This window comes from Arthrobacter sp. B0316-1-20 (genome assembly GCF_059091865.1).
The window spans coordinates 224,714-282,384 of record NZ_JBNHHC010000009.1 but is presented as its reverse complement, the minus strand read 5'-3'; the positions used below and the strand labels follow the sequence as shown (position 1 = coordinate 282,384).

General features: G+C 65.9%; 48 protein-coding genes (2 of these 48 running past the window's edge). 32 read left to right on the top strand and 16 right to left on the bottom strand.

The features are described from left to right. Window positions 1-1,026, top strand: partial view of a helix-turn-helix domain-containing protein gene (locus tag AC5RW2_RS17295; RefSeq protein ID WP_494074321.1) — the 3' portion only. 489 nt of this gene lie to the left of the window's left edge; only the last 1,026 of its 1,515 coding nucleotides appear in the window; the start codon falls outside the window, past its left edge; its stop codon occupies window positions 1,024-1,026. A gap of 100 nt (window positions 1,027-1,126) precedes the next feature. Here the strand turns inward: AC5RW2_RS17295 and AC5RW2_RS17290 are convergent, their stop codons facing one another. Further along, entirely contained in the window at window positions 1,127-1,603 is a 477-nt protein-coding gene (locus AC5RW2_RS17290) for a DUF6650 family protein (RefSeq protein ID WP_494074320.1), read from the bottom strand. A 782-nt stretch (window positions 1,604-2,385) separates the two neighbouring features. Between AC5RW2_RS17290 and AC5RW2_RS17285 the strand changes: the two genes are divergently transcribed. Together AC5RW2_RS17285 and AC5RW2_RS17280 are read left to right on the top strand one after the other, a co-directional pair. Then, entirely contained in the window at window positions 2,386-3,477 is a 1,092-nt protein-coding gene (locus AC5RW2_RS17285) for a DNA cytosine methyltransferase (protein ID WP_494074319.1), read from the top strand. Between the two features lie 35 nt (window positions 3,478-3,512). Further along, the gene (locus tag AC5RW2_RS17280; protein WP_494074318.1) at window positions 3,513-5,669 is read left to right on the top strand and encodes an ATP-binding protein; all 2,157 of its coding nucleotides are present in this window, start codon (window positions 3,513-3,515) and stop codon (window positions 5,667-5,669) included. A 213-nt stretch (window positions 5,670-5,882) separates the two neighbouring features. Here the strand turns inward: AC5RW2_RS17280 and AC5RW2_RS17275 are convergent, their stop codons facing one another. Further along, entirely contained in the window at window positions 5,883-6,779 is an 897-nt protein-coding gene (locus AC5RW2_RS17275) for an Lrp/AsnC family transcriptional regulator (protein ID WP_494074317.1), read from the bottom strand. A 217-nt stretch (window positions 6,780-6,996) separates the two neighbouring features. Here AC5RW2_RS17275 and AC5RW2_RS17270 point away from each other — a divergent pair, with 217 nt between their 5' ends. From AC5RW2_RS17270 to AC5RW2_RS17255, 4 genes are read left to right on the top strand one after another with little or no spacing between them, the layout of a single operon-like run. Then, on the top strand, window positions 6,997-8,364 hold the full coding sequence (locus AC5RW2_RS17270) for an MFS transporter (protein ID WP_494074316.1): 1,368 nt from the start codon (window positions 6,997-6,999) through the stop codon (window positions 8,362-8,364). Beyond that, window positions 8,361-10,073, top strand: coding sequence for an amidohydrolase (locus AC5RW2_RS17265; RefSeq protein WP_494074315.1), 1,713 nt, complete (start codon window positions 8,361-8,363; stop codon window positions 10,071-10,073). The genes AC5RW2_RS17270 and AC5RW2_RS17265 overlap by 4 nt, the downstream gene beginning before the upstream one ends. After that, window positions 10,066-11,751 carry a thiamine pyrophosphate-binding protein gene (locus AC5RW2_RS17260; protein WP_494074314.1) on the top strand — a complete coding sequence of 562 codons (1,686 nt, stop codon included), beginning with the start codon at window positions 10,066-10,068 and terminating at the stop codon, window positions 11,749-11,751. The genes AC5RW2_RS17265 and AC5RW2_RS17260 overlap by 8 nt, the downstream gene beginning before the upstream one ends. Then, on the top strand, window positions 11,748-12,737 hold the full coding sequence (locus AC5RW2_RS17255) for a C-terminal binding protein (protein ID WP_494074313.1): 990 nt from the start codon (window positions 11,748-11,750) through the stop codon (window positions 12,735-12,737). The genes AC5RW2_RS17260 and AC5RW2_RS17255 overlap by 4 nt, the downstream gene beginning before the upstream one ends. An 83-nt stretch (window positions 12,738-12,820) precedes the next feature. Here AC5RW2_RS17255 and AC5RW2_RS17250 read toward each other — a convergent pair whose 3' ends face one another. After that, window positions 12,821-13,357, bottom strand: a complete 537-nt coding sequence (locus tag AC5RW2_RS17250) for a hypothetical protein (RefSeq protein WP_494074312.1) — start codon at window positions 13,355-13,357, stop codon at window positions 12,821-12,823. Between the two features lie 376 nt (window positions 13,358-13,733). Between AC5RW2_RS17250 and AC5RW2_RS17245 the strand changes: the two genes are divergently transcribed. Further along, entirely contained in the window at window positions 13,734-14,906 is a 1,173-nt protein-coding gene (locus AC5RW2_RS17245; RefSeq protein WP_494074311.1) for a PP2C family protein-serine/threonine phosphatase, read from the top strand. A gap of 302 nt (window positions 14,907-15,208) precedes the next feature. After that, window positions 15,209-16,339 (top strand): glycoside hydrolase family 26 protein, encoded by a 1,131-nt coding sequence (locus AC5RW2_RS17240; protein ID WP_494074310.1) that lies wholly within the window; start codon window positions 15,209-15,211, stop codon window positions 16,337-16,339. Window positions 16,340-16,454: 115 nt separating this feature from the next. Here AC5RW2_RS17240 and AC5RW2_RS17235 read toward each other — a convergent pair whose 3' ends face one another. Together AC5RW2_RS17235 and AC5RW2_RS17230 are read right to left on the bottom strand one after the other, a co-directional pair. Further along, complete coding sequence (locus AC5RW2_RS17235; RefSeq protein WP_494074309.1) at window positions 16,455-17,828, bottom strand: MFS transporter; 1,374 nt, start codon at window positions 17,826-17,828, stop codon at window positions 16,455-16,457. Between the two features lie 214 nt (window positions 17,829-18,042). Beyond that, entirely contained in the window at window positions 18,043-18,540 is a 498-nt protein-coding gene (locus tag AC5RW2_RS17230) for a flavin reductase family protein (RefSeq protein ID WP_494074308.1), read from the bottom strand. 211 nt (window positions 18,541-18,751) lie between these two features. Between AC5RW2_RS17230 and AC5RW2_RS17225 the strand changes: the two genes are divergently transcribed. Genes AC5RW2_RS17225 through AC5RW2_RS17210 form a run of 4 tightly spaced genes read left to right on the top strand, consistent with a single transcriptional unit; the run spans window position 18,752 to window position 22,294 of the window. Continuing rightward, the gene (locus AC5RW2_RS17225) at window positions 18,752-19,279 is read left to right on the top strand and encodes a quercetin 2,3-dioxygenase (RefSeq protein ID WP_494024754.1); all 528 of its coding nucleotides are present in this window, start codon (window positions 18,752-18,754) and stop codon (window positions 19,277-19,279) included. Between the two features lies 1 nt (window position 19,280). Then, window positions 19,281-19,730 (top strand): nuclear transport factor 2 family protein, encoded by a 450-nt coding sequence (locus AC5RW2_RS17220; RefSeq protein ID WP_494074307.1) that lies wholly within the window; start codon window positions 19,281-19,283, stop codon window positions 19,728-19,730. An 8-nt stretch (window positions 19,731-19,738) separates the two neighbouring features. Further along, window positions 19,739-20,971 (top strand): acyl-CoA dehydrogenase family protein, encoded by a 1,233-nt coding sequence (locus tag AC5RW2_RS17215; protein ID WP_494074306.1) that lies wholly within the window; start codon window positions 19,739-19,741, stop codon window positions 20,969-20,971. 9 nt (window positions 20,972-20,980) lie between these two features. Continuing rightward, window positions 20,981-22,294 (top strand): carboxylesterase family protein, encoded by a 1,314-nt coding sequence (locus AC5RW2_RS17210; protein ID WP_494074305.1) that lies wholly within the window; start codon window positions 20,981-20,983, stop codon window positions 22,292-22,294. A 78-nt stretch (window positions 22,295-22,372) separates the two neighbouring features. On the opposite strand, the gene AC5RW2_RS17205 is transcribed toward AC5RW2_RS17210, so the two are convergent. Next, on the bottom strand, window positions 22,373-23,239 hold the full coding sequence (locus tag AC5RW2_RS17205) for a PaaX family transcriptional regulator (RefSeq protein ID WP_494074304.1): 867 nt from the start codon (window positions 23,237-23,239) through the stop codon (window positions 22,373-22,375). Between the two features lie 147 nt (window positions 23,240-23,386). Between AC5RW2_RS17205 and AC5RW2_RS17200 the strand changes: the two genes are divergently transcribed. From AC5RW2_RS17200 to AC5RW2_RS17170, 7 genes are all read left to right on the top strand, one after another. Beyond that, complete coding sequence (locus tag AC5RW2_RS17200; protein WP_494074303.1) at window positions 23,387-23,923, top strand: acyl-CoA thioesterase; 537 nt, start codon at window positions 23,387-23,389, stop codon at window positions 23,921-23,923. Window positions 23,924-23,935: 12 nt separating this feature from the next. After that, entirely contained in the window at window positions 23,936-24,808 is an 873-nt protein-coding gene (locus AC5RW2_RS17195; RefSeq protein WP_494074302.1) for a PaaX family transcriptional regulator, read from the top strand. Between the two features lie 308 nt (window positions 24,809-25,116). After that, window positions 25,117-26,346 carry an ABC transporter substrate-binding protein gene (locus tag AC5RW2_RS17190; protein WP_494074301.1) on the top strand — a complete coding sequence of 410 codons (1,230 nt, stop codon included), beginning with the start codon at window positions 25,117-25,119 and terminating at the stop codon, window positions 26,344-26,346. A 13-nt stretch (window positions 26,347-26,359) separates the two neighbouring features. Then, window positions 26,360-27,241 carry a branched-chain amino acid ABC transporter permease gene (locus tag AC5RW2_RS17185; protein WP_494074300.1) on the top strand — a complete coding sequence of 294 codons (882 nt, stop codon included), beginning with the start codon at window positions 26,360-26,362 and terminating at the stop codon, window positions 27,239-27,241. Continuing rightward, the gene (locus AC5RW2_RS17180) at window positions 27,238-28,266 is read left to right on the top strand and encodes a branched-chain amino acid ABC transporter permease (RefSeq protein ID WP_494074299.1); all 1,029 of its coding nucleotides are present in this window, start codon (window positions 27,238-27,240) and stop codon (window positions 28,264-28,266) included. Before AC5RW2_RS17185 ends, AC5RW2_RS17180 begins: the two co-directional genes overlap by 4 nt. Beyond that, entirely contained in the window at window positions 28,263-29,048 is a 786-nt protein-coding gene (locus AC5RW2_RS17175) for an ABC transporter ATP-binding protein (RefSeq protein WP_494074298.1), read from the top strand. The genes AC5RW2_RS17180 and AC5RW2_RS17175 overlap by 4 nt, the downstream gene beginning before the upstream one ends. Continuing rightward, the gene (locus AC5RW2_RS17170; RefSeq protein ID WP_494074297.1) at window positions 29,045-29,755 is read left to right on the top strand and encodes an ABC transporter ATP-binding protein; all 711 of its coding nucleotides are present in this window, start codon (window positions 29,045-29,047) and stop codon (window positions 29,753-29,755) included. Before AC5RW2_RS17175 ends, AC5RW2_RS17170 begins: the two co-directional genes overlap by 4 nt. Before the next feature lie 110 nt (window positions 29,756-29,865). On the opposite strand, the gene AC5RW2_RS17165 is transcribed toward AC5RW2_RS17170, so the two are convergent. Next, a complete protein-coding gene (locus tag AC5RW2_RS17165; RefSeq protein ID WP_494074296.1) occupies window positions 29,866-30,282 on the bottom strand; it encodes a RidA family protein in 417 nt (138 codons plus the stop codon). Between the two features lie 140 nt (window positions 30,283-30,422). On the opposite strand from AC5RW2_RS17165, the gene AC5RW2_RS17160 reads away from it, so the two are divergent. From AC5RW2_RS17160 to AC5RW2_RS17130, 7 genes are all read left to right on the top strand, one after another. Continuing rightward, window positions 30,423-31,334 carry a fumarylacetoacetate hydrolase family protein gene (locus AC5RW2_RS17160; RefSeq protein ID WP_494074295.1) on the top strand — a complete coding sequence of 304 codons (912 nt, stop codon included), beginning with the start codon at window positions 30,423-30,425 and terminating at the stop codon, window positions 31,332-31,334. 35 nt (window positions 31,335-31,369) lie between these two features. Beyond that, a complete protein-coding gene (locus AC5RW2_RS17155; RefSeq protein ID WP_494074294.1) occupies window positions 31,370-31,852 on the top strand; it encodes a cupin domain-containing protein in 483 nt (160 codons plus the stop codon). After that, entirely contained in the window at window positions 31,849-32,757 is a 909-nt protein-coding gene (locus AC5RW2_RS17150; RefSeq protein WP_494074293.1) for an acyl-CoA thioesterase, read from the top strand. Before AC5RW2_RS17155 ends, AC5RW2_RS17150 begins: the two co-directional genes overlap by 4 nt. Window positions 32,758-32,832: 75 nt before the next feature. Beyond that, window positions 32,833-34,482, top strand: coding sequence for an AMP-binding protein (locus tag AC5RW2_RS17145; RefSeq protein WP_494074292.1), 1,650 nt, complete (start codon window positions 32,833-32,835; stop codon window positions 34,480-34,482). 22 nt (window positions 34,483-34,504) lie between these two features. Continuing rightward, window positions 34,505-36,892 carry a bifunctional salicylyl-CoA 5-hydroxylase/oxidoreductase gene (locus AC5RW2_RS17140; protein ID WP_494074291.1) on the top strand — a complete coding sequence of 796 codons (2,388 nt, stop codon included), beginning with the start codon at window positions 34,505-34,507 and terminating at the stop codon, window positions 36,890-36,892. Window positions 36,893-36,994: 102 nt separating this feature from the next. After that, window positions 36,995-38,344 (top strand): MFS transporter, encoded by a 1,350-nt coding sequence (locus AC5RW2_RS17135; protein WP_494024739.1) that lies wholly within the window; start codon window positions 36,995-36,997, stop codon window positions 38,342-38,344. Between the two features lie 31 nt (window positions 38,345-38,375). Continuing rightward, window positions 38,376-40,088 (top strand): thiamine pyrophosphate-binding protein, encoded by a 1,713-nt coding sequence (locus AC5RW2_RS17130; RefSeq protein ID WP_494025737.1) that lies wholly within the window; start codon window positions 38,376-38,378, stop codon window positions 40,086-40,088. Window positions 40,089-40,220: 132 nt separating this feature from the next. Here AC5RW2_RS17130 and AC5RW2_RS17125 read toward each other — a convergent pair whose 3' ends face one another. Next, on the bottom strand, window positions 40,221-40,721 hold the full coding sequence (locus AC5RW2_RS17125; RefSeq protein WP_494074290.1) for a hypothetical protein: 501 nt from the start codon (window positions 40,719-40,721) through the stop codon (window positions 40,221-40,223). A gap of 325 nt (window positions 40,722-41,046) precedes the next feature. Between AC5RW2_RS17125 and AC5RW2_RS17120 the strand changes: the two genes are divergently transcribed. Continuing rightward, on the top strand, window positions 41,047-42,222 hold the full coding sequence (locus AC5RW2_RS17120; protein WP_494024737.1) for a PP2C family protein-serine/threonine phosphatase: 1,176 nt from the start codon (window positions 41,047-41,049) through the stop codon (window positions 42,220-42,222). Window positions 42,223-42,387: 165 nt separating this feature from the next. Next, a complete protein-coding gene (locus tag AC5RW2_RS17115) occupies window positions 42,388-43,653 on the top strand; it encodes a glycosyl hydrolase (protein ID WP_494024736.1) in 1,266 nt (421 codons plus the stop codon). Window positions 43,654-43,692: 39 nt separating this feature from the next. Here the strand turns inward: AC5RW2_RS17115 and AC5RW2_RS17110 are convergent, their stop codons facing one another. Further along, complete coding sequence (locus AC5RW2_RS17110; protein ID WP_494024735.1) at window positions 43,693-45,657, bottom strand: transglycosylase domain-containing protein; 1,965 nt, start codon at window positions 45,655-45,657, stop codon at window positions 43,693-43,695. Between the two features lie 384 nt (window positions 45,658-46,041). On the opposite strand from AC5RW2_RS17110, the gene AC5RW2_RS17105 reads away from it, so the two are divergent. After that, window positions 46,042-46,368, top strand: a complete 327-nt coding sequence (locus tag AC5RW2_RS17105) for a cupin domain-containing protein (protein WP_494013176.1) — start codon at window positions 46,042-46,044, stop codon at window positions 46,366-46,368. Window positions 46,369-46,395: 27 nt separating this feature from the next. Here the strand turns inward: AC5RW2_RS17105 and mdlC are convergent, their stop codons facing one another. Beyond that, window positions 46,396-48,006, bottom strand: a complete 1,611-nt coding sequence (gene mdlC / locus AC5RW2_RS17100; protein WP_494074289.1) for a benzoylformate decarboxylase — start codon at window positions 48,004-48,006, stop codon at window positions 46,396-46,398. A gap of 247 nt (window positions 48,007-48,253) precedes the next feature. Here mdlC and AC5RW2_RS17095 point away from each other — a divergent pair, with 247 nt between their 5' ends. Then, the gene (locus AC5RW2_RS17095) at window positions 48,254-48,547 is read left to right on the top strand and encodes an antibiotic biosynthesis monooxygenase family protein (RefSeq protein ID WP_494013174.1); all 294 of its coding nucleotides are present in this window, start codon (window positions 48,254-48,256) and stop codon (window positions 48,545-48,547) included. A gap of 29 nt (window positions 48,548-48,576) precedes the next feature. Here AC5RW2_RS17095 and AC5RW2_RS17090 read toward each other — a convergent pair whose 3' ends face one another. Then, complete coding sequence (locus tag AC5RW2_RS17090; protein WP_494024733.1) at window positions 48,577-49,773, bottom strand: MFS transporter; 1,197 nt, start codon at window positions 49,771-49,773, stop codon at window positions 48,577-48,579. A gap of 174 nt (window positions 49,774-49,947) precedes the next feature. Here AC5RW2_RS17090 and AC5RW2_RS17085 point away from each other — a divergent pair, with 174 nt between their 5' ends. Further along, window positions 49,948-50,832 (top strand): DNA-formamidopyrimidine glycosylase family protein, encoded by an 885-nt coding sequence (locus AC5RW2_RS17085; RefSeq protein WP_494074288.1) that lies wholly within the window; start codon window positions 49,948-49,950, stop codon window positions 50,830-50,832. 120 nt (window positions 50,833-50,952) lie between these two features. On the opposite strand, the gene AC5RW2_RS17080 is transcribed toward AC5RW2_RS17085, so the two are convergent. The 5 genes from AC5RW2_RS17080 to AC5RW2_RS17060 form a co-directional block, all read right to left on the bottom strand. Continuing rightward, a complete protein-coding gene (locus AC5RW2_RS17080) occupies window positions 50,953-52,593 on the bottom strand; it encodes a GMC family oxidoreductase (RefSeq protein WP_494024731.1) in 1,641 nt (546 codons plus the stop codon). Next, window positions 52,593-54,089 carry an aldehyde dehydrogenase family protein gene (locus AC5RW2_RS17075; protein ID WP_494074287.1) on the bottom strand — a complete coding sequence of 499 codons (1,497 nt, stop codon included), beginning with the start codon at window positions 54,087-54,089 and terminating at the stop codon, window positions 52,593-52,595. Before AC5RW2_RS17075 ends, AC5RW2_RS17080 begins: the two co-directional genes overlap by 1 nt. Continuing rightward, window positions 54,086-56,323, bottom strand: coding sequence for a choline BCCT transporter BetT (gene betT / locus AC5RW2_RS17070; RefSeq protein WP_494074286.1), 2,238 nt, complete (start codon window positions 56,321-56,323; stop codon window positions 54,086-54,088). Before betT ends, AC5RW2_RS17075 begins: the two co-directional genes overlap by 4 nt. A 229-nt stretch (window positions 56,324-56,552) precedes the next feature. Next, window positions 56,553-57,056 carry a hypothetical protein gene (locus tag AC5RW2_RS17065; RefSeq protein ID WP_494074285.1) on the bottom strand — a complete coding sequence of 168 codons (504 nt, stop codon included), beginning with the start codon at window positions 57,054-57,056 and terminating at the stop codon, window positions 56,553-56,555. 131 nt (window positions 57,057-57,187) lie between these two features. Then, window positions 57,188-57,671, bottom strand: the 3' end of a protein-coding gene (locus AC5RW2_RS17060; protein WP_494024727.1) for an alpha/beta hydrolase. The gene runs 1,493 nt beyond the window's last position; only the last 484 of its 1,977 coding nucleotides appear in the window; the start codon falls outside the window, past its right edge; the stop codon is at window positions 57,188-57,190.

The window sequence follows — 57,671 nt, the reverse complement described above, 5'->3', positions numbered from 1 at the left end:
CGGGCGAACACCGAGCTTCGGGCGGAAATGCGCGCCCGGAACAACCACTACGAGGACCTCGAGGCCCAGGCCCAGGAGCTGCTCAAGGCGGTCGGGTTCAAGGGCGGGCCGCTGTCCCACCACGTGGCCGCGGACATCGCCGAACACCTCGGTTTCAGCCTGCAGTACGTCAGCGACCTGCCGCATTCCACCCGGTCCGTGACGGATTTGAAGAACAACAGAATTTACCTGACCCAGGGCCACCGGTCGGAACACGACCCCCGGTCGGTGCTGCTGCAGGCGGTTGGCCACTACGTGTTGGGCCACCAGGCGCCCACCGACTACGCGGACTTCCTGCGCCAGCGCGTCTACACCAACTACTTCGCGGCCGCCCTGCTGATGCCCGAGCACGCCACGGTGGACTTCCTGCAGAAGGCCAAGGCCTCCAAAGAGTTGGCCATCGAGGACCTGCGCGATGCCTTCAGCGTCTCCTACGAGACCGCCGCGCACCGGTTCACCAACCTGGCTACCCACCACTTGGGCATTACCTGCCACTTCCAGAAGGTCCACGTCTCAGGAATCATTCACAAGGCCTATGAGAACGACGGCGTGAACTTCCCGGCCGACCACACCGGCGCCATCGAGGGCCAGCCGGTCTGCCGCAATTGGACCTCCCGGGCCGTCTTCGACGTGCCGGACAAGTTCCGCGCCTTCAACCAGTACACGGATACCAAAGCCGGCACCTTCTGGTGCACCGCCATCACCGAGCGGCACTCATCGGGGGAGTACTCGCTAAGCATCGGAATTCCATACAAGGAAGTGAAGTGGTTCCGCGGCCGCGACACCACCGAACGCTCCATCTCGAACTGCCCCGACGAATCCTGCTGCCGCCGCCCACCCGCCGACCTCGCCGCCCAATGGGCCGGCAACGCCTGGCCCAGCGCGCGCGCCAACTCCCACCTTCTCGCCGCCCTGCCGCCCGGGGCCTTCCCCGGCGTGGATGAAACTGAGGTGTACCAGTTTCTGGCAGCGCACGCCAAGGTATGAACGGCTTTCGGAAAGAGTCTGAAGGCGATGCCGATCTGCGTAATACGAAGGTCTTTGCAGTCGCTGAATGATCGGTTGCAGCGGCTGTAAACGGCTTAGTTTACTGGTTCAGCCAACCCGACAGGATGTCTGTCGCGCGTGGCTCGAATGACGAGACGTCAAAGCGTGACGGCGGGCGGAGCCCCAGAATCTTTACAAGGAAAGCAACAGACTCGCCGACTTCCGCTCGCATGGCTTCTAGGCAGGCGGCAAGGACACGCGGATCGTCACCCTCGCGGTAATCTCGCATGAACGTCCGGCATGCCGTCGCGATGTTCTTGGCTTCCTCCATCACTTCGAGGCTATCCACGAGCGATACGGTACTCGTTGCGAGTTTTCTGACCTCTGCAATAGAAGTGATGACTGCGCCGCCATCTTCCTGGTGCGTGCTAGCAACGAACGCGTCTTTGTCATCAATCACATCAACGAGCACCTGACAATGCTGGGCGTCCGTGGCGACCAGCGCCGTCGCTACGCTCATCCCGGTAAGGCTTCCGCCGGTAATGATCCTTTTGTATCGTGTCGGCCGACGGTTCATCTTGCCCCTTTAGTAGCCCCGCGTGTGCGTATTGCATTGATGATATGTGATCTTCAGCATCCGCCCGAGCAGGCAGGAACATTGGGCATCGTCGGGTCTCTTTGTAAGTTTGATTCCTGCCCGACGGTCGGGGATCGTCGGTTGCTAACAATTCAAAAGGGCCTCCTCCTTTAGCCCAACGTCACGTCGGTCAACGGCATCCGACGCCGCGGAGAGTAAAACAGCACAACCGAGCTCATCTGCGAAGGGGCCAGAGGTTTAGCATCTTCAAACGTTGCCCCGTTCACATCATCCCCCGCTCCTGCGGGGCCAGATCGTAGAAAGAATTACCTGAAATTTACAGCCAGATTCACTTGATGATGACGATGTTCTGCGGCTTCTCCATATGGTTCGTAGAAATTGCTCGCGTATGAGTTGATGGTGGGTTTTGAGGGCGACCCTGCGCTTCTGTGCGTTCTTTTAGCCCGCGGCCGTCCTCTTGGGTGGCCCACCGGAGCTGAACCGAACCCCATGATTCGCCAAAACCAGTCCCGCTTCTTCGAAGGTGATGGAATACGCCTAGGGCGGCCGCGCTGCTGTTAGACAGGTGTTAGTCCAGCCGCACGCGGTCGTTCAGCCGAGGCGACACGGCCGCCAGTCTCCTTCGTGAGCCGCTGACCTAGCAAAGTGCTTCAAGGTTCTGCGGCTGGGTGCCGCGGCAGCCAATCAGCCATGCCCCGCCGCCAGACAGCGCGAGACGTGTCGCCGTCAATGGGGAACAGCGAAGCGGATAAGGTATGGTCGTGAACTTCCAAGCATCTGAGATCGCTGCCATTGACCTCTTCTGCGGGGCAGGAGGCCTGTCGCTCGGTCTTAAACAGGCCGGAGTCCAAGTGGTGGCAGGCATTGACCTTGACCCCGCCTGTGAATTCCCATATGAGAAGAATCTTGGAGCGAAGTTCTTACTCCGAGATGTGGGTGACGTTCGAGGCTCCGAGCTTGAGGCCCTTTGGCCTAGGGGGAAACGGCGATTGCTGGCCGGCTGTGCCCCCTGTCAGCCGTTCTCCAGCCACCGACGCGGTGCCGATACGAGTGCGGAAGACAGTTGGGATCTGCTTTCTCATTTTTCACGCCTCGTAGAAGAAACCCTGCCGGAATTCGTGACAATGGAAAACGTCACCCGACTGGGAAGGATGCGAGTTTTCCAAGAATTCGTAGCTAAACTCGAAGAACTTAATTATCAGGTTGACCACGGAACACTGTACGGACCGGAGTTCGGTCTTCCCCAGGAACGTCGCCGCCTTGTCCTGATGGCATCACGTTTAGGTGAGATCGCCCTACCTAAAGGAAACAAGGACAAGGCGCAGTTCAAGACCGTTAAGCAGACCATAGGAAAACTCCCCAGTCTCCGCAATGGTGAAACTGACGCGAAAGACCCACTTCACACTGCCCGCCGGCTTACTCCTTTGAATCTTCGCCGCATTCAGGCATCACTGCCCGGGGGGACTTGGCAAGACTGGCCAGAGGAGCTGCTTGCGCCCTGCCATCGCAAGGCAAGTGGCGCGAGTTTCAAGTCGTTTTATGGCCGTATGAGGTGGGATCTACCTTCACCCACGATAACTACTCAGTCGTACAATTTCGGAACTGGACGCTTCGGGCACCCCGAGCAGGATCGCACCATCACACTTCGAGAGGCAGCAATGCTCCAAGGGTTCCCCCGTGGATATCAGTTTGTGAAGCGCGACGATAGGCCAACTATGCTGACCGTAGGACGACTTATCGGAAACGCCGTTCCGCCTGCTTTTGGCCGAGCTGTTGGCGAAAAGTTCATGCATGTCATTCAGGATCCAGAGAATGCTGCACCCAGGTATGGCATCGTCTCCCAGACGCCGTGATGTCGTATTGGTCAGAACAACTTACTAGGAGCCACGTGAGCGACAGCGCTGTCGAGAAACTACCTCAGGTCGAGGCGGGCACCGAGCCCACCTACGAGATGAAAATCAGTATGTCGGTGCTCGAAGCGCTGGGCATTAACCTCTACAGCAATGCCGCAGCTGTCGTTTCAGAGCTGGTTGCCAACGCATGGGACGCAGACGCGAATCATGTTGAGATTACCTGGAACGCCGGCGGAGACGGCGCTTATGTTGAGATCACTGATGACGGCTGCGGCATGACAATCAACGATCTGAGGAGCAAGTTTTTAACCGTCGGCTATTCCAAGCGAATAGCCGAGGGAGGGACCAGCAATAAGTACAAACGGCCGTTCATGGGCCGTAAAGGTATCGGAAAGTTGTCGGTCTTCTCGATAGCAGACACGGTTGAGGTTCACTCGGTTAAGGATGGCGATCGGAATGCCTTTCGCATCGAAGTTGATCATTTGAAGAAGCGCATCGATAACGATGAGGCATACAACCCTGAACCAATTGACGTTGACCCCTCGCTTGGTGAGCATGGAACCTTAATTCGTCTAACCAACCTCCGACGCCGCCGGATAGATGTAGCTCTCAATGCGCTGCGTAAGCGAGTAGCCCGCAGATTCGATGTCCTGACGCTCGTGGCGCCCAAGACTGATGACAATTCAACAGCCTTGGACGCCATTCACGCATACATCAAGGAACTAGGCGAACGTACGTGCAAAGAACCCGCTGACAGCGAAGCGACGGAAGCAGCGGAATCATTGGCCAGCCTGTTCTTTGTGACGTTGAATGGTGATCCGATCACGTTTGCCGATCGAATCGAGTTGAAGAAGATTGAGTACCTATGGGAGTTCGGCGAAGAGTCCATCCCGGCTGAAAGTCTTTCTCCAGACGTAGTGCGAACCGTCGTGCCGGGCGATGTGCCAGGCGACAACTCCTGGAAGGTGACAGGGTGGTTTGGGACGGCGGCACGACCGGATCAGCTTGTTGAGGACGATGAGGCGGGATCGCTGAAAAACATCATGGTCCTTTCGCGCGGCCGGCCCATTCAGGAAGGCATTCTAGAACGTCTTGATTTCAGTCGTCTTTTCGTCAGCTATACGACTGGACAGATCCGCGCGGACTTTCTCGATGCGGATGATCAAGACGACATCGCAACTAGCGACCGTCAACGTCTCATGGAGGACGACCCTCGAGTAGAGGCCCTGCGTGAATTCTTGCGGGCTGCTTTACTGAAGGCATCAGACCAATGGTCAGAGTGGCGACCCAAGAAGAAGGCTAAAGAGGTTCTAGCAAGCAACGAGCCAATCAAGCAGTGGATCGACTCATTGCCGAAGTACCAGCAAGACCCTGCAACGAAGCTCATGGGGACGATCGAATCGCTTTCGATTCCGGAGAGCTCCGATGCTGCTAAGGACAGACGTAGGCTGTTTCAATCAGGCATCATCGCTTTCGAACGGATCGGCCTCAGGGAAGATGTCGAGCGGTTGAATCGACTATCAACAATGCAAACAGACGACATTCTCGACGTTCTCGCTACGCTCGATAGCTACGAATCCGCGATGTATTTGGACCTTATACGTGCCCGTATCGAGACTATTCAGAGCTTTGAGGACGACATCGCCGAGAATGTGCTGGAGAAGGTGCTGCAAGAGAAGCTGCATTCGAACCTATGGTTACTGGACCCAGCGTGGGATCGCATCTCGCAGGACGTTTCAATGGAGGAACGCGTCTTTGAACTGGCTGACGGCTTCGGCGCAGATCGTCCCGAAGAAGATGCACTTAAACGCATCGATCTCCGATACTGCAACGTCCAGAACCGACACGTGATCATCGAACTGAAACGTCCGGGCGTGAAACCCGACATCGACGTCCTATATGATCAGGGCCTGACGTATATCCGGGCACTCACGCAGATTCTAGAAGAGACAGGTCGCGGTGATGAACCGTACGAAGTGATCTTCGTCGTCGGTAAGAAGCCAGGCGCCAAGAAGTCTCCGCCTTCAAAAAATCCGAATGACTACAGCCGAGAACGCGTCGCGGAGCTGAATGGGCGAGTATTCAGATATCAGGAGCTAATCCATCGCGCCCGTGCCCAGTATGCAGAGTACATCGACAAGAACAAGAATTTGACTAGGGTCGCGGAAGTTCTAGATGCGCTTGCCGACTGAAGCACAGACCGCTTAATCGGTCAGTGTCGCAGTGGGTGAGTCCGACTCGAGGGGGGCCTAGCCGGGCCATACAGTGTCATAACTGTAGGCTCCAGTCAAAGTGACGTGACTGCGGGGATGCGGTGGAAAAGTGTCGCGGTCGGGCCTCCTGAGGAGGCATGCGCTCCGCGATAGACGCGGCGGTTAACCCCGGACTACTCGCAGACTCGATATTCATGAGATCCGCCGTGCGTAGTCTTCCTTAATCACTTCGAGGTGGAGCCAGGAGTCGGTGCGGCTGACGCCGGGGAGGCTGCGGATTTCTTCGAGCTGGGTCAGGAGGTCCCGGGGGGATTGGGCGGCGAGGGTGGCGATGGCGTCGAAGCGACCGACGGTCTGGGCAACGAACTCCACGTGCGACGAGCTGCGCAGGAGTTCGAGGACGGCGTCGTTGTCGCCGGAGAGGTTCAGGCCCACACCCATGGACAGCTGCCGGCCGCCGGCGCCGCGGGATTCCACCGCACTGATCCGGATGATCCGGGCGTCCAGCAGCCGCTGCACCCGGGCCCGGACGGCGGTGGGTGTGAGCCCCACGGCGGCGGCCAGATCCCGGTAGCTGGTCCGGCCGTCCTGCTGCAGGATCTCGATGAGCTGGGTGTCCACCTGGTCGATGGTCACCTCGCCGGCGTACTGCGAGATGAAGAGGCCCTTGACCACGCGGGTGTACACCAGGGTGTCGATGTAGGCGACGTTGGGGTGTTCGCGGAGCTGGGTGAGCACGGCGTGCAGTTCGTCGTGGGTGGCGACGCGGATCTCGGCGATGAGGTCATGCGTGCCGCCGACCGCGGAGACCAGCACGGCCTCCGACCACTCCGCCAGCCGCTGGGCAATATGCCGCACCGGCCCGGATGCCACCACCGAGACGTGGGCGATCACGTGCTGGCCGAGGAACGCCGGATCCACCGCTGCCACCACCCGGACCGTGTGGCTGTCCAGCAGCTCCCGCAGCCGGGCCGAAACGGTCGCCCGCGGCAGGCCGAGCTCGCGCGCCAGTTCCTGATAACTGGCCCGGCCCTCCTTCTGAAGGGCACGGACGAGTTTTGTGTCGATCATTTCGATGTGGTCCGCCAAAGTTTCCTTAACCTCCCAAGTGAGCACCGCCGTCGTCAATTATCCAGTGATTCAGCCCACAAGCAAGCGCTTCCGCAGAATTGTGTGCGACAACCAGAGCAGAAGTGAATTCAGGGGTCCGTAACGCAAGATTTCTGCTCTTGTTGGATTGTGATTTAGGCCCTACAGTCGCAGAGATCACAACGGCACTCATGCCCACACCTTAAGGTGGAAGACCATGTCTCATACATCAGCAGCCCGGCCGCAGTTCAGCCACGCCCGGGCCCGCCGCGCCGGATTCGCGGCGTTCGTCGGCACCGCCATTGAGTGGTACGACTTCTACATCTACGCCACGGCCGCGGCCCTGGTGTTCGGCCCGCTCTTCTTCCCGGAAGCGGACCGGATGACCGGCATCGCCGCCGCGTTCGCCACCTACGCGGTCGGGTTCTTCATGCGCCCGCTGGGCGGCATCATCTTCGGGCACATCGGCGACAAGTTCGGCCGTCGCCCCTCGCTGGTGATCACGCTGCTGATCATGGGCCTGTCCACCGTGTTTGTGGGCCTGCTGCCCACCCACGAGAACATCGGCTCCTGGGCCGCCGTCCTGCTGGTGGTGCTGCGCGCACTGCAGGGCCTGGCCGTGGGCGGCGAGTGGGGCGGCGCCGTGTTGATGGCGGTGGAGCACGCGCCGGAGAAGCACAAGACCTTCTATGGCGGCTTCGCGCAGCTGGGCAACCCGGCCGGCGCGCTGGGCGCGACCCTGATTTTCGCCTACCTGTCCGGGATCAGCGACACGTTCCTGGTGGACGGCGGCTGGCGCATCCCGTTCCTGCTCTCCGTGGTGCTGATCGGCGTGGGCTTCTGGGTCCGCTACCGGGTGGAGGAATCCCCGGTCTTCGAGGAGAAGGTCGAGGGCAAGGTCCAGAGCCTGCCGCTGAAGCACGCGCTGGTCACCAACTGGAAGCCGATCCTCATCGGCATCGGCCTGCTGCCCATCTCCACGGGCGGCTACTACCTGGCCACCACGTTCGCCACCGCGTACGGCACCGACCCGTCGGTGGGCCTGAACGAAACCATGATCCTCAACGCGCTGTCCGTGGCCGCCCTGGTCGAGCTCATCTGCACCCTGGGCGTCGCCTGGCTGGGTGACCGGTGGGGCCGCAAGCGGGTCATGTTCGTGGGCCTGGTGGGCTCGATCGTGTTGATCGTCCCGCAGTTCCTGCTGATGTCCACCGGTCCGGAATGGCTGATCTTCCTGGCGTTCGCCGCGATGCGCCTGGTCATGACCGCCACCTACGCGCCGACCGCGACCATCCTGTCCCAGCTGTTCCGGGCACAGGCCCGCTACACCAGCATCTCGCTGGCCTACGGCATGGCCAACGCCATCTGGGCGGCCCTCTCCCCGCTGACCGCGACCTACCTGTACAGCAGCAGCGGCAGCATCTGGCCCGTCCTGATCATGTTCGGCGCCATGGGCGTGCTGAGCATCATCTGCCTGGCGATCGCTCCCCAGCACCGCGACGAAGACGAATACGACGACGCCGACTTAGCCGAAGGCGCCGAAGCCACGAACAACAGCAACACCAACCTGGAGGCCTTCCGGTGAGGAAACTCAAGACATTCGACGCCCCCGCGACCAGCTTCATCCCACAGCTGATCACGGCCGCCACCATCCACACCATGGATGAGGAGCGCCCGACGGCGGAGGCCATGCTCGTGCACGACGGCCGCCTGCTCGCCGTGGGCACCGAGGCGCAGTGCCGCGCGGCGGCCGTCAACCTCGGCCTGCCCGACCCGAAGGAACACAACGCCGGCGGGGCCACCATCGTGCCGGGCTTCATCGACGCGCACGCGCACCCGCTGATGTACGGGCAGCTGAAAACCTGGGTGGACTGCGGGCCGGAACGCGCCGGCAGCATCCCCGAGATCGTCGCGCTGCTGAAGGAACGGGCGGCCGAGACCCCCAACGGCCTGCCCGTGCGCGGCTTCGGCTACGAGCACACCAACCTGGCGGAGGGCCGCCACCCCACCCGGCAGGAGCTCGACGAGGTCGCCACCGACCGCGAGGTGTACCTGATGAACGCCTCCGGCCACGGCGGCGTGGTGAACTCCTACACGTTCGAACTGCACGGCGTCACCAAGGACACCCCCAACCCGGCCGGCGGCGAATTCTTCCGCGACGCCTCGGGTGAGCTGACCGGCGAGCTCTCCGACGCGGCCTGCAACATCCTCACCGGGCTCGAGGGCGTGAAGATCGGCCACCACGGCCCGAACTTCCACCTGGCCGACGCACCCGAGGAGCACCTGCGCCAGCTGCAGATCGCCCAGGAGAACTTCCTGGCCGGCGGCGTCACCACCATCGGCGACGCCCAGGTGTCCCGGCGCGAGTTCGACATGTACCTGCGGATGGCCGAGGAAAACCAGCTCAAGGTCCGGGTCAGCATGTACCTGCTCTCGCACCTGCTGGACGAGGCCGCCGAGATGGGCCTGCACGGCCAGTTCGGCAACGCGCGGCTCAGCTTCGCCGGTTTCAAGTTCTACGCCGACGGCACCCTGGGCGGCTGGACCGCGTACTTCCCGGACGGCTACGTGGGCGACCCCTGCCGCACCGGCCAGCTCTACCACGACCCGGCCGACTACGCCGCGCTGATTTCCAAGGCGCACCGGCTGGGCCTGCAGACCGCCACGCACGCGCAGTCCCCGACGGCGCTGGAGATGGTCATCTCCGCCATCGAGGCCGCGCAGGCCGAACGCCCCGACACGGATGCCCGGCACCGGATCGAACACTGCGGGCTGCCCACGCTGGAACAGATCGACCGGATGGCTGCCGCGGGCATCCACCCGGTGAACCAGCCGCAGCACTACTACAACTGGGGCGAGGGCGTGAAGGAAGCTGTCGGCACCCCGGGCGAGCGGTTCAACCCGCTGGGCGAATTTGCGGCGGCCGGCGTACCGGTGACCATCAGCTCCGACGCCCCGGTGGCCGAGCCCAAGCCGCTGGAAGCCATCCAAGCCGCCACCAACCGCATCACCCGCTCCGGCGTCCGGCTCGGTTCGGACTCGCTGCTCATCACGGCGCACCAGGCGCTGGCGGCACACACGATCAACGCCGCCCACACGCTGGGCCGCGAGGACGACCTCGGCTCGCTGACCGCGGGCAAGCGGGCCGACTTCGTGGTCCTCGCCGGCGACCCGCTGGCCGTGGACGCCGCCGAGATTTCCGACATCCCGGTCCTCGAAACCTGGGTGGACGGCATCCAGCGATTCACGGCCGACCGTCCTGCACGCCTCAACCCGGAGGTCCAGCATGTCTGAGCACACCCCGGCGGCCGCCCCCACGGTCACGCTGCCCGAGGGCGTCGTCGCCGATAACACCGGCCTGGCCATCATGACGGCCCTGCGGAACTACGGCATCGACACCATCTTTGGCATCCCCGGCACGCACAACCTGGAGTTCTACCGCCACCTGGCACCGCTGGGCATCCGCCCGGTGACCACGCGGCACGAACAGGGCGCCGGCTACGCCGCCGACGGCTGGGCACAGCAGACCGGCCTGCCCGGCGTCGTCATTACGACGTCGGGGCCCGGCCTGCTCAATGCGCTCTCCGCGGCGGGCACCGCCTATTGCGAGTCCCGGCCGCTGATCATCCTGTCCCCGGGCGTGCCCGAGGGCGAGGAGTTCGCGGACATCGGCTCGCTGCACGAGACGAAGGACGCCACGGCCGCCGTCGGCGCGATCGTCGAGTGGTCGCGCCGCGTCACCTCCGCCACCGAGGCAGTCCAGGGCATCCACGACGCCTTCGAACTCTTCCGTTACGGGCGCCCGCGGCCGGTGCACATCGAGGTACCGCTCAACGTGCTCGAGGGACCGAGCGACGCTCCGGCGGATCTGCTGCAGGCTGCGCCGCGGCGTGAGCCAGCCGGCGCGTCCGAGCAGGCCATCCGGCGCGCCGCCCAGCTGCTGGCCGAGTCGCGCCGGCCGGTGCTGTTGGCCGGCGGCGGTTCGCTGCGGGCCGGCGAGCATCTGCTGCGGCTGGCCGAAGCGCTGGATGCCCCCGTGGTGACCACGCTCAACGGCAAGGGTGCTATCCCCGAATCGCATCCGCTCTCGCTGGGCTCGGACATCCGGCTTCCCGCCGCGCAGCAGCTCTGCGAGGAGGCCGACGTCCTGCTGGTCATCGGTTCCAAGGTCGGCGAGGCCGAACTGTGGTTCAACCAGCTGCAGCCGAGCGGCACGGTGATCCGGGTGGACATCCTGCCCGGCCAGATGGCCAAGAACATCGCGGCCGACGTTCCGCTTGTCGGTGACAGCGCCGCCGTCGTGCCCCAACTGCTCGCCGCACTGCAGGAGAACAACGACGGCGGTGTCCCGCCGCGGGCGGAAAGCGGCGCCGACCGCGCGGCCCGGCTGCGTCCGGAGATGCGCGACGCCGCCCGGGCGCTGTCCCCGGAGTTCGCCGCGCTGGCCGAACAGGTGGCGGCCGCCGTGCCGGCGTCGACCATCATCGGCGGCGACTCCTCCCAGGCCACGTACCTGGGCACGGCGAGCTTCGTGCCGCAGGACCAGCCGCACTCGCTGCTCTACACCCCGGCCTACGCCACGCTCGGGTACGGGCTGCCGGCGTCGATCGGCGCCCGCATCGGCGCGCCGGACCGTCCGGTGGTCTGTGTGGTGGGCGACGGCGCGCTGATGTTCGCGGTGCAGGAACTCGTCACCGCCGTCGAACAGCGGCTGGACCTGGTGGTGGTGTGCGCCGACAACGGCGGCTACGGCGAGATCCGCCAGAACGAGCTGGACCGCGGCATCGAGCCCGTGGGCGTGGAGCTCGTGCAGCCCGACTGGGCCGCCCTGGCCACCGCCTTCGGCGGCACCGGCCGGCGGATCCACGACGCCGCCGAGCTGGCCCCGGCCATCCGCCAGGCCCTGGCCGACGGCGGGGTCCAGCTGATCCACGTGCCCGCGCAGCTGTTCGCGCAGGACGGGCAGGCATGACGTCTAGCGCCCGGGTCGTGATTACCGACGCCGAGGATCTCGACTACTCCGTTGCCCTGGAGCTGCTGGCCGAGGCCGGCATCGAGGCGCACTACCTTAACACCCGTGACCGCGGCGCCATTCTCGACGCCGCGGCCGGGTGCGAGGGAATCATCCTCGGCTACGCCACCCTGGACGCCGAGATGATCGCCGCCATGCCGAATTTGAAGGCCGTGGCCACCATGTCCGCGGGCTTCGACATGGTCGACGTGGAGGCGGCGGCCGCCCGGAACATCACGGTGTGCAACGTGCCCTCGGTGGCCACCCGCGACGTGGCCACGCACGCCTTCGCGGGCATACTCTCGCTCATCCGCGAGCTCCCGCGCTCCCAGGCGGCCACCCGGCGCGGGAACTGGACGGGGGAGGGGATCCCGGTGCCGCCGCGGATCAGCGAGCTGACCCTGGGGCTGGTCGGGTTCGGGCGCATCGCCCAGTACCTGGCGGGACTGGCTGCCCCGGTCTTCGGGTCCGTCATTGCCTACGACCCGTTCGTGCCCGACGAGGCGTGGCCGGCCGACGTGCGCCGGGGCGAGCTCGCGGAGGTCTTGGCGGCGTCGAACGTGGTCAGCCTGCATACTCCGCTGACCGAGGAGACCCGGAACCTGCTCGACGCCGAGAACCTCACCGTCCTGCCGGCGGGCAGCTACGTGGTGAACGTGTCGCGCGGCGCCCTCGTCGACGAACAGGCGCTCTGCGCCGCCCTGGACTCCGGCCACATCGCCGGGGCCATGCTGGATGTACTTTCGGAGGAACCGGCCCCGGCCGACCATCCGCTGGTGGTCCACCCGTCGGCAATCGTCACGCCCCACGCGGCGTACCGCAGCAACGTCTCGCTGCGCGAATACGTGGCGCTGCCGGCCCGGAACATCATCGCCTGCCTGCAGGACCGGCAGCCGGAGACCCCAGTCGCCGCGGCTGCCCCGTCCCCCGCCGCGGCGGCGCGTTAACCTCAGGCACGCTGAACACGCAACGGCGCCCGGTCTGCATCAGCAGGCCGGGCGCTGTTCGCATTTTTGGACGCGATCCGACCTTAGGCGGCTGGCTGCTCGGCAACGGGTGCTTCGACAACCGGCTCTTCAACGACGGGTGCTTCGACAACCGGCTCTTCAACGACGGGTGCTTCGACAACCGGCTGGGCGGCAACCAGCTGCGCCTCGTAGGCGGCAGCGATGGCCTGGTAGGCGGCGCGCGCCTCGCTGACGATCACTCGGTTCTCGGCGCGGAGTTTCTTTAGCGCAGCGGCCTGGGCGGCACGCAGGTTCTTGACCTCCAGTTGCGCAGCCTTCACAGCCTTGCCCTTGGCGAGCTTCGCCTTCTTGGACAGCGACTTCAGCTCGGCGGCAGCAGTGGCACTGGCCCGCTTCTCAGCGGTCCGGGCTCCGATTTGCGCGTCCTTGAAGGCAGCCTTTGCTGCAGCCACGTCGGCCTTGGTGAGGGGGGCTGACTCAGTGACAACCGGCGCGGTGGTGACGGGCTCAAGGTCAGCGGCGGATGCGGCGGTGGCGCTTCCACCAACAAGGAGGGCGGCGGCGAGGAAGCCAGCGGCGACCTTACGAATTGCAGTCATTCTTACTCCGTATTCGGATGAGATAGCTGGCCCAGCGCCAGCCACCTTTCGAAAGTAACGAGCGCACTCGGCGCAAAAGCCGGCCTTTCGGTTAATCTGCTGAAAGCCTGTTGCTGCTTTCCAAAAGCTGCGCTTTTGCTGGGACAAGCCGTGTCCGGAAGTGCCGTGCAAAACGAAGGCGGGCATCGCCGTCGTGATGATTTATGCGACTTTTCCGCCCCGGCTCTGTTGCCAGCGACGCTGGCACGCCTATTCCCGTGCCTTTGCACGATGTGTGACACCTGGTGGGGCAGACGCAGGGATAAAAGAGGTAGCTGACTCTAAAGGGCAGGGTGCCATGACTAGTATGTGGGGCATGCCGACAAGCTCAATCCCCTTGACCGACGCTGCCCGCGCCGACGCTCTCCACGCCCTGGATATTCTCGATACCCCTCGAGAGGAGCGCTTTGACCTGATTGTCCGTGCAGCACGGGCCGTCTTTGATGTGCCAATGGTGGCCCTGAACTTCATCGATCTGGACCGGCAGTGGACTAAAGCGGAAGCCGGTTTACCGGGCTTGGAAAACACGCCGCTCGATGAAGCGATCTGCTGGTATACCGTCCGGAAAGGCGACGTCCTGGTTGTGCCCGACGCGTCGGTGGATGAGCGCTTCAGCGACTATCCGTTCGTGACCTCGGATCCCAATATCCGCTTCTATGCAGGGCAGCCGCTGAGAGCCTCGGGCGGGGAACCGGTCGGTTCGCTGTGCATCTTGGACACGAAACCTCGGCACCTCAGCGACAAGGAAACACACCTGCTGGCCGAAATGGGGCGGTGGGTGGAGCAGGAGTTGGAGCTGCAGAGGGAGCTGGACCACGCGGCCGAGGTGCAGCGCGTACTCTTGCCGCACACCGTCCCGGATCTTCCGGGATACCAGCTCGCTGGCAAGTGCGTGCCGTCGCGGGCACTGAGCGGTGACTTCTTCTACTGGCACGCCTTGCCGGACGGTAAGCTCCAGCTGCACGTGGTGGATGTGATGGGCAAGGGCATCCCGGCTGCGCTGATTGCGGCATCGCTTCGTGCGACCTTGGCGGGAGCTGCTCGGTTCAGCGACCAAGGGCAGGCATTCCACCGGGCGGCGGTCGCATCGGAACAAATGCTTTCCGACGCCGGCTCTTTCGGCACCGTCTTTTCGGCACGCCTTGAACCGTCCAGCGGGCGGATTGATTATGTGGATGCCGGACACGGGCTGGCGTTCGTCTTCAGCGCCGGAGGTTACCGTAGGCTGCAGCGTTCCGGGCCTCCCCTGGGAGTGCTCCCCGATGAACAATGGGAGGTCCACAGCACTGTCTTGGAGCCTGGGGAGACCTTGGTGGTGGTGTCCGACGGGTTCTCGATTTCTTTGCAACCTTGGAAGAAACAATCGAGCAGGCCCTTGCCACTGGGCTGGTCGCCTTGCCGCCGGAGGAGCTCGTTGAACGGGCAGTTGCTTATGCCGGCACGAAGGGACATGAGGACGACATCACCGTCGTCGCGCTTCGGCGGATGTAGCGTGCTCCGGCGGGAATAAGACCGCTAGTTGGCCGGAAATCCCGGGCGGGAGTGGTGCAGTTTTGTGTGCCCCGCAGTGCATTTGATCCGCTTCGATCGGTTCGGCTAGTGTTGCGCCGCAGGTGCCGTAGATAGTTCCGCCACTGCTCTTCCCTCCGCCTTCTTCTTGCACTAGAGAGCCCTCCCATGCGCTTGGCGTTAAACGTTTTGATAGTTCCGGTCCTGGTCGCACTCGCGCTGATGTCAGGCGGGGTTACCCCGGCGCAGGCAGCCACGGCCGCGATAACTCTTAGCTCCTCATCGGGTCCGGCGGGAACTTCGGTGACAGTCACCGGCACGGGCTTCCCCAAAAAGTCTTCTGGAACTGTCACCGGCGGAACTGAACCGGTCAAGTTCGTTACCAGTGCCTCCGGATACTTTCAAACGACGCTGGTGATCCCTCCGGCCGAGCAGGCAACCGTAGTGATCGAAGCCAAGGCTGTGACCACCCGCGCCTCGGCTGCCTTCACGCTCACCTACAGCAGCCCCTCGGTGACGCAGGAGGAACCGGCGCCGCCCCAGCAGTCTCCCGCCCCCACCGCGCCATCGATCAGCAAGGCGCCGCTTCGCTTTGGCTTGGGAACGCCCGGTGGACCGCTGGCTTCGGCCGAACTCGACGCAGCGGCTGCCCTGGTTGGCGAAGCACCGTCGATCATCCTCTCCTACAAGGACTTCAACCAAGCCCCGCCCATCACCGAATTGGAAGCGGTCCGCTCCCGCGGAGCTCATACCTTGCTCACCTGGGAGCCCTGGACCTGGGGCGGAGGCACTGCACAACCCGCCTACTCGCTGGACCGGATCACCGCAGGAGACTTCGACCCCTACCTCCGCGAATGGGCTACCGCGCTGGCTAAGTGGGGACACCCTGTGATGCTGCGCTTCGGCCACGAGATGAACGGAAACTGGTACCCTTGGTCCGAGGGAATCAACGGCAATACGGCCGGGGACTATGCTGCCGCTTGGCGGCACGTGCACGACGTCGTCTCTTCCACCGGCGCCCGGAACATCACTTGGGTTTGGAACCCGAACGTCCCCTACGCCGGATCCACCCTCTTGGATGGTCTCTACCCGGGCGCGGGTTACGTGGATGCGGTTGCCCTCGACGGCTACAACTGGGGAACCGCCGTCGCGTGGAGCACTTGGACCCCGCCGTGGGCGCTGTTCGCCGACGGGCTCGGACAACTCCGGTCGCTGGCCCCGGGCAAGCCCATCCTCATCGCCGAAACATCCTCCGCGGAAGAGGGCGGCTCCAAGGCGGCCTGGAACAAGGACCTTGTCTACTACCTCTCCCAGCAGCCCGACATCACCGCCCTGGTCTGGTTCCACTACAACAAGGAAACGGACTGGCGCATCGACAGCAGCAAAGCGTCTGCCACTGCTCTCGCCGAAGCCCTGGCCGCCCGCCCCCGATAGTGGAACCAGCAGAGTAGTCCTCACGGAACTGAAACCTGCTCCGACCTCAAAGCGGTGGGGCTGGGAAGACAATCTCTTCCCAGCCCCACCGCGTGAGTGACCCTATCCGGCGGGTCTAACGAGCTGCGACCTCGGGTGAGCGATGAGCCTCGTCGTCCTTGGCGAGGTCCTTGCCTTTGGTCTCCGGAGATGCGATCGCCGCAACCAGCACCAGGGCGCAAAGCAGGATCAGGTAGATGTCGAAGGCCCGCGGCACGCCCTCCGAGTAGAGCCAGGTCTGCAGGTACGGCGCGGTTCCGCCGGTTAGCGCTCCGGCAACGGAGTAGGGCAGGCCCATGCCGATGGCCCGAACACGGGTCGGGAACTGCTCCGGGAAGAAGGCCGGCATGATCGCCGTCGGTGCGGCAATGAGAATCATGCCCACGCCCATATAAACAATCAGCCGCCATGATTCCTGGCCGCCATTGAAGACAAGTGTCAGGGGGATGATCAGCACCATCGCGCCGATGGCGAAGAAGTACCAGTTGAACTTTCGGCCAATCTTGTCCGACAGCCATCCCCAGAAGATGAGGCACACGATGAAGAAGACGTTGGCTGCGGTGCTGATCCACAACACGTGGCTCGGGTTCATCTGTAGCGGACCCATGGCGAAAGCCGGAGCCATGATCGACCACACATAGAACATCACAGTGCCACCCGCCGCCAGGCCGACGATACGCAGGCATGCCCGGCGGTGCTTCCAGATTTCGGGCCACAGTGGAGTGCGCTCTTCGGTTCGGCCGGACGCACGGGCGGCTTCGATCTCCATGGCGCGCCGACGGAACATGGGAGTCTCGTCGAGCTTGCGCCGCAATACGAGGGCGTAGATGCCGAGGACCCCACCAGCAATGAACGGCACCCGCCAGGCCCATTCACGGACGGCGTCCGCACCGATCGTGCTGGTCAGGATGGCGCCCAGAAGTGTCGCTGCCATGACTCCGACGGTGACGAACACGAAAACGCTGGAGGACCATAGGCCGCGGGACTTGCGCGGGGCCATTTCGGTCACGTAGGTGAAGGATGAAACGACTTCTCCGCCGTGTCCAAGCCCCTGCAACACACGCCCCAGTAGCAGGAAGGCGGCGGCCGCGGCGCCGATCATGTCGTAGCTCGGCGAAATGCCGATGAGCAAGCTGCCGCCAGCGGTAATAAGCATGGACACGGACATGGCCTGCCGCCGGCCGAGCCGATCTGCGAACCACCCGAAGAAAAGCCCGCCCAAAGGGCGCATGAGGAATCCAACGGCGAAGACCGCCAGCGTTCCCAAGAGTGCGGTGATTGGGTCTTCGGCGCGGAAGAACTGGCCGGCAAAGTAGGCGGCGAAGATCGAATAGGCGGTCCAGTCATACCATTCCAGCGCGTTGCCTACGCCGACGCCGATAATGATCTTTCGTTTCTCCCGGGCCGACAGCGGAGTGTCGGTAGCCAGGGCGGTGGATGTTTCAGTCATGAACATGCCTTCGCTTGTGGAAGTGACGGATGGGGGCGGGGCGCATCATTGCGCCAGCGGTCGAACAGAGTCTCCAGTGGTGAAAGGCTCCGGGACACATGCCCTGCTTTGCTCGGCTGCATCTTGGCCTCAAGGTGGTCAGCAGCAGTTTCGCTGTGAGTACTGTGTCACATCTTCGTGACGGAAGTCACGGAAATGCCAGATAACGGTTTTGTTACACGGCAAGTTGGCGGAAGCGGGAGCCGTGAAAGACCAATGGGCTCCTTTCCTTGTCGGCCTGCAGGGCATGGATTTCGAAGAACACCGCGTCGTGATCTCCTGCTTCGTGTTCGGCGTAGATGCTGCACTCGAACCACAGCGATGCCGCAGGCAAGAGGATTGCCCCACTCTGCGTTGTTACTGTCTCGACGCCCTCGAACCTGGACCTCTTGTCGCGGCCGGCCAACTGTTGGCACAGTGCGCCCTGATCTTCGCCGAGGATGGAGACCCCGATACGGCGGGCCTGGCGGAGAGCGGGCCACGTGGTCGAGGACTTTTGCACGGCGAACATCACCAATGGGGGCTCCAGGGAGACACCCACGGTGAAGGAGGACGCCACCAAGGCGTGGCTCTCTCCTGAAACCTCGGCGGCCATGGCTGCAACACCGGAGGGGAAGTGGGCGAAAGTCTCCCGCAGTAACTGCGGATCGGGAGCATGGGTGCTCAGGCTCATGATCGTGTCCTCCTTGGATTGTGGGTAACGGCGGTCGCCGCCTTGGTGGAGCCAGCATGCCAGAAAAGAGACGTGCTGTATAGCAATTCAGTGACGACCGTCTAGATTGCAGAAATATGACGTAGTTCACGTTCGAGTATTGCAGCAGCGTGTCGACCGTAGTAGTTTCTGTCACATCGTCGCACCGCTGCGGCGTATCGGAAGGAGCACCATGACCCACCAGATCGATACCAAGACCCGAAGCCGCGTAAGCGTGGTCCGCCAAGCAGAGCGTGAAAACCTGTGGTTTCTCGGCGACCTGATTCAGCCGATTATTACCAGTGAGATGACTGAGGGCCGGTTCATGATGGCCCTCACGCATTCGAAGGCCGGCTCGGAGCCACCCCTCCACGAGCATGACGCCGAGGATGAAATCTTCTACATCCTTGAAGGAAAGATCTCATTCTGGGCGGCCGATACCGAGGTGACGCTTGGCCCGGGTGACTGCATCCTGATGCCCAAGGATGTGCCGCACATCTTCCAGGTTGCACCGGACTTGGAAGCGAAATGGCTCGTCATGACCGCTCCCGGTGGATTGGAAGACTTCTTCCGGGACGTCTCCATCCCGGCAGAATACGCCGGGCCACAGCGGGGCTGGGAGATGGACGAGGCCACCGAGAGACGTCTTGAGGCCGCGTGCGCGAAGCACAACATCACGCTGCTGGCACCTCCCGGTACACGTCCAGGCAAGGCTTCCTGACGTGACGGGGGGATCCCCGACGCTGGCAGGCATCGTGCGCGCCTTCTGGGAAGCTCAGGCGGCGGGTGACGCCCGGTCCGCCCGTACCCTGATGTGCGACGACGTCGAATGGACGGTGGTCGGCCGGCATGCCCCGGTGGCTCGTACGTATTTCGGGGCAGAGGAGTTTTTCGGGCAGTTGATGGCCACGCTCGGGCGGACCTTCGAGCCCGGCAGCGCAGTCATGGACATCCGGGGCATATATGAAGATGCGGCCCAGTCCACCGTCATCACACACCTGCGCGAAACAGCCAAGACCCGCTCCGGGCTGACATTCGACAACGAGATCGTCACGATCATGACCGTCCGGGGCGGAAGGATCGCCCGCTGCCGGGAGCTGATGGACCTGCACGAGGTCCGCCGAACCTTCGGCACCCATCCGGAACTCGAACCCACAAACGCCCACGAATAGGAAGAATCATGACCGACACCGACGTCGCCCCTGTCCGGATCGCAGCCATCGAAGCACCACCAGCTGAAGTGACGGCCGAAATCGTCGAACGCATCCACAGCGCCGGCCCGCTGCTGCGGGAGAACGCGTTGCTCGCGGACCGCAACCGGGTCCTGCCCCAGGAGACCGTCGAGGCGCTGGAGGGCGCCGGTGCCCTGCGGATCGCCGCGCTGCGCCGCTACGGCGGTTATGAGGGCGGGGCATCCATGCTTCTGGAGGTGGCCCGCGCCGTCGGCTACTACGACCCGGCGGCTGCCTGGTGCACCGTAATCTCCAACGGCTCGGTCATGCTCGCCAATCGTTACAGCGACGAATTGCTCGACGAGGTGTTTGCGGATGGCCCCGTGCGGATGGCCTCGATTTTCGCCAGCCCGCAGGGGACGGCCGTCCCGGACAACGGCGGGTGGCGTGTTTCGGGCGAATGGCCGTTCGCCTCGAATTCCTCGCACTCCGAGTGGGCGATTGGCATTCTGTTCATCAAGGAAGCAAACGAAGAACCGGGCGCTGCTCCGCGCATCGGTTTCGCCATGATGCGCCGCGGAGAGTATGAGGTGAAGGACACGTGGTTCACCATCGGCATGCGCGGATCCGGTTCCAACACCATGGTGACCGAGAACCTGTGGCTGCCGCACAACCGCATCATTACCTTTGAACAGCTGATGGGGCCTGGCTACGAGCAAGACCCGGAGGCCACGTTCGGCCGCCGGCTAACTCCGCACCTGACCATGTCCACCACCATCCAGGCGCCCTCACTCGGCGCGGCCACGGCAGCCTTGGACTTCGTGCGGGAAAAGGCCCAGACCCGGCCGGTCACCTACACCAATTACAAGCGGCAAATCGATTCCGGCGCCTTCGTGCAGAACCTCGGCCAGGCCAGCATGAGGATCGACTCCGCTCGGGTGCTGCTGGAGCGCTCGGCCGCCATGATCGATGCAGCGGCCGCGGGGACCCAACCGATGCCGCTGGAGCAGCGCGCCCGGAATCGCGGAGGCATCGGCCACGCCGGCCATGAACTGGTAGACGCGGTCAACGATCTGTGCTGGTTGCACGGCACGGCGGCGTTCGCCGAACACAGTCTGCTGGGCCGGATGTGGCGCGACATTAACACCGGGACGCGGCACGCATCGATTGCCGCCCCGATGGGCTACGAGCTGCACGGTAACGGCCTGACGGGGACCGAGTTCATCTCGGCCAAGCTTTAGGGGAAAACGGTGGGAACCTCGGCCAAGTCAGCCACCACCCGGCTGCATGCCCAGCGCGACGCCGGTGTGCTTGCCTACCGCGGGATCCGGTACGCGGAGCTCGACGGTGCCGCCCGGTTCGGCGCCCCGCGCGCGGCCTCGGGCCAGCTGAAGACCGACCGCTTGGCCGAGGTTCCGGTCTTTCCGCAGCTGCCTAGCCGGTTGGCTGCCGCGATGGGAAGCGGCGCGGAAAACCCACAGGCGGAGGATGCGTTCTACCTGAATGTCTGGGCTCCCGATGGGGCCGACCGGCTGCCGGTGCTGTTCTTCATTCATGGCGGGGCCTGGATGAGCGGCGGCGGTTCCAACGAATGGTACGACGGCGCCGAGCTGGCCCGCGAAGGACTGGTGGTGGTCACCGTCAACTACCGGCTGGGCGCTGTAGCGCACCTCGCCCCGCCCGGACGCGAGCACCGTCCGGTGCAGGATCTGCTGACGGCGCTGAGGTGGGTCCAGGACAACGTCGCGGACCTTGGCGGGGATCCCGACCGTGTCACAGTCGCCGGCCAATCGGCCGGCGGCTGGTATGGGCACCTGCTGAGCGTGCTGCCCGAGGCCCAAGGCCTGCTGCGCCGGGTGGCGCACCTGAGCATGGCAACCCGCAGGCCGTGGGATGCTGAGCACGCGGCCCGCGTGCGGCGCGCTGCCGCAGGCGAACAGGCTCCGAATTTATTGTCAGTGGCCCCGCTGCCCCTTTTGCTGCGCGCCGGCATGCGCGGGCTGGCGGCGACGGCCGGCACAAGACCGCTCGGGCATGCAGCCTCGGGTTACCTGCCCACGGAGGCTCCCAACATCCCGGAGCGGTTCCTCGATCCTGAATGGGCCGCCGGGCGATGCCATGCGGAAGCGGCCTACATTCGCTATACGGCGGAGGAAACGGGCATGTTCTTCTTTAACTCGGAGCCGGAACGCCATGCGGTGGCCGATCAGGTCGATGCCTGGATGGCCCTGCTGCCCGCGGCTGACCGGCCGCCCGGGGATCTAAGCAACATGGACCCGTACGAGCGGCTGGTCACGGCGTCGTCGTGGATCCAGTTCCAGCGCCTTCCGCAAGAGCTGGCCTCCGCCTACACCGCGGCCGGCATTCCCACGTCGTTGAAGGTCTTCGCGCACCGCAGCCCGCTGCCGGGCCTGCTCAGCGGGCACTGCTTTGATTTGCCGTTTCAATTCGGTACACGTGCGGCCTGGGCAGACGCGCCGATGCTCCGCGGAATGCCCGATGATGTGTTTGAAGAGTTGTCCGGAGAGCTGATTGGCGAGTTGGCAGCGTTCGCAGCGGAGTAGTGCGGTGACATCACGCCCCTACTCCGTCCGCCTTGTGTCCTCGCCCTGCCCCGACCTGGCCTCCGATGCAGCCGCCGGTCAGCTGTGGATGGCGCGTTGGGCGTGCCGGGCGGAGAGCGGCGCGAGCAGCGCGTGCAGTTCGCGAAAGAGCTCCCGGGCGGGTTCGCCCTTCCAATCTTCGGGTAGCGCTTCGGCGGGCAAGCCCGGATCGAGGTACGGCAACCGCCGCCACTGGGTCACCATCGGTATATACGTGCGGAACGCCTCCCGATAGACGTCGCCGCTTCGGTCTGAGCGGTCCCGCCATGCGTCCAACGCCGGGCCGTACGCATCCAAAAAGTCTTGGTAATGCGATTCCAGCGCGGCAAGGTCCCACCACCGGGCGACCTTGCGCCGGAGTTCGCTGGGTCCTCCATGATGGGAGAGGAAGAAGTCTACGAAATCGTCCAGCCCGTTGCGCTCCATGAAGTCGGCTGCCTCGTTAATCAGGTCGCCGGGCGCCACGCACAGTCCCGGCCCGACGGTGCCAAAGCCCATCCGCGCCAGTCCGCTGCGAATCTTGTGCCGCTGGTTGCGCTGTGTCTCCGGGACAGAATACGCCGCCAACAGCCACGGGTCCTCCGCACGTGCAGTATGGGGGGCAAAGATCCGCTCGTCGCCAATCCGGAAATGCTCTTCAAGGTCCGAAGAGAGGGCGTAGCCGGCCTCGCCGTCGACGCGCTCGCTGGTCAGTACGCCCTTCTTTTTGAGGCGTGAGATCGAGGAACGGACGCTGGCCGGTTCCGCACCCAAGTCCTGCAGCAGTCGGACGACGACGGCCACGGGGATCGCACCGCCGCTTTGCCGACCATAGATGCCGAAGACCGTGACGATGAAACGGTGATGCGGTGGTTGTCCCTTTGAGCCCGGCAACCGGCCGGCAATAATCTCGTCTTCCGCACGCACGATTCGAGCCTAACCGACAGAAGTGCGCTCAGGGCGGACCCTGCTCACGGCGTCGCCTTATGAAGCAGCGGCGGAGCGCGCGTACAGGCTGAAGGGCGGCAGCGCTTCTGCACATGGACCGGGCCGTCGACGACTCAGCACGGTGGAGTGCAGCAACCCGAGGCAGGCGTCAATATCGACCGGATATCTTGCCCGTCATCTTTGAGCCATATGATGGGTCTAGTGAGTTTCGGCTGTGAAGGGAAAACGATGGGCGGGAAGGCAGGCGGCCTGGTCGATGTCAGCATCGACCGCACGGTGGAGTGGGTCGACACGGATGCGTCCGGGCATCAGCACAATTCGGTCGTGATGCGCTGGGTTGAGGCGGCCGAGGCCGAACTGATCCGCCGCTTGGAGTTGGCCGATTACTTTCCGCAGGCTCCTCGCGTGCAGCAGGTCATTAACTATCGGGCCAAGCTCTGGTTCGGGCAGCGCGTGTCCGTTAACCTGTCCGTGCAGGACATGGGGCGCACGTCCATGACTTTTCGCTTTGAGGTACACGGGCACCCACACGAGAAGTCGGCCGGCGGGCTCGCTGCCGACGGGACATTCACCACCGTTTTCGTTCCTGCCGGCGGCGACAAGGCGCAGCCTTGGCCCGAAAACATCAGGACTGCGATCTGCGGCACAGGCGTATTGAGCTAAGGGGAACGAACCATGCAGATTCCCACGCCTCCGCTCCGGCACCAGCAGTTGATCCTGACCATCTTTGGTTTGTACGGGCGCCGGGGAGGATCCGCGCTTCCGGTATCCGTCCTGATCGAGATGCTCGGCGACCTCGGTCACGACCCGCCGGGTGTGCGCTCGGCCGTGTCGAGGCTGAAAGCCAAGGGCGTGCTCAACAGTGTGCGCAGCGGGGGAGCCGCCCGTTACGAATTGTCGCCGCGATCTGTTGAGATGGTCCGCGAAGGCGATGAACGCATCTTCAATCCGCACCCGGACGACTCGGACGATCGCTGGGTGCTGGCGATCTTCTCCGTGCCCGAATCGATGCGCGAACGCCGGCACCAGTTGCGCGCCGAACTGGCCCGGCTCGGCTTCGGCTCGATGTCGGCAGGCGTGGGGATCGCGCCGGCCGCTGTCCGCGAGGGTGCCCGCAGGCGGCTCACGGAACGCGGACTGGCCGAGTACGTGGAATTCTTCACCGGAGATTACTCGGAGGAATCAAACATGCGCGACAAGGTCGCGCAGTGGTGGGACCTGGAGGCACTCGCGGGCCAGATCGACGAGTTCATGGACTACTACGGCGGGGCGCTGGCCGCCTGGACCGCCCGCGTTGGTGAGGACCCCGCCGCCGCCTTGGCCGCCTCCGGTCCGGAGGCCAAGCGTGACGCTTTCCGCTACTACGTTCCGATGCTGACACTGTGGCGGCGGCTGCCGTACCGTGACCCGGGCCTGCCGCTAAAGTACCTGCCCGAAGGCTGGCGCGGACCGGAAGCCCGCGAAGTTTTTTTCGGCATTCACCGCCTCATCGGCCCGCTGGCTGAAGCGCATGCGCTCTCCCTGGTGGAATCCTCGGCGGCTGCCTGAGCCGGCACAAAAGAGGCGGACACCCGCCGCGGCCATGCGACGGAACCGGCCATCTCCGGAAATCTGCTTCGGTAATCCAATATCACGATAAAATTACGGCCGCAATATGTGTTGCATATCACGCGCAGCGGTGCAATGCTGAGGAACACCAGACTCATCACCACGAGATGGCGAAGAGCGCACATCACGGCCGGGGTTCAGCCTTGGGGCCTGAAGGAAGGGACAACGCAGTTCCAGACGGTCTCGCGCTCGTCGACTTCTCACTGACGCACCGACCCGCGCATTGCCTGCGCAGAAGGAATGCAACCATGCCTGAAACATTCTCGAAGGGCTTCCGCCCGGGACGCCGCACCACCGTCCTGCTTTCCAGCGCGCTCGCGATGATGCTGCTCTCAGCGTGTGGCGGCGGGAGCCTCAACACCGGCGGCGGCGACGACGGCGGCAGCGGCGGCAAAGACACCGGCGAGCCCGTGACGATCGGCCTTGCGGTCCCGCAGTCCGGTGTGTACGCGGGCCTCGGCGAGGACATGAAGCAGGGCTTCGAGCTTTACCTGGAGGAGGCGGGCAACAAGCTCGGCGGCCACGACGTCAAGGTGGTTTCCGCCGACACGGGTGAGGGCCCGCAAACGGGTGTCCCGGCCGCCTCGCGCCTGGTCACGCAGGACCAGGCCGACGTCGTCGTCGGCATCGTGAACTCCGCGACGGCCCTGGGCCTCAAGGACACCTTCGTGCAGGCGAAAGTGCCGCTGATCCTCGCCAACGCGGGAGCCAATGACATCACGGCCGAGCCCAACCCCTACATCTGGCGCACGTCGTACAGCAACGGCATGGTCAGCGGGATCATCGGCAAGCACGTCGCGGAGGAAGTCGGAGACGGATCGGTCTACCTCATCACGGCCGACTATGCCGCCGGGGAAGAGCACATCACAGCATTCCGCGAGGAGTTTGAGGCGGCCGGCGGCAAGATCGCCGGAGAGACCCGCACCCCCTTCGGCACGACCAGCGACTGGCAGCCGTACCTCAGCGAGATCCGCAATTCGGGGGCGTCTGCCGTCTTTGCCTTCTACGCCGGAGCTGAAGCCGCCAACTTCGTTCAGCAGTACTCCACCTTCGGTCTGGCGAAGGATATCCAGCTTTACGGCAACGGGTTCCTGGTCGAGGGCGACGTCTTGGAGGCGCAGGGCAAGGCCGCCCTCGGCATCCAGACCTCGCTGAACTACAGCCATACGATCGACTCCGAGAACAACAAGAAGTTTGTGGAAGCCTACAAGGCTGCGTACGACGAAGTTCCGACGACCTACGCCATGGCGACCTACGACGCCGTCGCCGCCGTCGCCGCAGCGCTGGAAGTGGCCGAGTCCGTTGACGGTGAAGGTATCGCCGCCGCGCTGGGCAAGGTGGGGGAGTTCACGGACAGCCCGCGCGGCCCCTGGAGCTTCAACGAAAACCATGACCCCGACCAGCCGTACTATCTCCGCGAGGTCAAGGACGTCGACGGCACGCTCGAGAACGTCGTCCTCCAAGAACTCCAGGGCTAAAGGACAGCCAGACGTGGGTTGGCTTGATGCGAACGCCGCAACCATTCTCAACGGCTTGGCACTCGGCTCCGTGCTGTTCCTCATCGCCATCGGATTGTCCCTCGTCTTCGGCACGATGGATGTGCTGAACCTGGCGCACGGTGCCGTGTCCCTGGTGGGTGCCTATGTGGGGGTGGCGATGTTTGGCGCCCCGCCGGCGGCCGGGATGTTCTTCCTGGCCGTGGTCGTCGCGGCCGTCATCGGGTTTGCCGCCGGCGGCCTGCTGGCGGCGATGACGTCGCCGGTGCGGAACCATCTCCGGCAGGCGATGCTGACGCTGGGCATGGCACTCATTGTTGCCGAACTCATCCAGGAAGTGTTCGGTGCGAATGTGCGGTCCGTACCCCCGCCGGACTTCCTCTCCAGCACGGTGACGATGCTGGGCAACCCCTACCCTGTCTATCGGCTCGCCATGGTCGGCGCGGGGATCGTCGTCGCGGTGGTCCTCTACATCGTGCTCGAACGCACCCGCGCCGGGGCGATCGTGCGGGCCACCGTGGCGGACAGGGCCATGGTCGAGGCCATCGGGATCCGTACCAAGGTCGTCCTGACCCTGGTCTTCGGCTGCGGGGCGGCGCTGGCTGCCGTGGGTGGCCTGCTGGCCGCGCCGATTCTGGGTGCGCAGCCCGGCCTGGACGACCAGATCCTCCTTCTGGCCCTGGTCATCGTCGTCATCGGCGGCCTCGGATCCTTGCGCGGAGCCTTGCTCGGAGCGCTCGTGGTCGGACAGGTGCAGACGGTCGGAGTGGTCCTGGTCCACGAGTTTGCTACCTTCCTTCTCTTCGCAGCGCTGGCGGTGGTCCTCCTGCTCCGGCCGCAGGGGCTGCTGCCTGCACGGGCAGGAGCGCACGCATGAGTCCCACGGTGACAGATTCAAGCCTCGCGACCGGGCGGGGACAGGCGCGCATGCCTTTGCTCCGCGACCCCCGGCGCACCATGCTGGAGTGCGCGATCGGGGTGGTCATCCTCCTCCTGCTCGCGGCACTGCCGTTCTTCCTGGCGCCGTATCCCCTCAGCCTGGCAGGGCGCGCGCTGGCCTTCGGCTTGCTCGTGGTCAGCGTCGACCTGGTGACCGGCGTCTTGGGCATGCCGACCCTGGGGCAGGTTGCCTACTTCGGCGCGGGCGCCTACTCCGCCGGCCTCGTGGGCATCCACTTCTCCGCGAGCGGCCTGGTCCAGGTAGTCGTGGGCATGGCCGCGGGAGCGGTGCTGGCGCTCGTGACCGGGGCCGTGGCGGTGCGCACGGCCGGAATTGTGTTCCTGATGGTCACTCTCGCGATCGGCGAGCTCGCCCACCGCGGCGCCGACTCCCTCAAAGCGGTCGGCGCGAGCAATGGGCTGAGCGGAATCCCGCCCATCAGCGTGTTCCCCGGTGGGGAGCCGCTGATCGTGCCCGGGTACGTGTATTGGTGGATCCTGGCGGTATTCGTCGTCGGCTACTGCGCGGCGATGCTCCTGAGCCGCTCGCCGCTGGGCCGCTCGATGCGCGGGGTGCGCGACGGCGAGCTTCGGCTCCGCGCCCTGGGACAGAACACGTACGCGGTCAAGCTGCTCGCGTACGCCATCGCCGGTGGAATCGCCGGTGCCGCGGGAACGGCGTGGGTTGCACAGACACAGTTCATCTCCCCCGGCGACCTGGGCTTCGACATGGCAGCGTTTGCACTCCTCAGCGTCGTGCTCGGCGGGGCCGGGAGCCTCTGGGGACCGGTCATCGGGGCGGCCCTGGTCATCTTCGTGCGCGACTGGCTGGGTGGATACCTCGAGGGCCGCGGCACGCTCCTGCTCGGGATTGTCTTTGTCATAGGCGTCTACCTCCTGCCGAAGGGCGTGGCCGGCGTCCGCTGGCATCCCCTGCGACGAAAGGCAGGTGCATCAAAATGACGACGGCGGACGATCCGATGCTGGAAATCCGGGACCTCACGCTCAGATTCGGCTCGCTCACCGCCGTGGACGCGGTGACGCTGAACATCGCGCGGGGCGTCCGGCACGCGCTCATCGGGCCGAATGGGGCGGGCAAGTCGACGCTGTTCGGGGTCATTGCCGGGCGTCTTCGCCCCACGGACGGCCAGCTCATCTTCAACGGGCAGGACGTCACGGGACTGAGCGAAGCCGGCCGCGCGCGCGCCGGGCTCGTCCGGACGTTCCAGCATTCCAGCCTCTTCCTCAACATGAGCGTACTGGACAACGTCCGCCTCGCGGTGGAGCGGGCCACGAGCCGGCCCAAGCGACCCTGGCCGAGCCTCGGGGCCGACCGTAGGGTGACCGATGCCGCCATGGCACATCTGGAAAACGTCGGGCTCCTTGACCGGGCCTCGTCGATGTGCGGCGCACTGTCCCACGGCGAACGGCGCCAGGTCGAGGTGGCCATGGTGCTGGCGTGCGAGCCCAAAATGGTCCTCTTCGATGAGCCGACGGCCGGAATGTCCGTGGCGGAGACCAACCGCTTCGCCGAAATCGTGGAATCGTTACCGAGAGAGGTGACCGTGGTCGTCGTCGAGCATGACTTGGACATCGTCTTCCGCCTGGCCGAGCGCGTCAGCGTGCTTGCGGCCGGCAGGCTCATCGCCGACGGGACGCCGGAGGAAGTGCGGACCAGCGATGCCGTGCAGGAGGCCTACCTCGGGCGCACGCAGAGCGTGGACCTCTTCGAGGCGACGCCATGAGCGGGCGGCCGCTGTTGGAGGTCGAGGACCTGGTGTCCGGCTACGCCGGCAGCCGCGTGCTCGGCGGCGTATCGCTCTCGGTCGACTCCGGCGAGGCGGTGGCACTGCTCGGCCGCAACGGCGCCGGGAAGACCACCCTGGTCGAAACCATCATGGGGATGGTGAGCGCCAAGGGCGGCCACGTCCGGGTCGACGGCAAAGATGTCACCGCAAAGCCCCCGCATGTGCTCTCCCGGGCGGGCGTGGGGATAGTGCCGCAGGGGCGGCGCGTCTTCGCGCCGCTGACCGTGGAAGAAAACCTCGAGATTGCGCTGCACAAGCGTTCCGGGGACTGGACGATTGAGCGGGTCTACGAGCTCATGCCGCGGCTCCGGGAACGCCGGACGAACCTCGGCTCGCAACTCTCCGGCGGGGAGCAGCAGATGCTTGCCATCGGGCGGGCGCTGCTGGGCTCGCCCCGGCTGATGCTCCTCGATGAGCCCTCCGACGGGCTGGCCCCCGCGGTAGTCGAGCAGGTCGGCAACATCATCCTCGACCTCGCCGACACCGGCATGGCCATCCTGCTCGTGGAGCAGGACCTGCGGCTGGCTTTCACGGTGTCCGACCGGCTCGCGGTCATGCGCAAGGGAGAGATCGTTCACGAGAGCAGCACGGCGGACTTCCGGCGGAACGAGCCGCTGGCGCGGACCCTCCTGGGCGTGGCATAACCGTCCCTTAACGGCGGCAGCCGGTCCGGGTAAACCACGGACCGGCTGCCGCCGTTGTTCGGTACCCCGGATGTTCGGTACCCCGGCGCGCCGCGCCGCGCGGGCTCCAGTCAGCGCGCGGAGATGACGGCAATTCCCTGGATCTCGATGAGGGCCTCCTTCTGCCACAGGCGGGAGACGCCGATGCCGGCCATCGCCGGGTATTCGGTGCCCGCCATTTCACGCCAGAGCCGGCCGATCTCCCGGCCGTTGGCCAGGTAGTCGTCCACATCCGTCAGGTAGATGGTGACGCTGACCAGGTCTTCGGGGCGTCCGCCGGCCTCCACCAAAGTGGCCAGCACATTCGAGAATGCCTGCTTGAACTGTTCCACGATGCCGCCGGGGACAATCTTCATGTCCTTGTCCAGGGCGGTCTGGCCGCCCAGATAAACGGTGTTTCCGGCCAGGACGCCGTGCGCGTAACCCGACGGCTTGGGCAGTGACGCGGGATTGATGGTGCGGTTTCCGAGGGCTGTCTCGTTGCTCATGTGCTCTCTCTCCTTGGCGATGGGGATGCCGGTTTCACTCGTTGGAAAAAACTCTGGTGCAGATCGTTCCGATCGTGTAGGTTGAGCATATGTGACGGCCGTAAAAAAGTCGACACATGAAAATTCGAAGGAGAATCCGCATGAAACTGACCACCTTGCGAACCGGCCCCGAGAGCACGACCGCCGCCGTCCAGCTCGCGGACGGCGACTACCTGCCGTTACCCGCAGCCGATGTGGGGGGCCTGCTGGCGGACCCGAACTGGCGGGCACGCGCAGAGGAAGCGGTGCGCACCGCCGCAAGCACCGCCGTCGTCAGCGTTCCGGACACGGAGCTGGCTCCGGTGGTGCCCCGCCCGGGCAAGGTGATCTGCTGCGGACTGAACTACGGCGAGCACATCCAGGAGATGGGCCGCGACCTGCCCGAGTACCCCACGCTGTTCGCCAAGTTCGCGGACACCCTGGCCGGACCGGCGGACGAACTGACGGTCACCGGGAGCGACAGCGTGGACTGGGAGGCCGAACTGGCCGTGGTCGTCGGAACCGCCCTGACCCGCGCGGACGAAGACCAGGCCGCGGCCGCCATCGCCGGCTACACGGTGGCCAACGACGTGTCGATGCGGGACTGGCAGCGCCGGACCCTGCAGTGGTTCCAGGGAAAGGCCTTCGACGCGACCACCCCGCTCGGGCCCGTGCTGGTCACGCCGGACGAGGTCGACGGGACCGATGTTGAGGTCCGCGGCTACGTCAACGGCGAGCTGGTGCAGCGTGACCACACCGGCACCTTGGTGTTCGGGCCCGCCCGGCTGCTGTCCTACATCTCGCAGTTCACCACGCTGCGCCCGGGCGATCTGGTCCTGACCGGCACGCCCGGGGGAGTGGGCATGGGCATGACCCCGCCGCGTTTCCTTGCCGACGGCGACGTGCTCGTCACCGAGATCGACGGCATCGGGCGGCTGGAGAACCGCGTCCGGATCCAGCCGGCCGGCGCCACGCAACAGCCCGCACCGGCACTCAGCGGAACAACGACGGCGGAGCGCGCCGCACGCGCATAACGCACCATTCCAACCCCTTGAGAAGGAGAACGATCATGACTGATGCGACCACGGAATACCGCACCGAAGGCGACAACTCGATCTACGCGGGGGCCGACGGCAAGGTCGTCCCGGTTGTCACCCGCGCGGGGAGCGAGGACACTAACACGGCACAGTCGGGGGACTGCGTTCGGGTTTCGGGTGTTTCCATCCAGCACACCCCGGCCACCAAGATCTGGTTTGGGCAGGTCTCCAATGTTCCGGGCTACCGCTCGCTGCCGCACCACCACGGCGAGGCGGAGACCGGCGGCTACGTGCTGCGCGGCCACGGCCGGATCTACTTTGGAGAAAACTACTCCGAATACCTGGACATGAAGGCCGGGGACTGGGTCTTCGTTCCCCCGTTCATGCCGCATGTGGAAGCCAACATGTCCGTCACCGAAGAGCTGGTCTGGCTGACCACGCGCACGCCGGAGAACATCGTGGTCAACCTGGACGAGGTTCCGGACGAAATGCTGGAAGGATACCGCCGGGCATGAACGCCGCAAGCGCCTCCGAAACCCAGGTTCCCACGGCCGAGACGTTCCTCAAGGCCGTCGAACTGACGGCCGTCGAACCCCAGATCCACGACGAGGCCTACGAGGCCACGACGCAGTACGTGCCGTGGCCCAAGGCCTACGGCGGCGACATGGTCGCCCAAGCCGCCGCGGCCATGATGCGTTCGGTCACCGATGACCGGCAGCTGCACTCGATGCACAGCTACTTCATGCGGCCGGTGGATATCGGTGCCGTCGTCCGCTACGAGGTGGAGAAGCTGCGGGACGGACGCGGCTATTCCACCCGCAGCGTGCGCGGTTGGCAGGGCGGTAAGACCGTGTATGCCGCCATGGGTTCCTTCCACGTGCCCGAAGACGGCCCGGAGTTCCAGCCGCAGATGCCCGCCACCGTCGACCCCGAGTCGCTGCGCAGCGCCGCCGAGGTTCTGACTGGCGTCGAGGGCGACGCCGCGGCCTACTGGTCCCATGGCCGCAGCTTCGACATGCGGCACGTTCCCGGCCCGGTATACCTGCGCGTCGAAGGGGAGCAGGTGCCACAGCAGGCGGTGTGGGTGAAGGCGTTCACGCAGCTGCCCGACCAGGCCGATGACCGTGCGACCCGGGACCTGCACCGCACCGCGCTCGCCTATGTCTGCGACTACACCATCCTTGAGCCGATCCTGCGGGCGCAGGGGCACTACTGGGCCGAGCCGGGACTGGTCACCGCCAGCCTGGACCACTCCATGTGGTTCCACCGCGACGGTCGTGCCGACGACTGGGTGTTGTATGCCCAGGAAGCGGTCTCCGGCCAGCACAACCGGGGCCTGGCCACCGGCCGGTTCTTCGACCGCGAAGGGCGGCTGCTGGCCACCGTGGCGCAAGAAGGCATGATCCGCCCCGCGCGCTGAGCCCCGTGCCTCCATCCGGGCCATCGGATGGAGGGCGGACTCACGCCGTCCACCCAATCCACTGAAAGGAACGCCATGGAACTGTCCCCGTCAGCACATGTGGACTCGTTCACGCGCGACCACCTGCCGCCCGCCGAGCAGTGGCCGGTCTTCGAATTCACCCTCCCCGAACTTCAGTACCCCGACCGTCTCAACGCCGCGACGGTCCTGATCAGCGACTCCGCCGCCGAATTCGGCGGCGAGCGGCCGGCCCTGCTCACTCCGGACGGCGAGGTGTGGACGTACGGCCAACTGCTGCAGCGGGCCAATCAGGTCGCCCAGGTGCTCACGGAGGACTTCGGCGTTGTCCCGGGCAACCGCGTGTTGCTGCGCGGCCCGAACAATCCCTGGCTGGTCGCCGCCTGGCTGGGCGTGCTCAAGGCCGGTGCCGTCGTCGTCACCACCATGCCCGTGCTGCGCTCCAACGAAGTGGCCACCATCTGCCGCCTGACCCAACCGGCCGTGGCGATCAGCGACTTCCGCTTCCTCGAGGGCATGGCCGAGGCGGTGGGGGAGGGCACCGCCGTCGTCGCCTATGGATCGGACGACACCGACGACCTCACCGTCCGCTGCGCCGCCAAGAGCGGAGAGTTCGACGACGTGGCGACCGCCGCGGACGATGTGGCCCTGCTCGGGCCGACCTCGGGCACCACCGGCACGCCCAAAATCACCATGCACTTCCACCGGGACATCCTCGCGAACGCCGACACGTTTGCGCGGCACATCCTGCGCCCGACCGCCGACGACGTGTTCGCCGGCTCGCCGCCGCTGGCCTTCACATTCGGGCTGGGCGGGCTGGTGGTCTTCCCGCTGCGGTTCGGCGCCTCGGCACTCCTGACGGAACGGTCCACCCCCGTGCAACTGGCCGAGCAGTCCGCCGCAGCCGGGGCCACGGTGCTGTTCACCGCCCCCACCGCCTACCGCGCCATCTTGAAGGAAGGCCGGGCGGACCTGCTGCGCGGACTGCGTGTTGCGGTCTCCGCCGGCGAGCACCTGCCGAAGGAAACCTGGGAGGCCGTGCACGAGGCCACCGGGCTCGCCCTGGTCAACGGGATCGGCGCCACCGAAATGCTGCACGTGTTCATCTCCGCCGCCGGGGACGACATCAGGCCCGGGGCCACCGGCGTGGCCGTCCCCGGCTACCGTGCCACGGTGCTGGACGAGGACGGTAACGAGTCGCCGGTGAACCAGCCGGGCCGGCTCGCGGTGATTGGTCCGACGGGCTGCCGTTACCTGGACGACCCGCGGCAGGCGAACTACGTGCAGAACGGCTGGAACATTACCGGCGACACGTTCCTGCGCGACGAGGAAGGCTACTTCGTCTACCAGGCACGGTCGGACAACATGATCGTCTCTTCCGGCTACAACATCGGCGCCCCCGAGGTGGAGGCGGCGATCGACCAGCATCCGGACGTGGTGGAGAACGCCGTCGTCGGCCGTCCCGACGAGGAGCGCGGCAGCGTGGTCTGCGCTTTCATCGTGCTGCGCGACGGCGTCGTCGGCGACGATGCCAAGCGCAAGGACATCCAGGACTTCGTCAAGAAGACCATAGCGCCCTACAAATACCCGCGGGATGTGCGGTTCGTGACCGAACTGCCGCGCAATCCGAGCGGAAAACTCCAGCACTTCAAACTGCGTGAGCAGGTCGGCAAGCAGGAAACCGACCTGGCCGGCAGCACGGCGTAGACAGACCTTAAGGACAACAGAGATGAAAATCGCAATCGTTGGAGGCGGCCCCGGCGGCCTCTACTTCGCGGCCCTGATGAAGCAACTGGACCCGGCGCACGAGGTGACCGTCTGGGAGCGCAACGCGGCCAGCGACACCTTCGGCTTCGGCGTCGTGTTCTCGGACGAGACGCTGGGCGGCATCGGCAACGCGGACCCGGTAGTGGCCGAGTACATGAGCCGCCGCTTTGCCCGCTGGGCCGACATCGACATCCACTATCAGGGCGAGACGGTCACGGTTGGCGGCCAGGGCTTCGCAGCAATGAGCCGCAAGGAGCTGCTGGAACTGCTGCAGCGCCGCTGCGCGGAGCTCGGCGTGGACGTGCGCTTCTCCACGCTGGCCCCGCCGGTGGAGGAACTCGAGGCCGGCTACGACCTGGTGCTGGCGGCCGACGGGGTGAACTCGCAGATCCGCTCCAAGTACGCCGCGTCCTTCGGGCCCGAGCTTGACCCGCGGCCGAACAAGTTCATGTGGCTGGGCACGGACCTGGTGTTCGAGGCCTTCAAGTTCTTCATCAAGGAGACGGAGCACGGGGTCATGCAGATCCACGGCTACCCCTACTCCGACGAGGGATCCACGTTCATCGTTGAGATGCCGGAGGACACGTGGCGGGCCGCCGGTTTCGACGAGACCGAGAGCGAGGTATTCCCGCCGGGCGTCTCGGACGAGAAAGCGATCGCGAAGATCCGCAGCATCTTTGCCGACGAACTCCAGGGCCACAAGGTGCTGGCTAACAACTCCAAGTGGCTGAACTTCACCACCGTCCGCAACACCAGCTGGCGGCACGGCAACGTGGTGCTGCTGGGCGACGCGGCACACACCGCGCACTTCTCCATCGGCTCCGGCACCAAGCTCGCCATGGAGGACGCGCTGGCGCTGGCCGCCTGCCTGCACGAACACCCCGACCTGGAGGCGGCGCTCGAGGCCTACGAAACCGAGCGGCGTCCGGTGGTCGAGTCCACCCAGCGCGCCGCGCAGGCATCGCTGGAGTGGTTCGAGCGCGTGGGGCAGTACACCGGCCAGGACCCGGTCCAGTTCAGTTTCAACCTGCTCACCCGCAGTCGGCGCATCACGCAGGACAACCTGCGGCTGCGCGATCCCGAGTTCGCCCAGCAGGTGGAAGAGCACTTCGCCGCCTCGCAGGGCCTGGATTCCGTCGCGCCGGCCATGTTCCAGCCGTACCGTATCGGCGGGCTGGAGCTGAAGAACCGCATCGTGGTCTCGCCCATGGACATGTACTCCGCCGTCGACGGGATGCCCACCGACTTCCACAAGGTGCACCTGGGCAGCAAGGCCATGGGCGGCGCCGGACTGGTCATGACCGAGATGGTCTGCGTCTCGGAGGAAGGCCGCATCACCCCGGGCGACACCGGGCTGTATACGGACGAACAGGGCGAGGCCTGGGGAGGCATCGTCGAGTTTGTTCACGGCCACTCCGCGGCCAAGATCGGCGCCCAGATCGGCCACGCCGGCCGCAAGGCGTCCACCAAGCTGATGTGGGAAGGCATCGACCAGCCGCTGGAGACCGGCAACTGGGAAGTCATTGGCCCGTCGCCGCTGCCCTACGGGCCGGACAACCAGGTCCCTCGGGAGATGGACCGGGCCCACATGGACAAGGTGGTCGCGGACTTCGTCGCATCCGCGCGGCGGGCGGATGCGGCCGGGTTCGACCTGTTGGAGGTGCACGCGGCGCACGGCTACCTGCTCTCCTCCTTCCTGTCCCCGGTGGCCAACCAGCGGACCGATGAGTACGGCGGAAGCGTAGAGAAACGCCTGCGCTTCCCGCTCGAAGTCTTCGACGCCGTCCGGGCTGCCTGGCCGGCCGAGAAGCCGCTGACCGTGCGCATTTCGGCGACCGACTGGATCGAGGGCGGCAATACCTTGGACGACGCGGTTCAGATCGCCAAGGCCTTCGCGGCCCACGGCGCGGACGGGATCGACGTCTCCACCGGCCAGATTGCCAAGGGCGAGAAGCCGCGGTTCGGCCGCAGCTACCAGACCCCGTACGCGGACCGGATCCGGCAGGAGGTGGCCGTTCCGGCAGGGATCGCGGTCATCGCGGTAGGGGCGATCTCCTCCTACGACGATGCCAATTCGATCCTGCTGGCCGGCAGGGCCGACCTGATCGCCCTGGGACGCACCCACCTCTACGACCCGCACTGGACGCTGCACGCAGCTGCCGAGCAGGACTACCGGGGCGACGGCGTGGCCTGGGTCCCGCAGTTCCGCGCCGGACGGCGCAAGCCGCCGAGCGCCCGGACCGACGCCGTCCGCCCGCGCCTGTCCCTGCTGCAGGAAACCGACGACCCGACCGCTAATGCGCACTTGCGGTGGAAGCCGGTGCGTCCGGAACCGGCGCTTGCCCAGTAACAAATTCGGATGACGTCCCGCTGGCAGGGCAACGTGGACTGCGGTGTCCTGCCGGCGGGGAAGCAACAGAAATCTACTCGCCCTCAACGAAACGAGGCTCTTATGGCAAGTGCTGCCGTAAACGACTGGAAAGTTCCCGCCCGGACCACCCGACTGGTGCTGTTCTGTTGCTGGCTGGCCATCTTGGCGGAAGGTTACGACGTCGGCGTCTTGGGCGCCGTCCTTCCGGCCCTTGCCGAGTATCGAGCCTGGGACCTGTCTCCCTTGGAACTCGGAGGGCTCGGTGCCTACGCGCTGGTCGGCATGCTCTTCGGTGCCCTCTTCATCGGCACACTTAGCGACCTGTACGGGCGCAAAAAGATGCTGCTGCTCTCCATGCTCCTTTTCACCGTGACGCAGGCCGGGGCCGCCATGGCGCCTACGCCCGAGCTGTTCGGGTTGTTCAGGCTGATCGGCGGACTCGGGATGGGCGGCGTCATTCCGGTAGCTGCCGCGTTGACCATCGAGTACTCGGCCCCGAAGAAGCGGTCTTACAACTACGGTCTCATGTACTCCGGCTATTCCCTGGGCATTGTGGCCGCGGCACTGGTAGCGCTGTTCCTGCTGCCGGTTGCTGGTTGGCGGTGGGTCATTGCGATCGGCACATTGCCGGTGATCCTGGTGCCAATCATTGCCAAGCTGCTGCCGGAGTCGCTGGATTATCTGGAGGCCAAGGGGAGGCGCCAAGACGCGAGCCGGTTGGCGGACCGCCTGGGCATAGACCCGTACGTTCCCGCTGCTCCGGCCAAGCCCGCCGGCTCGGGAGCCGGGGATCCATGGTGGCGGACCATCACCACGATGTTCTCTTCCCGGTACCTGCGGTCAACCGTGTTCTTCTGGATCTCGCTCTTCTGCGGAATGGTCTTGGTTTACGGGCTCAACACGTGGCTGCCGTCCATCATGAAGTCGGCCGGCTACGATCTGGGTTCGTCCCTGTCCTTCCTGCTGGTCTTCAGCCTGGCCTCTGCCGCCGGTGGACTGGTCTTGGGCCGGGCGGCAGACAAGTTCGGACAGAAGATCATTCTGGTCACTTTCTATCTGCTGGGCGGCGGCGGCATCTTGCTGCTGATGTTCCCCGGCAACATGGTGGTCAATCTGCTGTTCGTGGCGTTCGCCGGGATAGGTTCCATCTCGACGTCGCTGGTGCTTACCGGTTACATCGCCGACTACTACCCGGCCAACGTCCGGGCCACGGCTACGGGCTGGGCGCTGAGCTTTGCGCGCCTCGGCGCCATCTCCGGCCCCTTGATCGGTGGCTGGATTGGCAGCGCGGCGCTGCCTTTCGAGTGGAACTTCATCATCTTTGCCGCCATCGCAGTAGTGGCCGCGGCGGCTGTGGCATGCATACCGAAGCGGCGGAATGCCGCCGACGAGCCCGTCTTGGGTGACGAATCCGCAGTACGCGCAGGCTAGTATCGCCGATGAGTAGGAGAAAGCCATGACCATGACCGCTGGCCGAATCGAAGGCCCCGCAGGCATAGTGCGGGAAGATCAGCGCTCCCAACCCGCCACTGTTGCTGAACTCGTCGGCGAGACCCTGGCCCAATTGGGGGTCGGCCACGTTTTTGGCGTGGTTGGCAGCGGAAACTTCGCGATGACAAACGCGCTGCGCCGCAGTGGAGTGCCGTTCACCGCGGCACGCCACGAAGGCGGGGCAGCAAGCATGGCCGATGCTTACGGCCGCATGTCCGGCAGGGTCGGAGTGGTGTCCACGCATCAAGGTTGCGGATTGACCAACACCATCACCGGGGTAGGGGAAGCCGCCAAGAGCCGGACCCCGATGATCGTGTTGACGGCTGACACCGCCGCGTCCGCCGTGCGCTCCAACTTCAAGATCGACCAGGACGGCCTGGCCCGCAGCGTCGGCGCGGTGGCCGAACGGGTTCACTCGGCACACAGCGCCGTCGCCGACACCGTCCGTGCCTACCGCACCGCCATCAACGAACGCCGGACAGTTGTGCTGTCCGTGCCTACCGATATCCAAGCGGCGGCCGCGGAGTCCGGCGGGGTACACGAAATCCGCCAGGCTGCGGGGCAGCAGCCTATTCGACCCAGTGCCGACGCGGTGCGGCGGTTGGCTGAGTTGATTCGCGCCGCACGTCGGCCGGTCTTCGTCGCTGGGCGGGGCGGTCGCGGTGCTGGGCCGCAGATCGCGGCGCTGGCCGAGGCCGCCGGGGCCTTGGTGGCGACGTCCGCCGTCGCCCACGGGCTGTTCAACGACGAGCCGTTCAGTCTGGGCATCTCAGGCGGCTTTTCCTCCCCCTTCACAGCCGAGACCATTGCCGGGGCCGACCTGATCGTCGCTTGGGGGTGTGCCCTGAACATGTGGACGATGAGGCAAGGTTCGCTGATCGGTGCGGGCACCAAGGTGGTGCAGGTAGATCTCGAAAACTCGGCGCTCGGTGCCAATCGCCCGATTGACGCAGGGGTTGTGGGGGACTGCGCCGAGACGGCCAGCGCCGTGCTGGATCACCTGCAGGCCGCCAACTACCGCGCAGTCGGGATGCGCACACCGGAGATGGCCGCCCGGATCGCCGCCGAGGCGCGCTGGAACACGGTGGCCATCCAGGACCTGTCAACCGAAGACAGAATCGATCCACGCATCCTCAGCCGGGAAATGGACAAAATACTGCCCGCGGAACGAATTGTCTCGATCGATTCCGGCAACTTCATGGGGTACCCCAGCAGCTACCTCTCAGTGCCGGATGAAAACGGCTTCTGCTTCACCCAGGCGTTCCAATCCATCGGTCTGGGGCTGGCCACGGCCATCGGCGCTGCCATCGCCCGGCCCGACCGGTTGCCCGTCCTGGGTGTGGGCGACGGCGGCTTCCTGATGGGGATTTCCGAATTGGAAACTGCGGTCCGCCTACGAATTCCCTTGGTGGTCATTGTCTACAACGACTCAGCCTACGGTGCTGAAGTCCATCATTTCGACGCCGACGAGCAGGACCTTGAGGTGGTGCGCTTCCCGCTGGTCGACCTTGCGTCTATTGCCCGCGGCTACGGTGCGGAAGCGTTGACCGTCAGCAGTGAAGCCGACCTTGCGGCTGTAACGAATTGGCTCGAAGGTCCGCGCGACCGGCCGCTCGTCATCGATGCCCGCATCGCATCCGACGGCGGGGCATGGTGGTTGGCGGAAGCGTTCAAGGGACACTGACCCGCCATTCGCCGCCCGGGGACGTGTAGCGACGGCGGGGACGGGCAGATGCCCGGCTCCCGCCGTTGCAGCAAGCTCAAACATGAGGGGTGCCGCCCCGGTGGGACGGCACCCCTCATGGCTGTCCGCAGGTTAGGCGGCGGGCTCTTCGACGACGGGCTCTTCGATGATCGGGTCTTCAACAACCGGCTGTGCGGCGGCGAGCTGCGCCTCGTAGGCGTCGGCAACGGCCTGGTAGGCAGTGCGGGCTTCGTTGACGAGCACGCGGTTCTTGACGCGGAGGTCCTTCAGGGCAGCGGTCTCGGCTGCGCGAAGGTTCTTGACCTGCAGCTGCGCGGCTTTCACTGCCTTGCCCTTGGCAAGCTTCGCCTTCTTGGACACGGCCTTCAGCTCGGCGGCTGCGGTGGCGCGGGCCTGCTGTTCGGTGGTGCGGGCATTATTCTGCGCTGCCTTGAAGGCGGCCTTGGCGGCTTTGACGTCGGCCTCGGTCACGACCGGCTCGGCGCTGACGGGTGCGGTGATAACCGGTTCGGTGACGGGCTCAAGGCTAGCGGCGGACGCGGCGGTGGCGCTTCCACCGGCCAGGAGGGCGGCTGCGAGGAAGCCGGCGGCGATCTTGCGGATTGCAGTCATGTGTACTCCGTGTTCGGATGAGGTGGCCGGGCCCAGTGCCCGCCACCCTTCGAAACTAACGAGTCCGACCGCCGCAAACGCCCTCCTTGCGGCTAACCTGCCGAAACGTTGCCGCAGCTTTCCAAAACCTGCGTCTTTAGTGGGACGAGACGTATCTGAAGCGATTGAAACCTGCCTTTAGGAGGGAGGCAGGCCGCGCCGTCGTCCATCTTGCGGAGCACTACGAACACGCGGGGCGAACTGCACTTAGGAGGCTGGCTGGGCAGGCGAGGACACGCCAAAGGCCGGACCTACAGGCGCCAGCCCCTAAAGCTAGGATGTGGCCATGCTGGAAGGTTCATTCCTGGCGGCCGATGCCGCCCGCGCCGGGGCTCTTCACGCCCTGGAGATTCTCGATACCCCTCGCGAAGAGCGTTTCGATCGGATAGTCCGGGCAGCACGGGCAGTCTTTGATGTGCCAATGGTAGCCATGAACTTCATCGACACCGACCGGCAATGGACCAAGGCGGAAGCAGGTCTGCCCGGCCTGGAAAACACGCCGCTGGACGAAGCAATCTGCTGGCACACGGTCCGGAGCGACGATGTTTTGGTCGTGCCCGACGCGTCGTCAGATGAACGGTTTAGCAACTATCCGTTTGTAGCCTCGGAGCCTAATATTCGCTTTTATGCCGGACAGCCGCTGAGGGCCTCGGGCGGCGAACCTGTCGGTTCGCTGTGCCTCCTGGATACGAAGCCGCGGCTCCTCAGCGACAATGAAGCCCAGCTGCTGGCCGAGATGGGGCGGTGGGTGGAGCAGGAGTTGGAGCTGCAGCGGGAGCTGGACCACGCGGCCGAGGTGCAGCGCGTACTCTTGCCGCACACCGCTCCGGATCTTCCGGGATACCAGCTCGCTGGCCGGTGCGTGGCGTCCCGGACGCTGAGCGGCGACTTCTTCTACTGGCACGCGTTGCCGGACGGAAAGCTCCAGCTGCACGTGGTGGATGTGATGGGCAAGGGAATTCCGGCCGCGCTGATTGCGGCATCGCTTCGGGCCACTTTGGCGGGTGCGGCCCGGTTCAGCGACCAAGGGCAGGCATTTCACCGGGCGGCGGTCGCGTCTGAACAGCTGCTTTTCGACTCAGGATCTTTCGGCACCGTCTTTTCGGCGCGCCTTGATCCGTCCACCGGGGGGATTGATTATGTGGATGCCGGACACGGGCTGGCGTTCGTGTTCAGCGCCGGAGGATACCGTCGGCTGCACCGTTCCGGGCCTCCCATGGGAGTGCTCCCCGACCAGCAGTGGGACGTCCACAGCACGGCCTTAGAGTCTGGGGAGACCCTGGTGGTGGTGTCAGACGGGTTCCTCGATTTCTTTGCGACGTTGGAAGAAACGCTCGAGCAGGCGCTGGCGGCCGGGATCGTCGCCTTGCCGCCGGAGGAGCTTGTTGACCGGGCCGTTGCCTACGCCGGGAGTAGGGGGCACGAGGACGACATCACCGTCGTCGCGCTCCGGCGGGAATAAGACGACCCTGGGCTCGGGATTCCGGGACGGGAATGGTGTGGTCTTATGTACCGCGAGGTGCATTTGATGTGCTCGATTGGTTCCGATAGCGTTACGCCGCACGTGCCGTAGATAGTAATGCCGCTGCTCTTCCCTTCTCGCCTTCTTTCACTGGAAAGTCCTCCCATGCGTCTGGTGTTAAACGTTTTAATGGTTCCGGTCCTGGTCGCACTCGCGCTGATGTCCGGCGGAATTGCCCCGGCGCAGGCAGCCACGGCCGCGATAACTCTCAGTCCCTCATCCGGACCGGCAGGCACCTCCATCACGGTGACCGGGACAGGCTTTCCCAAGAAGTCCTCCGGAACAATCACGGGAGGAACAGAGCCTGTCCCCTTCCTCTCAAGTGCCTCGGGATACTTCCGTACCACGCTGGTTATCCCTGCAACCGAGCAGGCAACCCTCTCCATCGAGGCCAAGGCCGGCGTCGCCCGCGCCTCGGCTCCCTTCACGCTCACGTACAGCAGCCCCTCGGTGACGCAGGAGGAACCGGCACCGCCACAGCAGTCTCCCGCCCCCACCGCGCCAGCGATCAGCAAGGCGCCGCTTCGCTTCGGCCTGGGAACGCCGGGCGGACCGCTGGCTTCGGCCGAACTGGACGCAGCGGCTGCCCTGGTTGGCGAAGCACCGTCGATCATCCTCTCCTACAAGGACTTCAACCAAGCCCCGCCCATCACCGAATTGGAAGCGGTCCGCGCCCGCGGGGCTCTCACCCTGCTGACCTGGGAGCCGTGGACCTGGGGCGGAGGCACTCAACAGCCCGCCTACTCGCTCGACCGGATCACCGCCGGAGACTTCGACCCCTACCTCCGCGAGTGGGGTACCGCGCTGGCTAAGTGGGGCCACCCCGTGATGCTGCGCTTCGGCCACGAGATGAACGGCAACTGGTACCCCTGGTCCGAGGGCATCAACGGCAACACCGCCGGGGAGTACGCCGCCGCTTGGCGGCACGTCCACGATGTCGTCTCTTCCACCGGCGCCCAAAACATTACCTGGGTCTGGAACCCGAACGTCCCCTACGCCGGATCTACCGTCTTGGATGGTCTCTACCCGGGGGCGGGATACGTGGATGCGGTTGCCCTCGACGGCTACAACTGGGGAACCTCTACCGCTTGGAGCACCTGGACCCCGCCGTGGGCGCTTTTCGCCGATGGGCTCGGACAACTCCGGTCGCTGGCCCCGGGGAAGCCCATCCTCATCGCCGAAACATCCTCCGCCGAAGATGGCGGCTCCAAGGCGGCCTGGAATAAGGACCTTGTCTACTACCTGTCCCAGCAGCCCGACATCACCGCGCTGGTCTGGTTCCATTACAACAAGGAAACCGACTGGCGCATCAACAGCAGCAAGGCTTCTGCCGCGGCGCTCGCCGAAGCCCTCGCCGCCCGGCCGAAATAACGGCACGCCTGGCACCCTGCCTCGGTGTTCCGCCGCTCGTTACCGGGTCATCGAGCGGTGGGATTCGGGCAGCTTCACCTTCTTCGCGCCCTTGAGTGCGCCGTCCATGGTTTCCTTCCAGACCGGGGCGGCGACTTCGGAGCCGGTCAGGTCTGTGTAGGTCTTGCCGTAGGCCTTGACGCGTTTGAGCGGGTACTCGGCACCGCCGCGCGGGTCGCCGAGCCAGACGGCGGCCGTGAGCTGCGGGGTGCCGCCCACAATCCAGTTGGCGGCGAAGTCGTTCGTTGTTCCGGTCTTGGCTCCGGCCTCCCGGTTTCCCTTGAGTTCGATGCGCGGCCCCAGGGTTCCTCTCGGGTTGAAGGGTTCCTTGAGCACGTCGGCAACGGTGTCCGCGACAGCGGGTTTGATGGCGCGGTGGCAATCCGGGTCCGGAACCGGCAACTCCTTCTTCGTGTCGGTCTTGACTGCCTTGATGATGGTGACCGGTTTGCAGACCGTCCCGTTGCTCATGAAGGCGGCGTAGGCGCTGGCCATTTGCAGCGGCGTGACTTCGTAGGCGCCGAGGGCCAGCGAACCTTCCCTGCCGCTGAGCTTGTCGGGGTTAATGGAGGTGATGCCCAGCTTGTTGGCCATCTTTGCCGCGTTGATGACGCCGACGCGCTCGACCAGCTTGATGAAGTAGATGTTCACCGAGGCCCGAATGGCCTGGTACGCGTTGATGACTCCGTAGTCGACGTTGTCGTAGTTGATGTACCCGCCCTTCGGGTTGTCCAGTTTCGGTGAGCGGTAGGGGCCATCCGCCCGGAACTTTTGGGAGGTGGGGATGCCCTGCGTGAGCGCCGTCGCGAGCACGATCGGCTTCATGGCCGACCCGACCTGGAAGGCGTGCCGGACGTAGACAACCTGGGTCTTGCCTTTGCCCTTGCCCCAGGCGCGGTTCTGCGCGATGGCGGCCACGTGGCCGGTTCCCGGTCGGACGACGGCGGTCCCTAGTGCCGCGCGGTTGTTGTTGCCCAGCGCCCTCTCCACGGCTTTTTGCGATGCGTCGGCAGCCTTCCGGTCCAAGGCGGTGGTCAAGGTCAGGCCGCCCACGTTGAAGCGCTGCTCTCGGATTTCGGGGGTCTTGCCGAAGGCCGGGTTGGACAGGAGTTCTTCGCGGGCCGCCTCGCAGTAGAACGGATACTTGGACCCGCCGCACCCCGATGGCACCTCGCCGCGCTTCACGCCCAGCGGGGCCTCGCGGGCGGCCTGCGCTTCGTCGGCCGGCAGTACTCCCTGCTTTTCCAGCACATCCAGCACGGTGTTGCGCCGCTCCGTGGCGGCTTCGGGGTTGGCGAACGGGTCGAAAGCCGTGGGCGCCTTGAGCAGCCCCACCAACAGGGCCGACTGTGCATAGTCGAGTTTGGCCGCCGGCGTGCTGAAGTAGTAGCGGGCCGCGGCCTCCACGCCGTAGGCACGGTTCCCGAAATAGACGGCGTTCAGGTAGCGCGTGAGGATCTCGTCCTTGGGCAACTGCTTTTCCAAGGCGACGGCATACTTCATTTCCCGGAGCTTGGCGTTGTAGGTGTTGCCCACAGCGACCTTGTCTTCCTCTTCGTTCCGCGCGTGGTTGACCAGCAGGTTTTGGACCAACTGCTGGGTCAGGGTGGAAGCGCCCTGGACCTCGCTGTTGGTGGCGTTATGCATCAGTGCCCGGGCGATGCCCAGCGGGTCTACGCCGCCGTGTTCGTAGAAGCGGGCGTCCTCCGTGCTGATCAGTGTTTTCTTGAAGGCCTCCGACACCTCGTCCAGCTCAACATCCACACGGTTCTCGCTGGCGAACCGAGCGAATTCCTTGCCGTCCTTGTCCAGCAAAACCGTGTGCTGGGCCAACGGGCGATCCAGCGGCAGGTCGGTCGGCAGCTCTTGCCACATGTCCAGGACCGAATTGCCGACGGCGGACACGCCCACCGCCGCGGGTGCGACGATCGCCCCGGCCCCCAAGGCCGCGACGGCAACGCTCACCACCCACAAGTCGAGGCGCCGACGCCGGAGCTTTTTCTTCGGACGACGGGCAGACGCCATCAATTCGTCGAAGTCGACCTGTTGAAACCTGTTTCGTCGAAAGGGCCACATGATGCGTTGTGCGGGAAATCCACGTGACGGATGCATCCACGCGCAGCCTCCAGGCGGGGCGTTGGGGAGCATTTCCTGACGAGGGTTTCCACACCCCTCCTTCCCCGCAGTGGAGCAGTAGAGAAAATGGTAGAAGCTCAAAACCCCCTTCGGTAGGGGCCGGCCTACCCTGTTTTGGCCAGGGGAGAGGCGCCGGCGCGGAGGGCTGCTACAGGATGGCCGCGGCGCCGGATAGGGTGGCCACGAACAGCCATTTTTGACCGAAGGAGAAACATGCAACGCGACGTGCAGACTGGTTTCGCGGACCAACAGACCGGTGGGCGCCCGCCGGCGGTGGCCACCGTGCAGATCGACAACGACCGGGTGACGGTCACGGAGTGGCGGTTTCCTCCCGGCGCGGAAACCGGTTGGCACGTCCATCCCGTGGACTATGTTGTGGTCCCCATGAGCACCGGTACCCTGACCTTGGAGACCAGCGAGGGGGCGTCGGCCAGCCAGCTGACCGCCGGCGTTTCCTACACGCGCACGGCTGGCAGCGAACACAACGTTGTCAACGAGTCCGACGACGACTTTGTGTTCGTCGAGATCGAGCTCAAGTAGGCGCTTGGCAGGCCCGCCGACGGCGATTTAGCCGGTAACCACCTGTGCGTCGATGAGGACGGGGCCGCTGGCCGCGAGTGCTTTTTGGTAGGCGGCTTCGAATTCTTCGCGGGTGGTGGTGCGTTCGGCGGCGACGCCGTAGCCCTCGGCGATGGAGACGAAGTCGATGCCGCCGAGTTTCAGGCCGGGGACGTCGGGCACGCCCATGCGCTGGGCAAAGCCGGCGAGGGCGCCGTAGCTGGAGTTGTTCACGATGACGAACACGGTGCGCGTCTGCCGCCGGGCCGCGGTGTAGAGCGCGGTGATGCCGTAGTTGGCGGAGCCATCGCCCACCGTCGCGACGATGGTCTTCTCCGGGGCGCCCAGGGACATGCCCACGGCTGCTGGCAGGCCGAAGCCCAGCCCGCCGGAGGCGGGGAAGTGGTACATGCCCGGGCGGTCGAGGGCGATGCGTTCCAGGTAGTCCAGGTCCAGGGTGGTGGTCTCGTTGACGTAGGCGACGGTGGCGTTGACGTGGGTGTTAAGGACTTCGAGGATTTCGGTGCCGGTCATGCCGTCCGGCGAGGTCTTGGCCGCCGGCAGCTCCCGGGTGCCCGGCTCACCGCGCCGATGGCCCCGGTCCCTCACCCCGGCGGCCAGCGCCTTGGCCGCGCCTGCCACATCGGCGACGACGGACCGGCCGAACGGCGCCCGGGTCGCCTCGCGCGGGTCCTGGGTCAGCTGGATGACGCGGGTGCCGGGCTCGAGGTAGTTGCTCGGCTCCCAGCGGTGGTAGCGGAAAACGGCGGCGCCGAGGACCAGCACGACGTCGTGGCCGGCCAAGCGGTCGCGCACCGACTGGATGCCCGGGACGATCACGCCCTCGAAGTTCGGGTGGGTGGTCGGGAACGGACCGCGCGAGGGCGAGGGCGCGACGAAGACGGAGGCGCCGGTTTTCTCCGCCAGCGACACGACGGCGTCGAACACGGCCGGGTCCTCGACCGCGGCGGCGTCCACCTGCGGGCCGACGACAAGCGCAAGCCTTTTCGCGCCGTCGATCGCCGCGACCAGTTCCCGGGCCAGGTCCTCGGTGAGGCCGCCGGCCGTGGCGACCGAGCGCTCGGTGAGCAGGACGTCGTCGTCGAGGGCGGCCTCGGCCCAGTCATCGAGGGGGACCGAGACGTAGACCGGCCCGCGCGGCTGGGTGCAGGTTTCGAACACGGCCTGGGACAGGGTGCGCGGCACATCGGCGGCGGCCAGCGGTTCGTGCGAGTACTTGACGAGCGGGGCCGGCAGGGCAGCGGCGTCGGCGCTGGCGAGCATCACTTCCTGGCCGACGGTACGCCGGACCTGCTGGCCGGCGAGGATGACCATCGGGATGTGCCCGTAGTGGGCGTTGGTCAGGGCGCCCATGGCGTTGCCCGACCCGGAGGCGGCATGCAGGTTCACCAGCGCGGGCCGGCCCGTGGCACGGGCGTAGCCCTCGGCCATGCCCACGACCACCTGCTCGTGCAATCCGAGAACGAAGTCGAAACCCCCGCCAAGGCCGGCGAGGAACGGAAGCTCGTTCGACCCGGGATTGCCGAAAATCGTGGTCATCCCGTGCGCGCGGAACAGCTCCAGCGTCGCCTCGAGAACCGTCTTCCTCTTGACCGTCACTCCTGCTCCTCCAACTTCGCGCACCCGGCGGTCGGTACCGTGACCGGCCGCGCCGGCCCGACGTCGTGCCCTTGGACGCAGCCTATGTGCAGCGAATCACTAAATCCAACAGTCGCCGGGTTTCCCGGAAAGCCTGCTCCCGCCGTCGGCAGCGGTCATGTGCAGGCGAGCGGCAACGCGACGTCCCGGACGCGATAGCGTGGACCCAGGATGGTCCGGGCGGTTCGGACCCGAAAGGAGCAGCATAATGTCCATCGTCGTCATTAACGCGCTCAAGGTCCCCGAGGGCTCGGGCACCGAACTGGAGGCGCGCTTCGCCGCACGCAAGCACGCCGTCGACTCCGCTCCGGGGTTCGAGGGCTTCCAGCTGCTGCGTCCGGTCGCGGGCGAAGAGCGCTACTTCGTGTACACCCAGTGGGCCACCCGTGAGGACTTCGAGAACTGGCGCGACAACCGTGCGCCGCGGGATCACGGCTCGAAGACCCCCGTGGCCAGTGGGTCGGAGCTGCTCGAGTTCGAGGTTGTTGAGCTCGCCGACTGACAACAGTGGTTGGCCAGCCGCGCTCCGGGTCACAGGACTTGCGGCTGGCGCATCCGGACAAGTCCCGTGATGCCGCCGAGGACGAGGAGGCCCGCGGCCAAGGCGGCCAGCACAACGGGCGGCAAGGCCCCGTAAGCCACTCCAAAGCCGGCGGACCCCAGCGCCTGTCCGATGGCCAATGCGATGAAGAGCCACGAAGTCCCTGCTCCGGCACTCTGAGGCCAAACGCTGCGCGCCCAGAGAATGAGCACGCCGGACAGGCTCATGTAGCCGGCACCGAAAACGGCCATGCCGGCATAAGCGACCCAAGTGCTGCCGGAGGCTACCGATATTGAGACTCCTAAGCTGGCGACGGCCAGGACGCTGGCAGAAAAGCACCATGCGGCCCGCAGGCCCATGCGCCTGGCCAAGGCTCCCGTGAGTACGCCGAGGACCCCACCCAGGCCCAAGGCGATCCACAGCCATCCGGCCTGAGCGGCAGCAACGGAACCGGCTTCCGTAACCAGCAACGGTCCAAACGTCCAGATCAAGGCCGAGCCGGCTCCTGCAATGACCGCGGCCCCGGCCGGGACGAGGAGAACGTGCCCCGGTCCATGGCGACGTTCGGGGCTCAAAGCCGCTGCAGCGGCTGGGAGGCCAGAGGTACCCGGATTAGCACGAGCCCGGACGGGATACCACGCCGCGACCGCCGCCGCCGCGCAGACCAGCGCCATGAGCACCCATGCCCCGGCAATCGAAGCGGCCATTGAGGCGACCATGCCGGCTCCCACCACGCCGACCGCCGTTCCCGAGTTCACCAGGGACTGTGCTGTCGCACTGGTGCGGCGTGCAACGAGCGCGTCGATAACCGGCACCAATGCGGGCGAGGCGAAGCCCCCGCCCATGCCGCCGACGAATACAGCCGCCACGAACATGCCCGGCGCTGAGGCAACAGCCACCCCCAAGCAGCCGACGGCGGCAGTGCCTCCGGCGAGAAGAAGTCCGGCCCGAGGAGCGCGGTCGACGAAGCGGGCGGCCGCCACGGCGGCTATCGAATAGGAGGTGAACTGTGCAGCCGCAGCCCATCCCAGCACCTCGGTAAGTTCCGGCCGCTGTGCGGCCAAGAGCGGGGCGAAGAGGCCGACCCCGAACCGGGCCATGCCATACGTGGCCGCGATCAACAGCATTCCGGCCAGCGCCACGCCAAGGCCGGAGCCGGCTCGACGACCCACCGTGGTTCTGCCCATGGTCCGGCACCTCCCAGCACATAACGCCCGTTAGACCACAGCGAGCGTTACACAGATGGTAACCGACCGTCTGGGCGCGGCTCGCGCAGGAAGCCGGGCGCCCCGACCCGGACGCCGTCGCGGCCCGGTGCAACCCGCCCGGTCATAGGAGCAAGCTTCCGTTATCGTTAGGGCATGCCCGAGATGCCGGAAGTGCAGGGACTCGTCGACTTCCTGCGGCTGAAGCTCATCCCGCCCGACGCCCCGCCGGCCCGGGTGGCCAAGGTCGAAGTGCTGTCCTTCTCCGTGCTGAAAACGGCGGACGTCCCGCCGGAGACGATGGGAGCCGAGCCGGTGTCCGCGGTCTCGCGCCGCGGCAAGTTCATCGTCATCACCGCCGGGCAGACGCACGTGGTGATGCACCTGGCCAAGGCCGGCTGGCTCCGCTGGTCGGATGCCCTGAAGCCCGAACCCCTGCGGCCCAGCAAGGGTCCCATTGCGCTGCGCGTGCGGTTCGTCGCGACCGACGGCGCCGGTCAGCCCGGGTTCGACCTGACCGAAGCCGGCACCAAGAAATCACTGGCCGCCTACGTGGTCAAGGACCCGATGGAGGTCCCGGGCATCGCCCGCCTCGGACCCGACGCGCTCGACGTCGACCACGCGGCGTTCGCGCGGATGCTCGCCTCCCACTCGGGACAGCTTAAGGGCCTGCTGCGGGACCAGTCGGCGATCGCGGGCATCGGGAACGCCTACAGCGACGAGATCCTGCACGCGGCGAAGCTCTCCCCGTTCGCCAACGCCTCGAAGCTGGATGCAGAAGACGTGGAGCGCCTGTTTTGGGCGATGCACCAGGTTCTCGAGTCGGCCATCGCCCACGCCTCCGGCCGTCCGGCCAGCGAGCTGAAGGATTCCAAGCGCAAGGCCATGCGCGTGCACGCCCGCACCGGTGAGCCCTGCCCGGTGTGCGGGGACACGGTCCGGGAAGTGTCCTTCGCGGATTCCTCGCTGCAGTACTGTCCCAGCTGCCAGACCGGCGGGAAGCTGCTGGCGGACCGGCGGATGTCCAAGTTCCTCAAGTGAACTGAAAAGCAGCGGGTGGCGGAAACAGTGTTTGCTCCCGCCACCCGGACTGTCTCGGCGGACACCCGCGCCCACTACCTCCTCAGGGGGAGGGCGGTCGCCGAATCGCCGAACCGCCGATCAGGCGTGCGCCGCGCCGGCGCCGGCCGCCGCCGTCGTTGTTTCCGCGGCCAAGCTGCCGCGGATGAGGTCGGCGCAGCGTTCGCCGATCATCATCACGGTCAGGTTGGGGTTGACCGTCACGTGCTCGGGCATGACCGATGCGTCAGCCACGCGCAGGCCGGTGACGCCCTTGACCCGCAGCTCGGGGTCCAGCGGCGACATGACGTCGTCCACCGGGCCCATGCGGACGGTGCCGACCGGGTGGTAGACGGTGTTGTGCGTCTTGCGGATGTAGTCCTGCAGCTCCTCGTCCGTCTGCGCCTCGATGCCCGGCGAGAGCTCGCGGCCGGCCCACGGGGCCATGGCCGGCTGCGCGGCGATCTCGCGGGCCTTGCGGATGCCGGCGACCATCACGCGCATGTCGTGGCCCTCGGGGTCGGTGAAGTACCGGGGGTCGACCATCGGCTTGTCGCGGAAGTCGCGGCTGCGCAGCCGGACGGTGCCGCGGGAGCGGGCGTGCGTGACGTTCGGGGTGAGGCTGAAGCCGTTCTCCGTGGTGGGGTAGCCGTGCCGCAGGGTGTTCATGTCGAACGGGACGGAGCCGTAGTGCATCATCAGGTCGGGGCGGTCCAGGCCCTCCTCGGTGGGCGTGAAGATGCCGATCTCCCACCACTGGGTGGATTCGGTGACCATCGGCTGCTTCGCCTCGAACTGGACCACGCCCTCGGGGTGGTCCTGCAGGTGTTCGCCGACGCCGGGGGAGTCGACCAGGACCTCGATGCCGTGCTCCGCGAGGTGGGCGGCCGGCCCGATGCCGGAGAGCATCAGCAGCTTCGGCGAATCGATGGCGCCGGTGGACAGCACTACCTCGCGCCGCGCGGACAGCGTGTGCGTGCGGCCGAAGGCATTGTCCACGATCTCGACGCCGGTGCAGCGCTTGTCCGCGTCGATCACCAGCCGGCGGGCGCGCAGCCCGGTCAGCAGGGTGAAGTTTTCCCGCTCGATGATCGGGTGGATGTAGGACACCGAGCTGGAGGAGCGGGTGCCGTCGGCCCGGCGGTTGATCTGGAAGAAGTTGGCGCCGTTGACCACGGTGGTGCCGTCGTTAAACTTGGCGCGCGGGATGCCGGCCTGTTCGCAGGCATCCAGCAGCGCGACGCCGGTCGGGTCGGCCGGCGGGACGTTCATGACGTGCACCGGGCCGGAGTCGCCGTGGTGCGGGGCGTCCGGGCCGGCGTCCTCGTTGGTCTCCAGCCGCTTGTACAGCGGCCAGGCCGCCTCGGCGTTCCAGCCGGTGACGCCGTGCTTGGACTCCCACTCGTCCAGGTCCTCGCGCGGGGCCCAGAAGGCGATGCAGGAGTTGTGGCTGGAGCAACCGCCCATGACCTTCGCGCGCGAGTGGCGCATGAAGGAGTTGCCGTTCTCCTGCGGCTCGATCGGGTAGTCCCAGTCGTAGCCGGACTCGAGCAGCTCCATCCAGCGGTCCAGCTGAAGGACCTCGGGCACGCCCCGGTCGTCCGGGCCGGCCTCGACCAGCGCCACGGACACCGCTGGGTGTTCGCTCAGGCGGGCGGCGACGGCGGCGCCGGCGGATCCCCCGCCGACGACGATGTAGTCGAATTCCCGGTCGACGAGGTTCTCGACGTTGTCGATGTGCATCAGTTCTCCTTGCGGTGGTCAGCGAACCAGCCGGTCACCTGCGGGCTGGTGTTCTGGTAGATGTGCTTGGACTCCTGGTACTCGGCCAGGCCGGTGGGGCCGAGCTCGCGGCCGACGCCGGACTGGCCGAAGCCGCCCCATTCGGCCTGCGGCAGGTAGGGGTGGAAGTCGTTGATCCAGATGGTGCCGTGGCGCAGCCGCCCGGCCACGCGCTGGGCCTTGCCGGCGTCCTGGGTCCAGACGGCTCCGGCCAACCCGTAGATCGTGTCGTTGGCGGTGGCCACTGCCTCGTCCTCGTCACGGAAGGTCTCCACGGTCACCACCGGGCCGAAGGCTTCGTCCACAACCACGGACATCCCCCGCTCCACGCGGTCCAGGACGGTGGGCAGGTAGTAGAACCCGTCGTCGTACTCGGGGCCCTCCGGGGCGGCGCCGCCGCAGCGCAGCCGCGCGCCCTCTTCCACACCGCGCTTCACGTAGGCGTCCACCTTCTCCCGGTGTGCCGCCGAAATCAGCGGCCCGGTTTCCGCGGCCTCGTCGAACGGGCCGCCCAGGCGGATGCCCTCGGCGCGGCGGACGAGCTCGTCCACGAAGCGCTCCGCGATCGACTCTTCGACCAGCAGGCGCGCGCCGGCGGAGCAGACCTGCCCGGAGTGGACGAAGGCCGCGTTCAGGGCGTTGTCCACGGCGGCGTCGAAGTCGGCGTCGGCGAACACCACGTTCGGGTTCTTGCCGCCGAGTTCCAGTGCCACCTTCTTCACGGTGCCGGCGGCGGCCGCCGCGACGACCTTGCCGGTCACCAGGCCGCCGGTGAAGGAGACGAGGTCGACGTCGGGGTGCTCGGAGAGCGGTGCTCCAGCCTCCGCGCCGGGGCCGGTGACCAGATTCGCGACGCCGTCGGGCAGGCCCAGGTCCTTGAGCAGTTCCATGGCCAGGATGGCCGTGGATGGGGTGAGCTCGGCTGGCTTGAGCACGAAGGTGCAGCCGGCGGCCAGCGCGGGCGCGATCTTCCACGCGGCCTGCAGCAGCGGGTAGTTCCAGGGCGTGATCATGCCGCAGACGCCCACCGGCTCGTAGACGATCCGGCTGACGACGGCGGGGTCCCCGGCGTCGACCACACGGCCGGCCTGCTGCGAGGCGATCTTGCCGAAGTACTCGAAGGAGGCGGCGATGTCGTCCATGTCCATGCGGCTTTCGACGATCCGCTTGCCGGTGTCCAGCGACTCGGCGCGGGCGAACTCCTCGCGGCGCTCGCGCAGCCCGGCGGCCACCTTGAGCAGGAAGTCCCCCCGCTCGGGCGCCGGGACGGCGGCCCAGACGCCGGAGTCGAAGGCGGCGCGGGCCGCGGCAATGGCCCGCTCGGTGTCGGCACGGCCGGCCTCAGACACGGTGGCGACGACCCGGCCGTCGGCCGGATTGCGGATCTCGCGCACGGCGCCGTCGGCGGCCGGCTCCCAGGCGCCGTTGATGAACAGGGTGGAGGCGGTAGTGGTCATGGTGTCTCCTTCGAAAGTGCGGCGACGGGTTCTGGGACGGCGGCGACGGGTTCGTCGACGGTGTCGTAATCGGTTTCCCAGTCCGCCTTGGGCGGGACGTTTTCGGCGGCGGTGCTGTAGGGCAGCGTCGCGCGGTGCTGGTGCAGGAACTCGAGGTGCACCTCGTAGTGGTCCAGCACGTCGGCGATGACCTCGTCCTTGCTGTACCCCATGAGGTCGTAGCCGTGGCTGCCCTCGAGCGAGAACACCTCGATGCGGTAGTACTTGCCGCCGGCGGCGGAGGAGCGCGCATAGGACGGGACGTCGTTCTGCACCGGATAGATCTGGTACTTGAAGGTGCGTTCGCCGTCGAGCTCCACGCAAAGGTCCGCGGTGTCGATCCCGAAGGCATCGACGGTGCTGGTCTTCAGCGTGGCCTCCAGCCCGCGGGCGGCGAGGTCGGTGCGGACGTCATTGAGCGCGGGCATGGCGACCTCGGCCACGAAGCGCTGGGCCTGCCGACGGCCCGGGTAGTTCATGGCCCGGGCCAGGCGCTGGCGCCAGCCACGGCGTCCGTCCGCCCCGTGCGGCACGTTAGTGCGGGAGTTCAGCACGGAGTGCAGGCCGGCCTGGTAGCTGTCCGCGAGGGCCGTTTCCAGCCGCAGCGCCTTGTAGAGGCCGAGCATGATGAAGACCAGCACCACCGAGAACGGCAGGCCCATGATGACGGTGGCGCTCTGCAGCGTGGGCACCCCGCCCACCAGCAGCATGGCCAGGGTCAGCAGGCCGGTGGCGACGGACCAGAAGACGCGCAGCCACTTGGGGCCGTCGGAATCGGCGTCCTTGAGATAGGAGGTGAAGTTGCTCATCACCAGGGCACCCGAGTCGGCGCTGGTGACGTAGAACAGCAGGCCGGTGAAGGTGGCGATCGCGGCACTGAGCGGCGCCATGGGGTACTGCTCCAGCAGCCCGTAGAAGGCCCGCTCCGGCTGGCTCATGGCCACCTCGCCGAACGCGGCGTTGCCGCCCATCACGATCTCGAGGGCGCTGTTGCCGAAGATGGAGATCCACAGCAGGATGAACGCGAACGGCACCACCAGCACCCCGACGACGAACTCGCGCAGCGTGCGTCCGCGCGAGATGCGCGCCAGGAACAGGCCCACGAAGGGAGCCCAGGCGATCCACCAGGCCCAGAAGAACAGCGTCCAGCCGTTTAGCCACTCGTCGGGCCGGTCGTAGGCGAAGGTGTCCAGTGCCATCGACGGGAAGCGGGAGAGCGTGTCGCCGATGTTGGTCACGATTCCGTCCAGCAGGAACCGGGTGGAGCCGGTGATCAGGATAAAGACCATCAGGGCGATCGCCAGGATGACGTTGAGTTCGGACAGCCGGCGGATGCCCTTTTCGATCCCGGTGAGCACGGAGATGGTCGCCATCAGCACAGCCACCGCGATGAGGGCGATCTGCACCACCGTGTTCTCCGGGATGCCGAACTGGAAGCTCAGGCCGTAGTTGAGCTGCGCGACGCCGATGCCCAGGCTGGTGGCAATGCCGAAGATGGTGCCGAGCATGGCGGCAATATCGACGGCGTGGCCCACCGGCCCGTGGATCCGCTTGCCGAGGATGGGGTAGAGCGCCGAGCGGATGCTGAGCGGCAGGTTGTGCCGGAAGGCAAAGTAGCCCAGGGCCAGCCCCATCAGGGCGTAGAGGCCCCAGCCGAGGATGCCGTAGTGGAACAGGGTCCAGACCACGGCCTGCCGGGCGGCCTCGACCGTGGAGCCGTCGCCCGTCGGCGGTGCCAGATACTGAGTGACCGGCTCCGCGACCGAGAAGAACATCAGGTCGATACCGATGCCCGCGGCGAAGAGCATCGCGGTCCACGTGAAGAGGTTGAAGGTCGGGCGCGAATGGTCGGGCCCCAACCGGGTCTTGCCCACCCGGGAGACGGCCACGAAGAGGACGAACGCCAGGACGGCGACGACGATCAGTGAGTACCACCAGCCGAAGGTCTCGCCCACCCACGCGACGGCGGTGCCAATCACCGCGTCGGCCGATTCGCGGTCCAGGATGGCCCACAGCGCGATGCCGAGGACGCCCGCCGCGGAACCGATGAAGACGGTCCAGTTGACCCGAGTCCGCGGTTCGGCGGCGTCGCTGCCGGCGGGGGACTCCGGTGGGGCGGCTCCGGGCACCGGCGCCGGGCGGTTACTGTCTTCGCCGTTGAGCTTAGGCTCGTCAGTTTCGGGCGGCGTACTCATATCGGTCTCGTACCTCGCATCGTAGGAGTGCTGGTCGCGGTCTCGCTGTTGTCTTGGCCGGGTGAGGGCAACTTTCGACGCTAGCAAGAGCAGGAAGTGACCAGCCTGCGCGCGTATAGCACATGAACTAAGTGAGGAGGATCACCTCATGAAGTGGCGAGGTTCACGTCGATTGCCCCGCGTGTTCTGTTTACGGGAGGTCAGTGGGGCGCCACCAGAAGGGGATGCTTCAGGCGCCGTCGTCGTAGTACTGGCTGTTCATCCCGAACTCCGGATCCTGCTCCGAGCGGATCATCCGGTGGTCCTCGGGGTGCTCCAGGCAGGGGCTGGTGAAGGAGAGGACGACGGCGCCCACACCGCCGGCCACGTGGTGCGCGGCGGTGGCGCCGAGGTCGCCGTTGCGGAAGTAGAGCGTGCGGACGTCGCCGGTTTCGGCAGTGGCCTCGTTCTTTTGCTCCCAGCCATGCGCGGTCAGGTAGCCGGCGGCGGCGTCGAGGGCTGCGTTGGCCTGGTCCGCGTCCGCTACCTTGCCGGTGGCCCGGGCGATCCAGGCGGTCTGGGTCTGCGGTTGTTCGTCCTCGGGTCGCAGGCAGGTTTGTTCGCGCAGCAGGCTGACCTTCAGGTCGGCGGCGGTGGACGCCTCGGCGATCGCCTGGGGGAGCAGCTGCTCGAGCTGGCGGCCGTAGTCCTGCGACGTCGGTTGTATCTCCTGCGACTGGTTCTCCTGCGGCATGGCGCAGCCTCCTAAAATGACGGCGGAAAGGGTGGCAGTCGCGGTGAGGGCGGCGGCGGAACCGGGTCGCCGCCGTCGTTCTTCGCCGCGCGGCCGGGCCGGGCGGTGCCAGGGGGAGCGAGCCCGCATGTTCATTTCTCCAGACTTTCGACCGTCACGGTTTCAAGGTTGCCATATGCGTAGTCCTCGGGATCCTGCTCGAGCGGGCTGGTGATCAGCGGGCCGTAGGGGGAGTAGGTTTGCTGGATTCGGTCCTCGACAAACGTGCTGACGCTGGTGCCTTCGACGACGCCCTGGATGTTGGTGGCCGAGGTGGAGCCCGGCCAGAAGTAGTCGGTGTGCCCGTTCATCAGCGAGTCCGGGTCCTCCGGTCTCAGGAAGCCGGTCTCGAGCCGGACCGGGTCCATGACGGTGGGGCTGCCGCCGCGCCAGAACGACGCTCCGTGGTAGCCGCCGCCGAGGAGCTGGGCCGCGCTGATGGGGTCGTCGCGGGTCTGCAGCCAGTAGCGGTGTGCCTCGGGGTTGGCGGTGTCCGCGGGGCTGCCCACGTTGTGTCCGGTGCCGGCCGGTGCGACGTAGACGATGTTGGTGGAATCCAGGCCCTCGCGTTCGGCG

Coding starts and splice junctions, on each gene's coding strand:
- AC5RW2_RS17290 (WP_494074320.1), bottom strand. CDS start 1,603: ATGAACCGTCGGCCGACACGATACAAAAGGATCATTACCGGCGGAAGC.
- AC5RW2_RS17270 (WP_494074316.1), top strand. CDS start 6,997: ATGTCTCATACATCAGCAGCCCGGCCGCAGTTCAGCCACGCCCGGGCC.
- AC5RW2_RS17260 (WP_494074314.1), top strand. CDS start 10,066: ATGTCTGAGCACACCCCGGCGGCCGCCCCCACGGTCACGCTGCCCGAG.
- AC5RW2_RS17255 (WP_494074313.1), top strand. CDS start 11,748: ATGACGTCTAGCGCCCGGGTCGTGATTACCGACGCCGAGGATCTCGAC.
- AC5RW2_RS17250 (WP_494074312.1), bottom strand. CDS start 13,357: ATGACTGCAATTCGTAAGGTCGCCGCTGGCTTCCTCGCCGCCGCCCTC.
- AC5RW2_RS17235 (WP_494074309.1), bottom strand. CDS start 17,828: ATGACTGAAACATCCACCGCCCTGGCTACCGACACTCCGCTGTCGGCC.
- AC5RW2_RS17230 (WP_494074308.1), bottom strand. CDS start 18,540: ATGAGCCTGAGCACCCATGCTCCCGATCCGCAGTTACTGCGGGAGACT.
- AC5RW2_RS17225 (WP_494024754.1), top strand. CDS start 18,752: ATGACCCACCAGATCGATACCAAGACCCGAAGCCGCGTAAGCGTGGTC.
- AC5RW2_RS17215 (WP_494074306.1), top strand. CDS start 19,739: ATGACCGACACCGACGTCGCCCCTGTCCGGATCGCAGCCATCGAAGCA.
- AC5RW2_RS17195 (WP_494074302.1), top strand. CDS start 23,936: ATGCAGATTCCCACGCCTCCGCTCCGGCACCAGCAGTTGATCCTGACC.
- AC5RW2_RS17190 (WP_494074301.1), top strand. CDS start 25,117: ATGCCTGAAACATTCTCGAAGGGCTTCCGCCCGGGACGCCGCACCACC.
- AC5RW2_RS17180 (WP_494074299.1), top strand. CDS start 27,238: ATGAGTCCCACGGTGACAGATTCAAGCCTCGCGACCGGGCGGGGACAG.
- AC5RW2_RS17175 (WP_494074298.1), top strand. CDS start 28,263: ATGACGACGGCGGACGATCCGATGCTGGAAATCCGGGACCTCACGCTC.
- AC5RW2_RS17170 (WP_494074297.1), top strand. CDS start 29,045: ATGAGCGGGCGGCCGCTGTTGGAGGTCGAGGACCTGGTGTCCGGCTAC.
- AC5RW2_RS17165 (WP_494074296.1), bottom strand. CDS start 30,282: ATGAGCAACGAGACAGCCCTCGGAAACCGCACCATCAATCCCGCGTCA.
- AC5RW2_RS17160 (WP_494074295.1), top strand. CDS start 30,423: ATGAAACTGACCACCTTGCGAACCGGCCCCGAGAGCACGACCGCCGCC.
- AC5RW2_RS17155 (WP_494074294.1), top strand. CDS start 31,370: ATGACTGATGCGACCACGGAATACCGCACCGAAGGCGACAACTCGATC.
- AC5RW2_RS17150 (WP_494074293.1), top strand. CDS start 31,849: ATGAACGCCGCAAGCGCCTCCGAAACCCAGGTTCCCACGGCCGAGACG.
- AC5RW2_RS17145 (WP_494074292.1), top strand. CDS start 32,833: ATGGAACTGTCCCCGTCAGCACATGTGGACTCGTTCACGCGCGACCAC.
- AC5RW2_RS17140 (WP_494074291.1), top strand. CDS start 34,505: ATGAAAATCGCAATCGTTGGAGGCGGCCCCGGCGGCCTCTACTTCGCG.
- AC5RW2_RS17135 (WP_494024739.1), top strand. CDS start 36,995: ATGGCAAGTGCTGCCGTAAACGACTGGAAAGTTCCCGCCCGGACCACC.
- AC5RW2_RS17130 (WP_494025737.1), top strand. CDS start 38,376: ATGACCGCTGGCCGAATCGAAGGCCCCGCAGGCATAGTGCGGGAAGAT.
- AC5RW2_RS17125 (WP_494074290.1), bottom strand. CDS start 40,721: ATGACTGCAATCCGCAAGATCGCCGCCGGCTTCCTCGCAGCCGCCCTC.
- AC5RW2_RS17120 (WP_494024737.1), top strand. CDS start 41,047: ATGCTGGAAGGTTCATTCCTGGCGGCCGATGCCGCCCGCGCCGGGGCT.
- AC5RW2_RS17115 (WP_494024736.1), top strand. CDS start 42,388: ATGCGTCTGGTGTTAAACGTTTTAATGGTTCCGGTCCTGGTCGCACTC.
- AC5RW2_RS17105 (WP_494013176.1), top strand. CDS start 46,042: ATGCAACGCGACGTGCAGACTGGTTTCGCGGACCAACAGACCGGTGGG.
- AC5RW2_RS17095 (WP_494013174.1), top strand. CDS start 48,254: ATGTCCATCGTCGTCATTAACGCGCTCAAGGTCCCCGAGGGCTCGGGC.
- AC5RW2_RS17090 (WP_494024733.1), bottom strand. CDS start 49,773: ATGGGCAGAACCACGGTGGGTCGTCGAGCCGGCTCCGGCCTTGGCGTG.
- AC5RW2_RS17085 (WP_494074288.1), top strand. CDS start 49,948: ATGCCCGAGATGCCGGAAGTGCAGGGACTCGTCGACTTCCTGCGGCTG.
- AC5RW2_RS17080 (WP_494024731.1), bottom strand. CDS start 52,593: ATGCACATCGACAACGTCGAGAACCTCGTCGACCGGGAATTCGACTAC.
- AC5RW2_RS17075 (WP_494074287.1), bottom strand. CDS start 54,089: ATGACCACTACCGCCTCCACCCTGTTCATCAACGGCGCCTGGGAGCCG.
- betT (WP_494074286.1), bottom strand. CDS start 56,323: ATGAGTACGCCGCCCGAAACTGACGAGCCTAAGCTCAACGGCGAAGAC.
- AC5RW2_RS17065 (WP_494074285.1), bottom strand. CDS start 57,056: ATGCCGCAGGAGAACCAGTCGCAGGAGATACAACCGACGTCGCAGGAC.